At 66.9% G+C, this 57,195-nt stretch carries 51 protein-coding genes and 1 pseudogene (1 of these 52 only partly in view); 24 read left to right on the forward strand and 28 right to left on the reverse strand.

Translation table 11 applies throughout. The annotated features are described in order from the left end of the window. A partial coding sequence (locus Rhe02_RS33225; RefSeq protein WP_203912397.1) for a hypothetical protein occupies window positions 1–257 on the forward strand: 257 nt, incomplete at its 5' end. 234 nt (window positions 258–491) lie between these two features. Here Rhe02_RS33225 and Rhe02_RS33230 read toward each other — a convergent pair. Continuing rightward, complete coding sequence (locus tag Rhe02_RS33230; RefSeq protein WP_203912398.1) at window positions 492–851, reverse strand: DUF3499 domain-containing protein; 360 nt, start codon at window positions 849–851, stop codon at window positions 492–494. A 153-nt stretch (window positions 852–1,004) separates the two neighbouring features. Here Rhe02_RS33230 and Rhe02_RS33235 point away from each other — a divergent pair, with 153 nt between their 5' ends. After that, complete coding sequence (locus tag Rhe02_RS33235; RefSeq protein WP_239124221.1) at window positions 1,005–1,388, forward strand: metallopeptidase family protein; 384 nt, start codon at window positions 1,005–1,007, stop codon at window positions 1,386–1,388. A 2-nt stretch (window positions 1,389–1,390) separates the two neighbouring features. On the opposite strand, the gene Rhe02_RS33240 is transcribed toward Rhe02_RS33235, so the two are convergent. Next, a complete protein-coding gene (locus Rhe02_RS33240; protein ID WP_020520129.1) occupies window positions 1,391–1,648 on the reverse strand; it encodes a WhiB family transcriptional regulator in 258 nt (85 codons plus the stop codon). A 382-nt stretch (window positions 1,649–2,030) separates the two neighbouring features. Here Rhe02_RS33240 and cofD point away from each other — a divergent pair, with 382 nt between their 5' ends. Together cofD and Rhe02_RS33250 are read left to right on the forward strand one after the other, a co-directional pair. Continuing rightward, window positions 2,031–2,945 carry a 2-phospho-L-lactate transferase gene (cofD, locus tag Rhe02_RS33245; protein ID WP_203912400.1) on the forward strand — a complete coding sequence of 305 codons (915 nt, stop codon included), beginning with the start codon at window positions 2,031–2,033 and terminating at the stop codon, window positions 2,943–2,945. Further along, window positions 2,942–3,688, forward strand: a pseudogene (locus tag Rhe02_RS33250) (coenzyme F420-0:L-glutamate ligase); the annotation flags it as partial. The gene cofD and the pseudogene Rhe02_RS33250, both read left to right, overlap by 4 nt. On the opposite strand, the gene Rhe02_RS33255 reads toward Rhe02_RS33250, so the two are convergent. The 4 genes from Rhe02_RS33255 to Rhe02_RS33270 all read right to left on the reverse strand — a co-directional run bounded on the left by Rhe02_RS33255 (window position 3,650) and on the right by Rhe02_RS33270 (window position 8,044). Further along, a complete protein-coding gene (locus tag Rhe02_RS33255; RefSeq protein WP_203912402.1) occupies window positions 3,650–4,669 on the reverse strand; it encodes a winged helix-turn-helix domain-containing protein in 1,020 nt (339 codons plus the stop codon). The pseudogene Rhe02_RS33250 and the gene Rhe02_RS33255 overlap by 39 nt on opposite strands. Before the next feature lie 117 nt (window positions 4,670–4,786). Then, a complete protein-coding gene (locus Rhe02_RS33260) occupies window positions 4,787–5,788 on the reverse strand; it encodes a hypothetical protein (protein ID WP_203912403.1) in 1,002 nt (333 codons plus the stop codon). A 9-nt stretch (window positions 5,789–5,797) separates the two neighbouring features. After that, window positions 5,798–6,877 (reverse strand): mannose-1-phosphate guanylyltransferase, encoded by a 1,080-nt coding sequence (locus Rhe02_RS33265; RefSeq protein ID WP_203912404.1) that lies wholly within the window; start codon window positions 6,875–6,877, stop codon window positions 5,798–5,800. Window positions 6,878–6,898: 21 nt separating this feature from the next. Further along, a complete protein-coding gene (locus Rhe02_RS33270; RefSeq protein WP_203912405.1) occupies window positions 6,899–8,044 on the reverse strand; it encodes a glycosyltransferase family 4 protein in 1,146 nt (381 codons plus the stop codon). A 128-nt stretch (window positions 8,045–8,172) separates the two neighbouring features. On the opposite strand from Rhe02_RS33270, the gene Rhe02_RS33275 reads away from it, so the two are divergent. Beyond that, on the forward strand, window positions 8,173–8,829 hold the full coding sequence (locus Rhe02_RS33275) for a TIGR03089 family protein (RefSeq protein ID WP_275412663.1): 657 nt from the start codon (window positions 8,173–8,175) through the stop codon (window positions 8,827–8,829). Here the strand turns inward: Rhe02_RS33275 and Rhe02_RS33280 are convergent. Both Rhe02_RS33280 and Rhe02_RS33285 read right to left on the reverse strand, forming a co-directional pair. Continuing rightward, entirely contained in the window at window positions 8,826–10,760 is a 1,935-nt protein-coding gene (locus Rhe02_RS33280; protein ID WP_203912406.1) for an acetoacetate--CoA ligase, read from the reverse strand. The genes Rhe02_RS33275 and Rhe02_RS33280 overlap by 4 nt on opposite strands. Window positions 10,761–10,807: 47 nt before the next feature. Continuing rightward, the gene (locus tag Rhe02_RS33285) at window positions 10,808–11,305 is read right to left on the reverse strand and encodes an acyl-CoA thioesterase (RefSeq protein WP_203912407.1); all 498 of its coding nucleotides are present in this window, start codon (window positions 11,303–11,305) and stop codon (window positions 10,808–10,810) included. Window positions 11,306–11,362: 57 nt separating this feature from the next. Here Rhe02_RS33285 and Rhe02_RS33290 point away from each other — a divergent pair, with 57 nt between their 5' ends. Genes Rhe02_RS33290 through Rhe02_RS33300 form a run of 3 tightly spaced genes read left to right on the forward strand, consistent with a single transcriptional unit; the run spans window position 11,363 to window position 13,196 of the window. Further along, the gene (locus Rhe02_RS33290; protein WP_203912408.1) at window positions 11,363–11,878 is read left to right on the forward strand and encodes a hypothetical protein; all 516 of its coding nucleotides are present in this window, start codon (window positions 11,363–11,365) and stop codon (window positions 11,876–11,878) included. A 4-nt stretch (window positions 11,879–11,882) separates the two neighbouring features. Continuing rightward, on the forward strand, window positions 11,883–13,007 hold the full coding sequence (locus tag Rhe02_RS33295; protein WP_203912409.1) for a hypothetical protein: 1,125 nt from the start codon (window positions 11,883–11,885) through the stop codon (window positions 13,005–13,007). 9 nt (window positions 13,008–13,016) lie between these two features. Further along, window positions 13,017–13,196, forward strand: coding sequence for a hypothetical protein (locus Rhe02_RS33300; RefSeq protein ID WP_203912410.1), 180 nt, complete (start codon window positions 13,017–13,019; stop codon window positions 13,194–13,196). Here Rhe02_RS33300 and hrpA read toward each other — a convergent pair. From hrpA to Rhe02_RS33330, 6 genes are all read right to left on the reverse strand, one after another. Next, entirely contained in the window at window positions 13,193–16,984 is a 3,792-nt protein-coding gene (gene hrpA, locus Rhe02_RS33305) for an ATP-dependent RNA helicase HrpA (protein ID WP_239124217.1), read from the reverse strand. The genes Rhe02_RS33300 and hrpA overlap by 4 nt on opposite strands. A 190-nt stretch (window positions 16,985–17,174) precedes the next feature. After that, window positions 17,175–17,765 carry a TetR/AcrR family transcriptional regulator gene (locus Rhe02_RS33310; RefSeq protein WP_203912411.1) on the reverse strand — a complete coding sequence of 197 codons (591 nt, stop codon included), beginning with the start codon at window positions 17,763–17,765 and terminating at the stop codon, window positions 17,175–17,177. Continuing rightward, complete coding sequence (locus Rhe02_RS33315; RefSeq protein ID WP_203912412.1) at window positions 17,766–18,533, reverse strand: fatty acid desaturase; 768 nt, start codon at window positions 18,531–18,533, stop codon at window positions 17,766–17,768. Then, the gene (locus Rhe02_RS33320; RefSeq protein ID WP_203912413.1) at window positions 18,530–19,996 is read right to left on the reverse strand and encodes a phytoene desaturase family protein; all 1,467 of its coding nucleotides are present in this window, start codon (window positions 19,994–19,996) and stop codon (window positions 18,530–18,532) included. Before Rhe02_RS33320 ends, Rhe02_RS33315 begins: the two co-directional genes overlap by 4 nt. A gap of 44 nt (window positions 19,997–20,040) precedes the next feature. Continuing rightward, on the reverse strand, window positions 20,041–20,409 hold the full coding sequence (locus tag Rhe02_RS33325) for a GntR family transcriptional regulator (RefSeq protein WP_239124218.1): 369 nt from the start codon (window positions 20,407–20,409) through the stop codon (window positions 20,041–20,043). Then, window positions 20,399–21,157 (reverse strand): hypothetical protein, encoded by a 759-nt coding sequence (locus Rhe02_RS33330; protein ID WP_203912415.1) that lies wholly within the window; start codon window positions 21,155–21,157, stop codon window positions 20,399–20,401. Before Rhe02_RS33330 ends, Rhe02_RS33325 begins: the two co-directional genes overlap by 11 nt. A 36-nt stretch (window positions 21,158–21,193) precedes the next feature. Between Rhe02_RS33330 and Rhe02_RS33335 the strand changes: the two genes are divergently transcribed. Continuing rightward, a complete protein-coding gene (locus tag Rhe02_RS33335) occupies window positions 21,194–21,700 on the forward strand; it encodes a hypothetical protein (protein WP_203912416.1) in 507 nt (168 codons plus the stop codon). Here the strand turns inward: Rhe02_RS33335 and Rhe02_RS33340 are convergent. Then, window positions 21,668–22,315: a TetR/AcrR family transcriptional regulator gene (locus Rhe02_RS33340; protein WP_203912417.1), complete on the reverse strand. Its 648-nt coding sequence runs from the start codon at window positions 22,313–22,315 to the stop codon at window positions 21,668–21,670. The genes Rhe02_RS33335 and Rhe02_RS33340 overlap by 33 nt on opposite strands. 53 nt (window positions 22,316–22,368) lie before the next feature. On the opposite strand from Rhe02_RS33340, the gene Rhe02_RS33345 reads away from it, so the two are divergent. From Rhe02_RS33345 to Rhe02_RS33365, 5 genes are read left to right on the forward strand one after another with little or no spacing between them, the layout of a single operon-like run. Further along, complete coding sequence (locus tag Rhe02_RS33345; protein ID WP_203912418.1) at window positions 22,369–23,163, forward strand: TIGR03084 family metal-binding protein; 795 nt, start codon at window positions 22,369–22,371, stop codon at window positions 23,161–23,163. Further along, window positions 23,160–24,776 (forward strand): acyclic terpene utilization AtuA family protein, encoded by a 1,617-nt coding sequence (locus Rhe02_RS33350; protein WP_203912419.1) that lies wholly within the window; start codon window positions 23,160–23,162, stop codon window positions 24,774–24,776. Before Rhe02_RS33345 ends, Rhe02_RS33350 begins: the two co-directional genes overlap by 4 nt. Further along, window positions 24,773–26,362: an acyl-CoA carboxylase subunit beta gene (locus tag Rhe02_RS33355; protein ID WP_203912420.1), complete on the forward strand. Its 1,590-nt coding sequence runs from the start codon at window positions 24,773–24,775 to the stop codon at window positions 26,360–26,362. Before Rhe02_RS33350 ends, Rhe02_RS33355 begins: the two co-directional genes overlap by 4 nt. Then, complete coding sequence (locus tag Rhe02_RS33360; protein ID WP_203912421.1) at window positions 26,359–28,176, forward strand: acetyl/propionyl/methylcrotonyl-CoA carboxylase subunit alpha; 1,818 nt, start codon at window positions 26,359–26,361, stop codon at window positions 28,174–28,176. Before Rhe02_RS33355 ends, Rhe02_RS33360 begins: the two co-directional genes overlap by 4 nt. Further along, on the forward strand, window positions 28,173–29,324 hold the full coding sequence (locus Rhe02_RS33365) for an acyl-CoA dehydrogenase family protein (protein ID WP_203912422.1): 1,152 nt from the start codon (window positions 28,173–28,175) through the stop codon (window positions 29,322–29,324). Before Rhe02_RS33360 ends, Rhe02_RS33365 begins: the two co-directional genes overlap by 4 nt. Before the next feature lie 2 nt (window positions 29,325–29,326). Here the strand turns inward: Rhe02_RS33365 and Rhe02_RS33370 are convergent, their stop codons facing one another. Continuing rightward, window positions 29,327–30,610, reverse strand: coding sequence for a citrate synthase (locus Rhe02_RS33370; protein ID WP_203912423.1), 1,284 nt, complete (start codon window positions 30,608–30,610; stop codon window positions 29,327–29,329). 147 nt (window positions 30,611–30,757) lie between these two features. Between Rhe02_RS33370 and Rhe02_RS33375 the strand changes: the two genes are divergently transcribed. Continuing rightward, a complete protein-coding gene (locus Rhe02_RS33375; protein ID WP_203912424.1) occupies window positions 30,758–32,329 on the forward strand; it encodes a PP2C family protein-serine/threonine phosphatase in 1,572 nt (523 codons plus the stop codon). Here Rhe02_RS33375 and Rhe02_RS33380 read toward each other — a convergent pair whose 3' ends face one another. The 8 genes from Rhe02_RS33380 to Rhe02_RS33415 all read right to left on the reverse strand — a co-directional run bounded on the left by Rhe02_RS33380 (window position 32,330) and on the right by Rhe02_RS33415 (window position 40,206). Then, window positions 32,330–33,292, reverse strand: a complete 963-nt coding sequence (locus Rhe02_RS33380; RefSeq protein WP_203912425.1) for a hypothetical protein — start codon at window positions 33,290–33,292, stop codon at window positions 32,330–32,332. Between the two features lie 12 nt (window positions 33,293–33,304). Continuing rightward, a complete protein-coding gene (locus tag Rhe02_RS33385; protein WP_203912426.1) occupies window positions 33,305–34,189 on the reverse strand; it encodes an N-acetylglucosamine kinase in 885 nt (294 codons plus the stop codon). Next, entirely contained in the window at window positions 34,183–35,388 is a 1,206-nt protein-coding gene (locus Rhe02_RS33390) for a family 16 glycosylhydrolase (protein WP_203912427.1), read from the reverse strand. Before Rhe02_RS33390 ends, Rhe02_RS33385 begins: the two co-directional genes overlap by 7 nt. 87 nt (window positions 35,389–35,475) lie before the next feature. Next, window positions 35,476–36,282 (reverse strand): carbohydrate ABC transporter permease, encoded by an 807-nt coding sequence (locus Rhe02_RS33395; protein ID WP_203912428.1) that lies wholly within the window; start codon window positions 36,280–36,282, stop codon window positions 35,476–35,478. After that, window positions 36,279–37,154, reverse strand: a complete 876-nt coding sequence (locus Rhe02_RS33400) for a carbohydrate ABC transporter permease (RefSeq protein ID WP_203912429.1) — start codon at window positions 37,152–37,154, stop codon at window positions 36,279–36,281. The genes Rhe02_RS33395 and Rhe02_RS33400 overlap by 4 nt, the downstream gene beginning before the upstream one ends. A 4-nt stretch (window positions 37,155–37,158) precedes the next feature. After that, window positions 37,159–38,535, reverse strand: a complete 1,377-nt coding sequence (ngcE, locus tag Rhe02_RS33405) for an N-acetylglucosamine/diacetylchitobiose ABC transporter substrate-binding protein (protein WP_203912430.1) — start codon at window positions 38,533–38,535, stop codon at window positions 37,159–37,161. A gap of 34 nt (window positions 38,536–38,569) precedes the next feature. Next, a complete protein-coding gene (locus Rhe02_RS33410) occupies window positions 38,570–39,295 on the reverse strand; it encodes a sugar isomerase domain-containing protein (RefSeq protein ID WP_203912431.1) in 726 nt (241 codons plus the stop codon). Further along, window positions 39,292–40,206, reverse strand: a complete 915-nt coding sequence (locus tag Rhe02_RS33415; RefSeq protein WP_203912432.1) for a MurR/RpiR family transcriptional regulator — start codon at window positions 40,204–40,206, stop codon at window positions 39,292–39,294. The genes Rhe02_RS33410 and Rhe02_RS33415 overlap by 4 nt, the downstream gene beginning before the upstream one ends. Before the next feature lie 155 nt (window positions 40,207–40,361). On the opposite strand from Rhe02_RS33415, the gene Rhe02_RS33420 reads away from it, so the two are divergent. The 9 genes from Rhe02_RS33420 to Rhe02_RS33460 all read left to right on the forward strand — a co-directional run bounded on the left by Rhe02_RS33420 (window position 40,362) and on the right by Rhe02_RS33460 (window position 49,935). Next, a complete protein-coding gene (locus tag Rhe02_RS33420) occupies window positions 40,362–41,618 on the forward strand; it encodes a sensor histidine kinase (RefSeq protein WP_239124219.1) in 1,257 nt (418 codons plus the stop codon). After that, entirely contained in the window at window positions 41,609–42,256 is a 648-nt protein-coding gene (locus tag Rhe02_RS33425) for a LuxR C-terminal-related transcriptional regulator (protein ID WP_203912434.1), read from the forward strand. The genes Rhe02_RS33420 and Rhe02_RS33425 overlap by 10 nt, the downstream gene beginning before the upstream one ends. Window positions 42,257–42,723: 467 nt before the next feature. Then, window positions 42,724–43,929, forward strand: a complete 1,206-nt coding sequence (locus Rhe02_RS33430) for an HNH endonuclease signature motif containing protein (protein WP_203912435.1) — start codon at window positions 42,724–42,726, stop codon at window positions 43,927–43,929. 652 nt (window positions 43,930–44,581) lie between these two features. Further along, the gene (locus tag Rhe02_RS33435; protein WP_203912436.1) at window positions 44,582–45,367 is read left to right on the forward strand and encodes an alpha/beta fold hydrolase; all 786 of its coding nucleotides are present in this window, start codon (window positions 44,582–44,584) and stop codon (window positions 45,365–45,367) included. 45 nt (window positions 45,368–45,412) lie between these two features. Beyond that, window positions 45,413–45,901 (forward strand): hypothetical protein, encoded by a 489-nt coding sequence (locus Rhe02_RS33440; RefSeq protein WP_203912437.1) that lies wholly within the window; start codon window positions 45,413–45,415, stop codon window positions 45,899–45,901. 27 nt (window positions 45,902–45,928) lie between these two features. Continuing rightward, window positions 45,929–46,738 (forward strand): AAC(3) family N-acetyltransferase, encoded by an 810-nt coding sequence (locus Rhe02_RS33445; RefSeq protein WP_239124220.1) that lies wholly within the window; start codon window positions 45,929–45,931, stop codon window positions 46,736–46,738. Window positions 46,739–46,811: 73 nt separating this feature from the next. After that, a complete protein-coding gene (fxsA, locus tag Rhe02_RS33450; protein WP_203912438.1) occupies window positions 46,812–46,985 on the forward strand; it encodes an FxSxx-COOH cyclophane-containing RiPP peptide in 174 nt (57 codons plus the stop codon). Beyond that, window positions 46,985–48,127: an FxsB family cyclophane-forming radical SAM/SPASM peptide maturase gene (locus tag Rhe02_RS33455; RefSeq protein ID WP_203912439.1), complete on the forward strand. Its 1,143-nt coding sequence runs from the start codon at window positions 46,985–46,987 to the stop codon at window positions 48,125–48,127. The genes fxsA and Rhe02_RS33455 overlap by 1 nt, the downstream gene beginning before the upstream one ends. Beyond that, window positions 48,115–49,935 (forward strand): aKG-HExxH-type peptide beta-hydroxylase, encoded by a 1,821-nt coding sequence (locus tag Rhe02_RS33460; RefSeq protein ID WP_203912440.1) that lies wholly within the window; start codon window positions 48,115–48,117, stop codon window positions 49,933–49,935. The genes Rhe02_RS33455 and Rhe02_RS33460 overlap by 13 nt, the downstream gene beginning before the upstream one ends. Here Rhe02_RS33460 and fxsT read toward each other — a convergent pair. The 4 genes from fxsT to Rhe02_RS33480 all read right to left on the reverse strand — a co-directional run. Beyond that, the gene (gene fxsT, locus Rhe02_RS33465; protein ID WP_203912441.1) at window positions 49,904–53,854 is read right to left on the reverse strand and encodes an FxSxx-COOH system tetratricopeptide repeat protein; all 3,951 of its coding nucleotides are present in this window, start codon (window positions 53,852–53,854) and stop codon (window positions 49,904–49,906) included. The genes Rhe02_RS33460 and fxsT overlap by 32 nt on opposite strands. 37 nt (window positions 53,855–53,891) lie before the next feature. After that, window positions 53,892–55,211 carry a TIR-like protein FxsC gene (locus Rhe02_RS33470; protein ID WP_203912442.1) on the reverse strand — a complete coding sequence of 440 codons (1,320 nt, stop codon included), beginning with the start codon at window positions 55,209–55,211 and terminating at the stop codon, window positions 53,892–53,894. A 92-nt stretch (window positions 55,212–55,303) separates the two neighbouring features. Then, window positions 55,304–57,031 (reverse strand): NAD-binding protein, encoded by a 1,728-nt coding sequence (locus Rhe02_RS33475; protein WP_203912443.1) that lies wholly within the window; start codon window positions 57,029–57,031, stop codon window positions 55,304–55,306. Between the two features lie 60 nt (window positions 57,032–57,091). Next, window positions 57,092–57,195, reverse strand: partial view of a GMC family oxidoreductase gene (locus tag Rhe02_RS33480; protein ID WP_203912444.1) — the end only. It continues 1,528 nt past the right edge of the window; 104 of the gene's 1,632 nt are visible here — the last part of the coding sequence; the start codon falls outside the window, past its right edge; its stop codon occupies window positions 57,092–57,094.

The following is a 57,195-nucleotide window of genomic DNA, read 5'->3' on the forward strand; positions in this document are numbered from 1 at the left end:
CACGGCCGCAGACCACCTGGCTGCACCGCGGCAGACCACCCGGCGGCACGGCGGCAGACCACCTGGCTGCACCGCGGCAGACCACCCGGCGGCACCCGCCGCAGACCACCCGGCGGCACGGCCGCAGGCCACCGGGAGGCCCCGGGGCGGCACCACCGGGAGGCCCGGTCGCAACACCACTGGGCGGCACGGTCGATGTTGGATGGCGGACGGGGAGCTGGCGTTGCTCCTGTGGCATGGGGGTGGTGGGTGAGTGAGCGATCGGGGGCGGTGCGGGGATGGCGTGGTGTCGGTGAGTATGTCCATCTGTGCATCGCATGCCTGATGCAGAGATGGAGGTACTCGCGACGAGTGGTTGTGCCTGGGAGAGCTTGGAGGTGATCTAGCGCCAGGGGGTCGGCGGCGGAGCCGCCGAGGGTGAGCGTGCACGGGCGTGGCGTTGCCGCCGGGAGATACGGCGTGGGACCACGACGGAGCGGCGCAATAGGGCCTTAGCGGGGCGGGGGCGGCACGGAGCGCAGGTGGGCCCGGCGGGTCGGGCTGGGGCTGGGCGGCGAGTAGGGCTCGGCGCGCACGGGGGGACGAGCCGCTTCGCGGACCGCGTCAGCTAGAGCGACCAGGTCGTCGGTGGTCGGTGGCGGTGGCTCGAACTCGCCGTCGAAGCGGACAAGCTCCCAGCCGCGCGGAGCGGTCAGGCTGCGGGCATGGGATTCGCAAAGGTCATAGGTGTGGGGCTCGGGGTTAATTGCCAGCGGACCCACCACAGCGGTGGAATCGGCATAGACATAGGTCAGCGTGGCAACCGCCTGCCTTGGGCAGCCATTTCGGGAGCATCGCCGTGGAGACCTCACGGCGAGTGACGTTAGCGGACCCATGCGACAGTTCCCCGGCTGGCGTGGACGACACGCCGGAGCAAGATCACGCGCTAGATTGGCGAAGTGACCAGTCGACCCCGCCATCGTCCTACCACCTGGCGCCGCCGTCGTGATCGACACGGCCGGGGCATGCGCGGCCGGTTGGTTCCGGCCAGCGTGCCACTCGCCCGGACCAAGGCGGAGATCTTCGATGATCTGGTGCTGGATACGGTCGAGACGCTAGAGGCGCGCTATGCGACCGAGCTTGCCGGGGTCGAATTCGCGGTGGAGGACGTCCCGCCGGAGCTCAACGTCTACGACTCGGACGTGCTTGAGGATGGCCGCGTGCCGCTGGCCCGGCTGCTGCCGGGAAGACCGGGACGGCACGGTGTGCCGCCCCGGATTGTGGTCTATCGCCGACCACTCGAGTTTCGCGCCACCGATCGTGATGATCTAGGCACTCTTATTCGCGATGTCATCGTCGAACAGGTGGCGAACCTGCTAGGCCTATCACCAGACGACCTGGGCCCCTAAGGCTAGATGGCCCGGCGCTTCAGCTTGCGTCGCTCGCGTTCGGACAGTCCACCCCAGATACCGAACCGCTCATCGTGAGCCAGCGCGTACTCCAGGCACTCCGACTTGACCTCGCAGCGCGAGCAGATCCGCTTTGCTTCGCGCGTTGAGCCGCCTTTCTCAGGAAAGAACGCCTCAGGGTCCGTCTGCGAACACAGGGCACGCTCCTGCCATTCAGGCGCGTTGCCCAGCAGATCCGCCACGACGGGTTGACCGTCCATCTCCGCTGCCTCCTTCATGAGCGCCGGATTACCCAGCGCGACCCCCCAGCGAAACTGGCGAACCATCCAGACTTCGCCCCGGAAGGCATACGACTGTCCACATTGGCGGCGTTGTGACACCCGTAGCTTCCCGACCCCAACCGAAATTACACGCGTGTCATACGTGCATAGTCAAGCCGAGTTTGCTATTGGCACCGTCACCGTCCGCCAACACCCAACATGGGACTAGCCACATTGGTCACCCGCCTATCGATCCAATCCCCACGCTGGTAACGGGAGTGTCGGGCGTGTCGCGCTGAATTTTCCCCGGCGTGTCGCACTTGACGGGAGGCGGTCAGATGCCGATCCCGCAGGTCGGAGGCCTCCGCCTACGATGGGCTGCATGCGGATCGTGGTGCTGGCTGGGGGAATTGGCGGGGCTCGTTTCCTGCTGGGGGTGAGGGCTCACGCTAAAACCATCGGCGCAGAGGTGACAGCCATTGTGAACGTTGGCGACGATGTATGGATGCACGGTCTGCGGATCTGCCCTGACCTGGATTCAGTCATGTACACGCTTGGAGATGGCATAGACCCGGACCGGCAGTGGGGGCGCAAAAACGAGTCCTGGAACGTCAAAGAGGAGCTGGCCGCTTACGGTGCGGAGCCGACCTGGTTCGGGCTCGGTGACCGTGACATCGCCACCCACCTGGTACGCAGCACCATGCTCGCCGCGGGCGAGCCGCTCTCCGCGATCACGGCGCGTTTGTGCCAGCGGTGGCAGCCGGGCATCACCGTGCTGCCGGCGAGCGATGACCGGGTCGAGACACACGTGGTTATCCAGGACCGAGCCATCCATTTTCAGGAGTGGTGGGTCCGCCACAAAGCGGAGCTGCCCGCCAAACGGTTCGTCTTTCTCGGTGCCGACAGCGCAAAGCCAGCCGCAGGGGTGCTTGACGCGTTGAATGCTGCCGATGTCGTGCTATTTGCCCCAAGCAATCCGGTCGTCTCGATCGCGCCGATCCTGGCCATCCCGGGGATTAAGGAAGCTTTTAAGGCACCTGTGGTGGGAGTGTCACCGATCATCGGGGGCGCCGCTGTGCGCGGAATGGCGGAGAAGTGCCTTTCCGCCATCGGAGTCGAGTGCAGCGCGGCCGGGGTGGGCGGGCTTTACGCGCCCATGCTCAAGGCGTGGCTGGTTGACCCGGTGGACGCGCAGGCGGAGGTGCCGGGGGTGAACGTGGTGCCGACTCCGCTCTGGATGACAGACGAGGCCGCTACCGTGGGCATGGTTCAAGCCGCGTTGAGGAGCGCCGAATGATGGATGGTTACAGCGTCCTGCCGGTGCGGGGCATCCCGCAGGTAAGGCCGGGAGACGACCTGGCCGAGTTGATCGCCGAGGCGGCACCCTGGCTTCGCGACGGCGACATCCTCGTGGTGACCAGCAAGATTGTTTCGAAGGCCGAGGGCCGGCTGGCCGACGTTCCGGCGGCCGGGCCGGATCGCGACGCCGCCCGGGAGGAGCTGCTGCGCTCGGAAACGGCGCGGGTGGTGGCCACCCGAGGCCAGACCAGGATCGTGCAGACCCACCACGGCTTCGTGATGGCGTCGGCCGGCATCGACAACTCCAACGTGGATCCGGCTCAGCTTGTGCTGCTGCCGAAGGACCCCGATCGGTCCGCGGCGGACCTGCGGGCCGCGCTGCGCGAGCGGCACCACGTCGATGTGGCGATCATCATCAGCGACACCATGGGCCGCCCATGGCGCAACGGCCTCACCGATGTGGCCCTGGGCTGCGCCGGCATCGCCCCGCTGCGCGACTATCGCGGCGAGACCGACCCGCACGGCAACGAGCTTCATCTGACCCAGATGGCGGTCGTGGACGAGCTTGCGTCAGCCGCAGAGCTTGTCAAAGGGAAGATTGATTCGGTACCGGTGGCAGTCATCAGAGGTTTGATGAGCGCCACCGAAGACTCCCCTGGCGTCGTTGCCACCCTCATCCGCGATGCCGAGCACGACCTTTTCTCACTGGGCACCGCCGAGGCCATCGCGCTGGGCGCCGCGGCCGGAAAGGATCGCCCGGCCTAGCGGCGTGGTGAGGTGGCGCATCGCGTTGGCCTCACGCACCGAGATGATCAGACCGGCCTCCCGCATGATGGTGAGGTGCTGGCTGGCGGCAGCCGGGGAGATTTCCAAGCGGCGGGCCAGCTGACTGGTCGAGCCCCCGGCTTCGGTCAGCTCCAGCAGCGCGGCCCTGGTACGGCCCAGCAGCGCGGCCAGCGGCTCGCGGGCGGCCGAGGCGACCAGCCCCGCCGAGCGATCGACTGGATAGACCAGCACCTGGGGCAGGGAGGGATCGGCGAGGGTCATCGGCCGCGACTGGGTCTCCTTGAAGTAGGAGGGCACCAGCCGCAGCCCGCGACCGTTCAGGTGGATTTCCTTGTCCGTCAAGGAGTCCGAAATCTCCAGCACGTTGTCCCGGAACTCGGCCTGCCGGTGCAGCCCGGTGAGGACGGCGACTATCCCGCCCTTGAGGAAGGTCTGCGCCCGCATGGCCCGGTCGGCGTCGAAAGCCACCTGGATCCGGTCGGCGATCGGGACGATGGCGTGGGAGTGGAAGCCGCGCAACGCCTGCCCCAGCCGATCCAGGGCCGGGGTCCTCCCCTCGGCCAGGTCGATCGTGTCGGCGTCCAGCCCGCCGTGTACCTCGCTGAGTTTTCCGATCTCGCGGTGCAGCCGTGGCTTGGGCAAGGCGAGCACGGCCTCTACACCGGCCTGGAGCCCTTGCTCCGCCTCGGCCGGGGTGAGCAGGTCGGGAAAGTAGCCCAGCGGCGGGTTGACCGCCAGCAGCGGGGCAACCTCGGCTCGTGCCGGGGAGCCGGGTTTCAGCCCGGCGAGCACCTGCCGCTTCCACGGCAGCAGCAACGGATCGGTGCTCCGCTGCCGGAGCATGTGCCAGCTGAGCACGGTCTCCCAGAGCGGGTCGGGCCGGGAGATAATCCGTGTCTTCGCCAAATCCTCGCCGGTGAAGTGGATGCGCAGCATCAGCCGCTCCCGCCTGCGTGTTTAAGTCTGGGCCGAAGGTCATCGACGAATGGCCCCAGCTTGCCGCATTGTCTTGGTTCCACGGGGGTCACGGAGTGGCAGGGTCGGCCGCCCACGTCATGGCTGCGCATACAGAGCCACCCGATGATCCTCATCGGTGACGTAGAGCGATCGGCCCTGCCACTCCGCGATGCCTTCCACGTGGTGCAGCGGCGCGAGATCGGCGATCAGCTCGGGCTCGATGACCGCCGGGCTCTGCTCGCCCAGGGTGAACCGGAAATGCCGGCAGGTGGCATCGCGTGCCTGTGGATGTGTGTCGAGCAACACAGAACCCTTGTCGAGCGCGTCTATCGAGCCGATGACGACGTCGAAGCCGCCCTCCTGACGGGCGCAGAGCGCGCGCACGCCCAGCGGACCGGGCCCCGCGCCGGCCAGCACATGGGCGCCGACGACGATCAGGGTGCCGCCGCTGAAGAGCTCGGGCACGCCGGCCAGCTCGACGATGATGGGCTCGCCGGTCACCGTCACCGGCCAGCGCAGTCCAATCAGGAGGGTTCCCCGCGCGGTGAACGCGGCGCCCTCGACGTTGATCGGGTGGTCGCCGGGCTGGAGTTGCTCCACCCAGGACTTGCCTTTGGCCAAGCCCCGCTCACGTGCCCGCGCGATGAAGCTCTCATGCACCGGGGCGTGGGCCGGGCCGGTCAGCTCGGCGAGCGCGTCGTTGACGGCGCGGTGCAGAGCGAAGCGATGCCGCACAATCTCCAGAGCCGGGGCCCCCGACTCGCGGAACCGGGCCACGAAGGCGCGCTTGGGTTGCAGCGGACCCTTCTTCGAGCCGAAATGCGAGCCGAGCACATAGACCCAGCCGTCGTGATAGGCCAGCGCCTCTGCGTCCTCGGTGCGGTCGGCGTGCTCGCCCGCCTGAGCCGCGACATGGTGGGCCGACCAGCCGTCCCGCTGCGAATGCACGATCAGGGCAAGGCACTTCTCGACCGGGCCTTCGTCGAGCACCGTCCAGTAGGCGGACTCCGCACCCAGCTCAGCCAGCAGCCCGGGATCTTCGACGCGCAGCAGATCGCTCGCCTCGTTATCGGCGATCGTCAGCTCGACCAGGTGCATCTGCCCAGCTTAGACTCGGTGGTCACCCCGGTTCTTCAGCTCATCGACGAGATGCTTTACGTCTTGGGCCCGGTCGCGACGACACACCAGCACCGCGTCGGGCGTATCCACAACAATGATCTCGCTCACACCGAGCGCGGCCACCAGCCGGCCGGATTGGGGCACGATGATGCTTCCGGTGACATCGTGCAGAACGACGTCGGACTTGTCGTCGCCGACCAGCACGTTGCCGAACTCATCGGCCGGCAGCGCCTCAGCGACGGCGTGGAAGTCACCGACATCGGTCCAGCCGAAGTCCCCGGGAACCGTGGCGACCAGGCCCGCCGCGGCGGCGCCCTCCATGACCGCGTAATCGATCGAAATCTTGGTGAGGGTGGGCCAGATCTCGCCCATGACCGTGTCGCGATCGGTGTCCCAGGCCGCCACTATCCGCATCAGGCCATCGTGCAGGCTGGGCTGCTGGCGCTGCAGCTCGGCGAGGAACACGTCCACCCGCCAGACGAACATGCCCGCGTTCCACAGGTACCGGCCCGACTCCAGGTATTGCGTCGCGACCGCGTGACTCGGCTTCTCCTTGAACTGGTCGACCCGCCGCACGGGCCAGTCGAGGCCTTCGCCGCATTCGAGGTAGCCGTAACCGGTCTCGGGATGGGTGGGAGTGATGCCCACCGTCATGAGCAGGCCCTGCTTCGCTCCGGCCGCGGCCTGTTCGAGGACTTCGACCAGGCGGGAGGTGTCTCGTACCAGATGATCGCCTGGAAAAGACCCCATGATCGCCTGCGGATCTTGCCGGGCGATGAGTGCGGCGGCGAGGCCGATCGCCGCGCAGGAGTCCCGTGGGCTGGGCTCGACCACGATATTGCGCTCTGGAAGATCGGGCAGCTGTCGCGCCACCGCCGCCGCGTGCGCCACACCGGTGACGACCATGATGTCCGACAGCGGACAGATGTGCTCCAGCCGTGAGACCGTTGCCTGCAGCAGCGTTTGCGCCGTGCCGGTCAGTGGGTGCAGGAACTTCGGATTACCCGCCCGCGACAAAGGCCACAGGCGCGTTCCGCTTCCACCGGCCGGGATAACTGCGTGCAACATCAGCCCATCATGCCTGAGGACTCACCCCTGGTGCCGGACAGCCCTGGTCCACGAGGCCACATGCGCCTCCGCACTCGATGCCCAGTTGAACTCCTTCGCCCTGGCCAGACCGGCCGCGCCGAGCTTGGCACGCAGCGCCGGATCATCGAGCAGCTTGGCCAGATCTTCCGCGATCTGCGCGGCCTCGGGCTTGGTGTAGGCCACCGCGTCGCCGCCCACCTCGGGCAGCGACAGCCGGGGCGTGGTGAGCACCGGTGCGCCGCACGCCATGGCCTCCAGGATCGGCAGGCCGAAGCCCTCGCCGTGGCTCGGATAGGCGCAGATGATCGCACCGCCCAGGAACCCCGGCAGGTCGGCGTAGCGCAGATATCCCGGACGCAGCAGCCGCAGATTGGCCGGAACCTCGGCGGCCACCCGGTCGATCTCGTCGTCGTGCCCCTGACCGCCCGCGATCACCAGAGCCGGTGGCTCCACCCTGTCCTTGACCGCCGCGATCCACCCGCGGATCAGGTTGGGCACGTTCTTGCGGGGCTCCTTGGCCCCCAGGAACGCGAGGTAGCTGGAGGAGAGCCCGAGCCGGGCCCGCACCCTGGCCTTCTCGTCCTCGCTCGGCACGTGGAACGCCGTGTGATCGACGCCGTGATAAGCCACATCTATCCGTGTCGGATCGGCGTCAAGAAGGCGGATCAGCTCGTCACGGGTCGCCTTGCTGGGCACGATGACCCGCTCGGCGCGCCGCAGCGACGTCTTGATGGCCGAACGGAAGAAGGTGCCGCGGGACTTCTCGTAATGCTCCGGCTCGGTGAAGAACGTCGCATCATGGACAGTCACAGTCACCGGACAGCCGGCCCGCAGCGGGCAGGTGTAGAAGGGTGAATGAAGCACCGACGCGTTGACCTGTTGGGCCAGCAGCGGCAAGCCGGTCTGTTCCCACGCCAGGCGCGCCGGGCGGTGGGCGGCCGCGGCGGGTGCCGCGATCACCTGTGAGTTGGGCAGGATGCGCGAATAGCGCTCCTGATCGGTGCGCTGACATACGACCGACAGGTCGATGTCGGTATGAACCGCGAGCGCTCCAAGCAGACCGTCGAGATAGCGTCCTACGCCACCACGGTCGGCAGGAACGCTAGTCGCGTCCACAAGCACTCGGGGAGAACGAGCGATCGTCACGGTGGACACTCCTTGTGGGGGTGTAACAAGCGCCATACTGTGCGCCTTTTCACAGCGGTCAGCTTTAGACTACGCCGCTTAATACCCACCGCGCCGTCCGCCTACCGGGGTGTCGTTAGCCTGACAGCGTGTCCACCATTGCGTCACTCTTCGCCTCCGCTTTCGCAGCCGACCCGACACGGCCGATGCTCACCTGGTACGACGAGGGGACAGGCGAGCGCACAGAGCTTTCCGGCGCCACCCTCGCCAATTGGGTGAACAAGACCGCCAATCTGCTCGTCGACGAGCTGGGTCTGGCCGAGGGCGATGTCGCTGTCATACAGCTACCTGCCCACTGGCAAACTGCCGCCATCCTGCTTGCCTGCTGGACGGTTGGGTTGTCGGTGGCGGACGAGGGTGCCGGGGAGGTGTCTTTCGGCCTGCCCACCGCGACCGCCGATTACGCGGTCGGTCTGCACCCCTTCGCGCTCCCGGTAAGGAATCTTCCGGACGGCGTTCAAGATTGGGTGCTCTCGGCCCGCGCGCACGGCGACTTCTATGGCGGGCCACCGGCTTCCGCCGCGGCCAACGCCGACCTTGTCGCCGCTGCCGCCCGCCGCGCCAACGAGCTCGGCCTGAGCCGGGGCGATCGGGTTCTGGTCAATGTGGACAGTCACGACTCGGTCACTGACTGGTTACTCGCCCCGATTGCGGCCGGATGTTCGATGGTGCTGTGCCGCAACGCCGATCCGGCAACCCTGGATCGCCGGGCCGCAACCGAACGTGTCACCGCCCGCGTCGGCTAGCCGTCCAAACGGGACACCGCCAGGCCCTCGAATTCGGCTAGAGACTCGGGATTGGCCAGGGCGCCCTTGGCCGCGGCCAATTCCACCGGCGTGCCGGTCAGGATGCGCTTGACCGGGACCTCGAGCTTCTTGCCGCTCAGCGTCCTGGGCACCGCCTTGACCTGATGGATGGCGTCCGGGATGTGGCGCGGGGAAAGGTTCGTGCGCAGCTCGCGGGCGATCTTCGCCTTGAGCTCGTCACCGAGCTCGCCCAGCTCGGGTTGCAGGACAACGAAAAGCAACAGCTGGCCCGCGCCGCCCTCGGTGTCCTCCAGGTGCACCACCACCGAGTCGGCCACCTCGGGCATGCCCTCCACCACCGAATAGAACTCGGCCGTGCCCAGCCGGACCCCGCCTCGGTTGAGAGTGGCGTCGGATCGTCCGGTGATGACGCAGCTGCCGCGCTCGGTGATCGTGATCCAGTCGCCGTGTCGCCACACGCCCGGGAACACGTCGAAATACGCCTCGCGCAGGCGGCTGCCGTCGTCGTCATTCCAGAAGCCGACCGGCATGCTCGGCATGGGCGCGGTGATGACAAGCTCGCCAAGCTCGCCGAGCACGGGCTTGCCCGCAGGATCGAACGCCTCGACTTTCGCGCCAAGACATCTGGCCGCAATCTCGCCTTCATAGACCGGATTAAGTGGAGTCGCCCCCACGAAGCCGGTGCACACGTCGGTGCCGCCGCTGAGCGATTGCAGCTGAAGCCGGTGGCCCAGATTCTCGTAGACCCAGCGGAAACCCTCCGGCGGCAAGGGCGCCCCGGTTGAGCCCAGCCCTTTGAGCCGTTCATTTTTGGTGGGTACCAGGCCGTCTTTGCGACATGCGAGAAGGAAAGGCGCAGAGGTGCCGAAGTAGGTGACCCCGGCCTCCTGCGTCAGCCGCCAGAGCATGCCCAGATCCGGTGCGCCCGGATTGCCGTCGAACATGACGATCGAGCTGCCGACGGCTGGGGCGGAGACCAGATAGTTCCACATCATCCAGCCGGTGGTGGAGAACCAGAAGAAGCGGTCGCCCGGGCCCAGATCGTGGTGCAACGCGAGCATCTTGAGATGCTCCAACAGGATTCCGCCATGGCCGTGGACTATGGGTTTGGGCAGTCCGGTGGTACCCGACGAATAAAGAACGTAAAGCGGCTGGCTGAACGGCACGGGCGCGAAGGTCAGCGGCTGGTCGGCCGGCTCGCTCAGCGGGCCAAGGCCCACCTGACCCTCCACATAGGACATAAGCACGGTGTGTTCGAGCGAGGGCAGCGCGGCCTGGATGGCGGCCACCTCCTCGCGGCGGTCGATCACCTTGTCGCCATAGCGGTAGCCGTCGACGGCCACCAGCACCTTCGGCGAGATCTGCTGCCAGCGGTCGGTGACGCTGCGGGTGCCGAACTCGGGCGCGCACGAGCTGAAGATCGCGCCAAGGCTGGCCGTCGCAAGCAGGAGCACCAGGGTTTCCGGAATGTTCGGCAGATAGGCCGCCACCCGGTCGCCCTGACCCACTCCCAGCCTGCGCAGACCCGCCTGCGCTCGCCGCACCTGCTCGCGCAACTCCTGCGCGGTCAGCAGGACCGGCTCGCGGGTCTGTGAGTAGCCGAGCACGACAGTGTCCCCGGGCGCGAACCCGGGCATCCGCAGCACCTGCTCGGCATAGTTGAGCCTGGCGTCGGGGAACCACACCGCGCCCGGCATCGTGTCGCCGGCCAACACCGGGCCGGCAGCGGGCGGCAGCTCGAAGTACTCCCAGATCGACGACCAGAACCCGGGCAGGTCGGAGGTGCTCCACTCCCAGAGCGCCTCGTAGTCGGCGAAGGTGAGCCCCCGTTTCGCCTCGAGCCAGCGCAGATACGCCCCTATCCGCGAGGTGTCACGGATGTTGGCTGGTGGAGTCCAGAGCACAGTCACAAAACCATCCTGCCTCACCGGCAGCTGGTCCACTATGTGGGCAGGAACTATTCCCCGCGGTGGGCAGAGATGGCGCGGCGGCGGGCTAGACGGTGCTGGCGGCGGATCTCGGCTTCGGCGAAACGGCGTTCATCTTCGGCGTCGGCCGGCATCACCCTGGGCACCTCGCGCGGCTTGCCGAAGGCGTCTATCCCGACGAAGACCAGGTAGGCCGAGGCTACGTTGACCGGCTCGCGGCCGCCCTCGTTCCAGCGCTCCGCGAGCACGGTCACGCCGACCTCGATCGAGGTGTTTCCGGTCCAGTTAACCTGGGCCTTGGCATGCACGAGGTCGCCGACCCGAACCGGCACCATGAGCGCGATCTCGTCGAGGGAGACGGTCACCGCGTTGAATCCGCAGTGCCGGGCCGCTGCCGCGCCCGCCGCGTCGTCCACGAACTTCATGATCACGCCGCCGTGAACGGTCCCGTAAAGATTGACATCCTGCGATGTCATGATCCGGCTCAGAGTAACGCGGGAGTAGCCGGTCGGACGCGCTTCGATCATGCCGGTCAGCCTACGGCTCTATTTCTTAGCTTGAGTTGAACCGGTACCGTCCAACGAATGCGTCACATATGGAGTCTTGTCGCTGGCGTCATCATCGCGCCGCTCGCGTGGTTCCTAATCGCGTTTGGACAGGCCGCGATGACCGAAAAGGTCACCCTTTCGTCGTCAGAACCCGACTTTCTGTTTGGTGGACTACTCCTGATCGGGGTCGGTCTCATTCTCGGCCTGATCGGCAGCGTGCGCACCTCCCCGGTGGGGGCACTGGTGGCCGCGGTCCTCTATATAGGAACCACCGTCTATATTCTGCTGTCCCCCAGCTCGGCCAGCAGCCTGTTCGGAGACACCAAGCTGGTGGGCAACTACGAGGTCGTGCTTTCGACACCACTACATAGCGGTGTGCTCGCGGTCGTCGGTGGAACGCTCCTGGTGGCCGTCTTCAGCCCAGCTCGCTGGCGGGGCGACAAAGCTCCCGCCGATCCGAACGCGTGGACTCCACCCCCGCCCGCACCCGCGTGGACACCGCCTAGTGTCTCGACCCCGACATCCGGCACTGGCTCCGATAGGTCATCCTGAAGCGGTGCGCCACTTCGGATCCCTTTTGCTCGCCGCGGTCTTCGGGCCCGCGGTCTTCCTGCTCACCGGGACAGGCCTGAGCGCCTTCGCCTCGGCGAGGGCCGGCAGGTTCATCGACGACCCGCTGAGCACCATGGCCGCACTCGGGGCGCTGCTCCTGGCCGGGGTGCTTTACGGCATTCTCGTCATGGTGCGGCTTTCGCCGGTCGGTCCGGGTCTGGCCGGCGTGGCCCTGATGGGAGCGAGTGGATTCGCTCTAGTCGCCCCGCAGAGCTACGACAAGGCGCTGAGCATGCTCGACGTGCACATGGGAGGCGCTGTCGGCCAGTGGGGGCTTGGCATGTTGCTCGGAGTTCCGCTGGTGGCCACGGTGACCAGCCCCCGCCGCTGGCGGCGGGAGGCCTACCCGGCCCCGGCGGCGGCCTACCCCGGCTACCCGCCCGGCTATCCGCAGGGCTATCCCGCGCCTACCCCTACCTATCCGGCGCAACCGCAGCGACCGTCCATTCCGGACGAAACCAAGCAGATGCCTAAGCAACCCGAATACCTGACGTTGCCAGACATCGCGCCCCCATCGCTGCGCTACCCCGACGTCCCGCCCGGCGCGCCACCGCCACCCCCGGCCAAACCGACCCGGCCCGCGGCAAGCACCCCACCCGCCGCACCGCCGCCACCACCGGTCGCCCCGGCCCGCCCTGCGGCAAGCACGCCTGCGCCGCCTGCGTTTCAGGACGTGGAAGGTGCGCCGCCACCACCGCCGCTTTCCGCCGCCTCGGCCGCAGCTGCCCCACCGGTTACGCCCGGAGCGCCGCCACCGCCACCGCGTCCTGCGGTTTCGCCCGCCGTCACACCTGCGGCGCCGCTGCCACCCGGAGCGCCACCACCGCCACCGCGCGCCGCCGCCTCGGCCGCAGCCACACCGGCGGTTGCGCCAGCGCCGCTTCCGCCGGGCACGGTTGGTGCGCCGCCGCCACCTCGGCTTTCCGCTGCGTCGCCGGCGGCCACCCCGCCAGCTGCGCCGAGGCTTTCCGACACGGCCATCCCGGGCGTGCCGCAGCAGAATGCGGGCGAGGAGCCGACGGTGAAAATATCCGTCGAGGATGAGGACCGGACCAAGCCGCTGTCATAGATTGAAGTCATGCATTACTACTGGTGCACCGACCACAACCGAGTCGAGACCGACAAAGATGTGTGCCCGGCCAACCGCGTTCTCGGGCCGTACAAGTCGCGGGCCGAGGCGGAGGGAGCGCTGCAGCGTATCTCCGAGCGCGAAGCGCGCATCAAAGAGGAAGATGCCCGCTGGGCGGGCGACAACTAGGCGATGGTAGCCAGGGTGCGGTAGATCCGGACGTCAGAAACCGGATATGCCGTGCCCAGCTCCTGCGCGAAAGTGCCGATCCTCAGCTCCTCGATCATCCAGCGGACCTGTTGCAGGGTGTCCCATCCGGGGCCGCCGGGGCGGATGGTGTCGCGGTAGTCCTCGTATTCGGCGAGCACCTCATCGAGCTTGAGCAGCCTTTCCCGGTCGCGTTGCGGTGCGCTCTCCAATTTGGACAGGCGAAGCTCTATGCCGCGCAGATAACGGACGATGTCGGGGAGCCGGCGAAGGCCGGCCGCCGCGACGAACCCCGGATATACCAGCGCGTCGAGCTGGCCGCGAATGTCGGAGACCGACCTCACCAGAATCACATTGGTGATGCTCTTCAGTTTGCGATCGATCTCGTACCAGGAGCGCAGAATCGGCTCCAATTGACTGAGCAGCTCGTAAAGCGTCTCGCCCACCGCCGCCCGCGCCGACTGCGCCAGCGACTCGAAGGCGGGAGCTGTCCAGGCCGGGCCGCCCGCCTCAATGATGACCTTGTCGATCGCCGCCGTGACACAGTCGTCAAGCAGCGCCGCCACCCCGCCATAGGGGTTGCGGCTCAACGCCAGCTTGGCCTGATTCGACAGCCTTCCCTGAATCGCCTTCAGCGGCGGCGGGGCCGTGAGCCGGAGCAGTTTGCGGGTGCCGCGCCACATCGCACCCCACTGCTCGCCTTCGGTGTCAAACACCGCCACACCAACGGTTTCGCCCTCGTCGACCAGAGCCGGGTAGGCGTTGACTTCGTGCTCACCGCGCTTGCGCCGGACCAGCTTCGCCAGCTCATCGAAGTCCCATCGCGTCAACCCGTGCCGCTCCAGGTCGTCGGCGGCGGCCGCGACCTCTGCCCGCGCCTCCGCCCGCAGCTGCCGCTTGAGCGCGGCGAGATCCTTACCTTCGACCTCACCAACTTTGAAAGTCATTAGCAGATGACTTGGTACCGAGGAAAAGTCCCACGAATCCCGGGGCACCACCACACCCGTCAGCCGCCGCAGCTCCTTTTCCATGGCGGGCAACAGCGGGCCATTCTCCGGGCTGATCTGGCTCAGAACATCGCGCGCCACATCGGGTACCGGGACGAAGTTGCGCCGGATCGCCTTCGGCAGCGACCGGATCAGCGCGATGACAAGCTCTTCGCGCAACCCGGGCACCTGCCACTCGAATCCGTCCGGCGAGATCTGGTTCAGCAGCGGCAGCGGGATGTGCACGGTGACACCGTCGGCGTGCTGGCCGGGCTCGAACTGATAGCTGAGCTGGAGTCCGTCCCAAGTGGACGGATAATCCTCCATGCTCACATCCTTGGTGATGAGCAGATCTTTGGTGAAGGTCAGCAGCTCGGGAGTGCGCCGCCCGACCTTCTTCCACCACGAGTCGAAATGCCTTCCCGATACGATGTCGGCGGGCAGACGCTGGTCGTAGAAGGCATACAGCGTCTCGTCGTCGACGAGAATGTCGCGCCGGCGGGCCCGGTGCTCAAGCTCCTCAACCTCCTCCAGAAGGTCACGGTTGGCTTGGAAGAACTTGTGATGGGTCTCCCAGTCGCCTTCGATCAGCGCCTGGCGGATGAACAGCTCACGGCTCAGCACCGGATCGATGCGGCCGTAGTTCACCTTGCGTTTGACCACAATCGGCAGGCCGTAAAGGGTGACCTTCTCGTAGGCGACCACGGCCGCCTGTTTCTTCTCCCAATGCGGTTCGCTGTACTGCTTTTTCACCAGATGCTGGGCCAGCGACTCGGCCCACTCGGGCTCGATCTTCGCGGCCACCCGGCCCCAGAGCCGGGAGGTCTCCACCAGCTCCGCACACATCACCCAACGCGGGTTCTTCCGGAACAGCGCCGACCCCGGGAAGATGGCGAAACGCGCGTTGCGGGCGCCCTGATAGTCGCGCTTGTCGGGGTCGTAGAAGCCGAGGTGGCTCAGCAGGCCGGCCAGCAGCGACTGATGCACGCGCAGCGGCTCGGCCGGCTCGGTGTTGATGGCGAAACCGAGGCCCCGCACCACTTGGCGCAGCTGGGCCTGTAGATCCTGCCATTCCCGAACGCGCAGATAGTGGAGATACTCGTTCTTGCACATCTTGCGGAACTGGCTCGACGACAGCTCCTTTTGCTGCTCCCGCAGGTACTCCCACAGTTTCAGATAGGCGCCGAAATCTGACTCGGGGTCCTTGAATCGCGCATGCGACTGGGTCGCCTGCGCTTCCGCCTCGGTCGGCCGTTCCCGTGGATCCTGAATGGACAGTGCCGAGGTGATGATGAGCAATTCCCGGACACACCCGTTGCGGTCCGCCTCCAGCACCATCCGCGCCAGCCGCGGGTCCAGCGGCAGCTGGGCAAGCTTGCGCCCGACCGCGGTCAGCCTTCCCTTGCCGCCAGCCGGCGCCACCCGCGTGGACGTCTCGAGCGCGCCGAGCTCCTCCAGCAAAGCCAGACCATCGTTGATCTGCCGGCGATCGGGCGGATCGAGAAAGGGGAACGCCGCGATGTCACCCAACCCAAGCGAGATCATCTGCAGGATGACGCTCGCCAGGTTGGTCCGCAGAATCTCCGGATCGGTGAACTCGGGGCGCGCCTCGAAGTCGTTTTCGTCGTAGAGGCGGATGCATATACCGTCCGACGTCCGGCCACAGCGGCCCTTGCGCTGATTGGCCGAAGCCTGCGAGATCGGCTCGATCGGCAGCCGCTGCACCTTGAGACGGTTGCTGTAGCGCGAGATTCGTGCCGTCCCCGGATCAATCACGTACTTGATTCCGGGCACGGTCAGCGAGGTTTCGGCCACGTTCGTCGCCAGGACTATGCGCCGGCCGGTGTGTGGCTGGAACACCCTGTGCTGCTCGGCCGTTGACAGCCGGGCGAAGAGCGGGAGCACCTCGGTGTGCCTAAGGTTCTTGCGGCGCAAGGCATCCGCCGTGTCGCGGATCTCGCGCTCGCCGCTGAGGAAGACCAGGATGTCTCCGGGGCGCTCCCCGCTGAGCTCATCGACCGCGTCGCAGATCGCCTGGATCTGGTCTTCAGACTCCCACGGCCGATAGCGCACCTCCACCGGGTAGGTCCGGCCCGACACCTCCACTATCGGGGCGTCGCCGAAATGCCGCGAAAAGCGCTCCGGGTCAATGGTGGCGGAGGTGATGATGACCTTGAGATCGGGGCGTCTTGGGAGCAGCTGCTTCAGGTACCCGAGAATAAAATCGATATTCAAACTGCGCTCGTGCGCCTCGTCGATAATCAGCGTGTCATATTGCGACAAACTTCGATCGCTGGTGAGCTCGGCGAGCAGGATGCCGTCGGTCATCAGTTTGACCAGCGTCTGCTCGCTGACCTGATCGGTAAATCGGATCTTCCAGCCGACCGCGCCGCCGAGCGGCGTCTCCAGCTCCTGCGCGATCCGTTCGGCGACCGTGCGGGCCGCTATCCGCCGCGGCTGGGTGTGCCCGATCAGCCCCTTGATCCCCCGGCCCAGCTCCAGGCAAATCTTGGGGATCTGGGTGGTTTTGCCCGACCCGGTTTCCCCGGCCACAATGACCACCTGATGATCCCGGATCGCCGCCGCGATCTCGTCTTTCTTCTGCGCCACCGGCAGGTCATCGGGATATTGGATGCGCGGCACCGACTCCGCCCGCGCCCGCACCCTCTCCTGCGCCGCCTCAATGCCAGCGGGGTCAGGTCGGCGCGCCAGCCGCAGCTGATCGCGAATCATCAGCCCGGATAGGCGCTCGCTCAGCTCTGGCGTCATCTGCGGCTTCTCCATCTCGATGCCCAGCTTATTAGCCCACCCCCTCCCCCTTGCCAGCGGTTTTCCCCGCACCCACCGGCGACACCGCCGCGCATGATCCGCGACTTCGAGGGAACCGCAGCTAACCACTCGGCCACGGCCATATCTCGCCCGAAAACCGCGAGAATCTTGCGCAGTCCTCAGCTCGTTGGCTGCCGGGCGCGGGCTAGTTACCGCCGCCCAGAGAGTCGATTAGCAGGGCTAGGCGGTGGGCGGCTTGGAACATCTGCTCGGGGCCGGTGCGGTCGGCGTGTAGGTGGGAGAGCATCTCCAGGCCGAGGTAGGTGGCGACAGCCGCCGACGCCAGCTCGGGAACGGGGACGATGTCGGCGATCGGCGAGCCGGCGAGCAGCTTGTGGATGACCGACTCGGCGAACTCCTGCCAGCGCGCCGTTTCCTCCTTCACCTGCGCGGCGAGGCGGGGTGAGGCCACGGCCGCGGCGACCAGCTCCTGTATCGCGGCGATGTGGCCCTCGGCGGTGTCCTCCTCGTAGAGCGAGCGCAGCCGAATCGCCAGATCGGCTGCGCCCGTGAAGTCTTTCGTCTCCGCCTGGTACCGCTCCAGCCTTCGCGCGCTGGTGAAGCGGGCGGTCTCGACGAACAGGTCATCGAGGTCGGTGTAGTGGTAGTAGATGACGCCCGGGGCGAACCCGCCGGTCTTGGCGATCGCCCGGGCGGTCGTCTTGCCGTACCCCACAGAAGCAAGGGTGTGCACCACGGCCTGAAGCAAACGTTCTTTGGTTTCAGCGCGCGCCACCTAGGGGACCTTTCTGGGCCGGACTCCGGCCGCCGCGAACATCGGGTCGAGCCGGCGGGACAGCTCGGCGAGCCGGTGGCTGGGCACCTGCGGGTGCAGATGATGCTCAAGATGGTAGGTCAGCTCCAGGAAGATCGCCGGAATGATGCGCCCCCGCAGGGTGCGCGTCTGGGTCAGCGGCGTGTCCCCGAAGTCGTGATGTGGCAGGTAAACGGTGAGCAGCGGGTAGACCCAGCTGCCGGCTATGGCCATCACCGCATAGACCAGGAGCCCGGGGGTAATGGGCCACAGCAACGCCCCGGCGATAACGGCGGTGAACGGCATCGCCGCCTCGGCGAGGAGCCAGCCCCGGGCGGAGGGGGTGCGCCGCCAGGCCCACCACCACAGCCGTCCCAGGAACACAGGTCCATATACCACTGCGCCGAGGAAGCTCAGGTGCGCCGGATAACCCTCGGGGTCGTCGTCGCTGGGGAAGGTTCGATGGTGCTGCAGGTGGGTTATCCGATAAGCGTGACCGCTCTCCAGCAACACCAGCCCGCAGAAGAACAGTGCCCAGTCGGTCTGCCGTGCGTTCAGGCCGATCGCGCGGTGGACGACGTCGTGGGTCACCGTCACCACGGCCACGAAGATGGCGAACATGACGATCGGGGTGAGCCACCACCAGCCCAGCCAGGCCACGGTGGCGAAAACGGCCACCCCGGCGAAGGGGCGGGTGAGGGCCACCACCCGTTGGCGTGGCGAGGTTTCCAGCAGATCCGGCGTAATCATCTCAGGATCCCCTTCGCGACGATGCGGCTTCCCAGGACACAGGCGACGGTGCCCAAGCCGGGCCAGGTGGTGTCGCCGACCAGCCACAGCCCGTCGATGCCGATGTCGTGCGGAACCGCCAACTGGTTGGTGTTGCGCAAGGTCTGCCGCACCCCGCCCACCGCTCCGCGTGGGCGCCAGGTGAAGCGCTCGTAGCTGCGGGGAGTCCCCACCTGGTAGACGACGGCGCGTTCGCCCAGATGGGGGTAGACCCGCTGCGCGCAGCGCACCAGATGTTCCCCGAGCTCTTTCTTGCGCTGCTCGTAGTCGGGCCCGTCCCAGCCCTCCAGATCGGTGTGGGTGGAAATCATCACCGCCCGGTGCCTGGCCGGGGCGCTTTGCAGATCGTCAGGGGCGGAGACGGAGACGAACATGTTGTTGCCCTCGCCCAGCGGGCGGCGGTAGTCCTGCATCAGCTGGTGATGGGTGAAGTCCTGCCCGGCCACCTCCTCCTGCGGGACGCCGAGGAAGGCCACCACCGCGCCGCCCAGCTCGGGCTCGTCGCGTTTGATGAACCGCCGCAGGCGATCAGTCGTCATTGGACAGATCTGCGCGGTCGACGCGATCGGCAGCGAGCTGACGACCTGGCGGGCGCGCCACTCGCCGCGGTTGGTGCTGATGATGAATCCGGGCTCGACCCGATGCACCCGGCACCCGGCCTGCAACACGCCACCCAGCTCTCGATAGCGGCTGACGAGAAGTTTCCAGAAGCCGTGCATTCCGCCGTGATGGCGGGTCAGGCCGGCGCCCCGGATGGTCACGCCGAGCGCGGAATTGATGAGCGGGGCTCGGTCGACGGTGCTGTGCACGGTGTCTTCGACGAGCATGCCCAACAGCCCGGCCAGGGCGTCTTCCTGCCTCAAACCGAAGCGGCGCAAGGCATCGCCCAGCGTCCAGGTCAGATATCGGGCCAGCGGCAGGTTACCGGCGCCCAGCGCTCTCAGGTCGGCCCAGAGATCCTGCGGGGTACGGATCGGCAGCTTGATCCCGTTGCGGCTCGCCGCCCAGAACACGCCGGCCAGCCGATCGAGCAGCGCCCAGAAGGCCACATGACCCGGGCTCGAGCCGAGCGAGCGCAGCCTTTCTTCATGCCATCGGCGCTGGTCCCGGTAGAGGGTGACTTTTCGATCGGGCAGCCAGGCCACATAGCCGGGCAGCCGCTCCCCGTTGAGCGCGCCCAGGCCGACCGTCTCCAGGAACTCGCCGCCCACCCCGCCGGGCTCGAAGTCGACCAGGGTGGTGGCTCCCACATCGAAGGAGAAGCCCTTGTGGCGGAAGTATCCCGCGCATCCACCCGCGTGCCCGTGTGCCTCAAGGACCACTGTGGACAGCCCGGCGGCCTGCAACCGCAGCGCGGTGGCCAGGCCGGCCATCCCGCCGCCCAGTACGGCGACCTCAAAGTTCTGAACACTCGTTCTGAACATGCGTTCAAAATAGACGCCATGGCTCGTCTAGGCAAGGGGCTGAACTACTCGCCCAGCGCTGAGGTGATCGCGGCCCGCGCCTCCGCGGCGGAGACACCGAGGCGGCGCGTGGTCGCCACATAGGCCTGCGCCGCATCGGCCAGTCGCTGGCGGATTTCCTTGGGCGCCAAGGGCTTCACCGCGGCCACCGTGGTGCCGTGCCGCACCCGGCTGCGGACCAGGCCAGCCGACTCCAGCTCGCGGTAGGCGCGGGCTACCGTGTTGGCGGCCAGGCCGAGGTCGGCGGCGAGCTGACGGATCGTGGGCAGTTGCGCGTCCTCCGCCAGCGCGCCAGTGATGATCATCGTGGCGAGCTGGGCGCGGATCTGCTCGTAGGGCGGCACCGGGCTGGCCGGGTCCACCTCAAGCAGCACGAAGAACCAGCCAGCGCGAGGTTGCCACGGCCCAGCCAAGGATGGCCACCAGCACATAGCCGACGAAAGCCAGCACAGGATCCAGGCCCAGCTTGAACAGCTGGCCAAGCACGAGGAAGAGGATCAGGGCCGTGCCACCTCCGGCGAGCACGTTGAGCGAACGCGAGCGGATCGCGTCGTCGGCCGCGATCAGATCGGGTGACCCGGCCGGTTGTGGCCGGTCCAGCACCCGGCGCTGGATCACCAGCACCAGCGCCACGACCGCCAGCGCGCCGACGGTCCACGGGAGAGTGCGCATCGGGCTGATCAGTCCAATGGGGACGATGAGCACGGCGGCGACGCGAAACAGCGCGCGGCCCGGAGGCGAGACGTAGGTGGACAGCTTGCGCCGGGTGACGAAGGCCATCCGCTGCGGGCCGGAAGGCGGTGGCAGCACCCGCAACTCCGCGATGAGCGCGCCGGCGAACCATCCCGCCAGCAGCGGCAGCGAGTTGATGCTGATAGCCGGAAGACCGGTGAGAACCGAAGCCACCACACCCATTGCCAGGCCGAGAGCGCGCCAGCGCCGGGTGGTGGCCAGATAGGCGATGACGTGGTTTCCATTGTCGACAGTGATAGCAAGCCGCTGCCGGGTGGAGAAGGCAAGCACCTGGCTGGGGTACACCGGCGAACCCGAGACACGCCAAGCCATCCACAGCGGCACGGAAAGCGCCAGCACCAGAAGCTCGGGCAAGAGCATGTCCTGCATCTCGCCAATGTAGCAGACACCTGATACATTGCCATCATGACCGAGGCGGGGGTGTGGCAACAGCTCGACTACACGGCCGGTCTTCCGTTGCGCCGCACCAGGAAGAGACTCGCAATAACGTTAATCGCAATCACTGTCGCGGCGATGGGGCTGGTGGTGGTCTTCCGCTCCGGCGTGATTACGCCCCGCGTCGGCTGGCCCCGGCGCAGCGCGGGCTGGGGTGCCGAGCACGGCCCGGGCCACCTCGCGATCGGTCTTCCGGTGGAGAATCAAGGGCTTATCCCGGTCACCATTGTCGGGATTGGACAGAATCTGCCCGGGTTCGAGCTGGAGCCGCCGCAGGCCGGTCTCTTCCCGGTCACCCTCCAGCCCGGCCAGCAGATCGAGCTCCGAGTCGCTTACCGGGTCACAGATTGCGCGGCCTTCCCGCGGCTCAGTGTGATTCCCGTGCAGATACAGCGTTCTTGGGGCACGCAGACCGGCCGGGTCGAGTTCGACGGGCTGCAACACCTAAGCTGCCAAACACCTCTGGACCAGGGCTGAGATCTCGTCACGCTTGGCCAGGCTGAACCGGCCCTGGTCCGACAGCAGCCCGCCCATCACCAGGTCGACCTGTTGCGCGGCAATCTCTTCCGGACCCACCCGGCCCGTCGGGTCGTACCAGGTCCACATCCACTGCACCGAGCCGTAGAACATGAGGGCCATAAGGTTGGCGTCACCGGGCCGGAAGGTCCCGTCGGCCATGCCGTCGCGGACCACGCCGGTGACGAGGGCTGAATACTCCGCGCGCAGTTTGCGCGCGTCCTCAAGGGCCGGGCTTTCGCGCAGATGCAGGATCTCGCGCTGGAAGGCCACCGCCTCGTCGCGATGGTAGGCCTGGTAGAAGACGGCCGCGTAGATGAGCGCCGCGACCCGGTCGGCCGGCTGATCGGTGGCGGCCAGGATGCGCTGCGCCTCGTCGAGCCGCTGGCGCATATAACGCTCTTGAAGCTCGCGCAGCAGCTGGTCCTTGGTGCCGAAGTGGTGAACGATGGTGCCTTTCGACATTCCCAGCTCCGAAGCGATATCGCCGAAGTTGGTTCGCTCATAGCCGCGTTCGGCCACACTGCGGATGAAGGCGTCAAGAATCTCGTCTCGGCGGCCGGAGGGTCTAGCCATGCCGGTAAGCATAACTCTTGACCGTACGTGCGGTCAGTAACTAGATTTGGGCCATGTCCGCCCTCAACGCCGTGCTGGCCGATCTGCACGCCGAAAGCGACGACCTCGACCAGCGGGTCGCCGCCCTCTCCACCGAGCAATGGGCCACGCTTACGCCCGCCCCCGGGTGGACCATCGCCCACCAGATCGCCCACCTCGCCTGGACAGATGAGGTGAGCCTGCTCGGGGTCGTGGATCCGGAACGGTTCGCCGAAGTGCTCGGCGAGGCGGCCGCCGATCCGGGCGGGTTCGTCGACGCCAGCGCCAACGCGGGCTACACCGCGACCGCTGGGGAGCTTCTTGTCCGATGGCGGGCCGGGCGGGCCGCCCTCGCGGTGGCCCTGGCCGGGGTTCCTGATGGAACGAAGCTGCCTTGGTTTGGTACCCAGATGAGCGCCACCTCAATGGCGACCGCCCGCTTGATGGAGACCTGGGCGCACGGGCAGGACATCGCTGACGCTCTTGGCATCCAGCGCGTGCCGACCGCACGCCTCAAGCACATCGCGCGGCTGGCCGTGCGCACCCGCGACTATTCCTTCGGTGTCAACGACCTCGCCCCGCCCGGCGGGGAATTCCGCATCGAGCTTGGCGCGCCGAGCGGCGACGAGATCTGGGAGTTCGGCCCGACCGACGCCACCGATCGCGTGGCCGGCCCGGCGCTCGACCTTTGCCTTCTCGCCACTCAGCGCCGGCACCGCACCGACCTTTCGCTCGTGGCCACCGGCGCCGACGCCGACAGGTGGCTCGACATCGCCCAGGCCTTCGCCGGCCCGCCCGGACAGGGCCGCACCGCCGGGCAGTTCGCATGAGCTCGGGCACAAGCCTGCGGGTCGGCAACGCGTCGGGGTTTTACGGCGACCGCTTCAGCGCCATGCGCGAGATGCTCACCGGCGGAAAGCTCGATGTGCTCACGGGTGACTATCTGGCCGAGCTAACCATGTTGATCCTGGGCCGCGATCGCCTCAAGGACCCCAATCTTGGCTATGCGCGAACGTTTCTGCGTCAGATGAAGGAGTGCATGTCGATCGCACTCGGGGAAGGCGTGAAAATCGTCTCCAATGCGGGCGGGCTGAACCCTGCCTCGCTGGCCGGTGAGCTTCGTGCGCTCAACCCCGATGCGAAGATCGCCTATGTGACCGGCGATGATCTGCTAGAACGTTATCCGGATCAGATAACCGCCAATGCCTATCTGGGCGCTTGGGGCATCGCCGAGTGCCTGCGGGCGGGCGCCGATATCGTCGTCACCGGCCGGGTCACCGACGCGTCGCTGGTGGTCGGTCCGGCCGCCGCCCATTTCGGTTGGCAGCGCAACGATTTCGACGCCCTCGCCGGTGCGGTCGTGGCCGGGCATGTGCTCGAATGCGGCGCGCAGGCCACCGGCGGCAACTATTCGTTCTTCAACACCCTTGACCTGTCCAAGCCGCTCGGCTTCCCGATCGCGGAGCTACGCGATGACGGTTCCTGTGTGATAACCAAGCATTTGGGTACCGGTGGAGCCGTAACCGTGGGCACGGTGACCGCCCAGCTCCTCTATGAAATCGACGCACCGCGCTATCAAGGCCCGGATGTGGTGGCGCGCTTCGACACCATCGAGCTGGCCCAGGAAGGTGCCGATCGGGTGCGCATCAGCGGTGTGCGCGGCGAGGCGCCGCCCACGACGGTCAAGGTCTGCCTCAACCGGCTGGGCGGCTTCCGCAACCAGGTGGAATTCGTGCTCACCGGCCTTGACAGCGATGCCAAAGAAGCCCTTATCCGCAGCCAGCTTTCGGGTGTCACCGGCGCGATCTGGACCCGCCACGGCGACCTGTTGCGCTGCACGGTCAAGGATTCCTCGCCGGAGGCGGTCGGGCGAGCCTTCAGCAGCAAGGCCATCGAGCTCGCGCTGGCTTCCTACCCCGGCTTCCACGTGACCGCACCTCCGGGCGACGCGCAGCCCTACGGCGTCTACACGGCCGCCTATCTCCCCGCGACCGAGGTCCCGCATCTCGCTGTCCTGCACACCGGCGAAGAACGTTCCATCGCCCCGACACCCGGCTCCGCCACCACCCTTGCCGAGCCGGTTGCCGCGCCTGGCCCGGCCGCTGCGCCCGGCGCAGACACGGCGCGGCGGCCGCTCGGCGTGATTGCCGGTGCGCGGTCCGGGGACAAAGGTGGCGACGCCAATGTCGGGGTGTGGGCGCAAACAGATGAGGCCTACCGATGGCTGGCCGAAACGCTGACCGTGGCGAGACTGCGGGAGCTGCTGCCCGAGGTGCAACAGGCACAACGTTATGAGCTGCCCAACCTGCGCGCGCTGAACTTTGTGTGCCGCGGGCTGCTGGGCGAGGGGGTCTCGTCGAGCACGCGCTTTGACCCACAGGCAAAAGCGCTTGGTGAACAGTTGCGTGCAGTCGAGGTCGACATTCCGGTGGAGCTGCTATGACGATATTCAAGTCCGCTTTGGACACCCGTACCGGCGACTTCGCGGCCAACCGTGCCGCCATGCTCGAAAAGCTCGCCGAACTAGACAAGGAACATGCCAAGGCGGTGGCCGGAGGCGGGCCGAAATACACCGAGCGCCACCGCAAGCGCGGCAAGCTGCTCGCCCGGGAACGCATCGAGCTGCTGGTGGACGAGGGCACCCCGTTTCTGGAGCTGTCTCCGCTGGCCGCCTGGGGCTCGGATTACCCGGTCGGTGGCAGTGTGGTCACCGGCATCGGGATAGTCGAGGGCGTCGAATGCCTGGTCACCGCCAATGACCCGACCGTGCGGGGCGGCGCGAGCAACCCGTGGACGCTGAAGAAGATATTCCGCGCCAACGACATCGCCCTGGCCAATCGACTCCCGGTGATCAGCATGGTGGAGTCGGGTGGCGCCGACCTGCCGTCGCAAAAGGAGATCTTCATCCCGGGCGGCCGGCTCTTCCGCGATCTGACCAGGCTTTCCAAGGCGGGGATTCCCACCATCGCCCTCGTCTTCGGTAACTCCACCGCGGGCGGGGCCTACGTGCCCGGCATGTCGGACCACAGCGTGATGATCAAGGACCAGTCGAAGGTCTTCCTGGGCGGACCGCCGCTGGTAAAGATGGCCACCGGCGAGGAGTCCGACGACGAGTCGCTCGGTGGCGCGCAGATGCACGCCCGAGTTTCCGGCCTGGCCGACTACTTCGCCCTCGATGAGATGGATGCGCTGCGCATCGGCAGGCGCATCGTCAAACGGCTGAACTGGCCGCGCAAACCGCGGCCGCAAGCGCAGTCGCCACGTTATAGCGACGAGGACCTGCTCGGCATCGTGCCGACCGATCTGCGCCTGCCCTTCGACCCGCGCGAGGTGATCGCGCGGATCGTCGACGACTCCGACTTCGACGAGTTCAAGCCCAGCTACGGCGACAGCCTCGTCACCTGCTGGGCGCAGCTCAACGGCTATCCGATCGGGGTGCTCGCCAACGCCCGCGGTGTGCTGTTCAGCGCGGAGTCGCAGAAGGCGGCCCAGTTCATCCAGCTCGCCAACCAGACCGGCATCCCGCTGCTGTTCCTGCACAACACCACCGGTTACATGGTGGGCGCGCAATACGAACAGGGCGGCATCATCAAGCACGGCGCAGCGATGATTAACGCGGTTTCCAACAGCACTGTCCCCCACCTGTCCGTCCTCATTGGAGCTTCCTATGGGGCGGGGCACTATGGCATGTGCGGCCGCGCATACGATCCACGATTCCTCTTCGCCTGGCCGAGCGCGAAATCGGCGGTGATGGGCCCGGCCCAGCTGGCCGGGGTGCTGTCGATCGTCTCCAGACAGGCGGCGGCCGCGGCCGGGCGCGAATTCGACGAGGATGCCGATACCGTGGTGCGTGCCATGGTGGAACAGCAGATCGAGTCGGAGTCGCTGCCGATGTTCCTGTCCGGGCACCTTTACGACGACGGGATCATCGACCCCCGCGACACCCGGACCGTGCTCGGGCTCTGCCTCGACGTCATAAACAACACCGAATTCCAAGGCGCGCAAGGATATGGGGTGTTCCGGCTGTGATCACGTCGGTACTGGTCGCCAACCGGGGCGAGATCGCCCGGCGCATCTTCCGCACCTGCCGCGACGCGGGCATCAGGACGGTGGCGGTCTACTCGGACCCGGATGCCCAGTCGGCACACGCCTCCGAAGCCGATCTGGGGGTACCCCTTCCCGGCGCCACCCCGGCGGAGACCTACCTGCGGGGTGATCTGATCATCGCGGCCGCGAAGGCGGCCGGCGCCGACGCGATCCATCCCGGCTACGGTTTCCTGTCGGAAAACGCCGACTTCGCCCAGGCGGTCATGGATGCGGGCCTGACCTGGATCGGCCCGCCGCCGGAAGCCATGCGGGCGATGGCCTCCAAAGTGGAGGCTCGCCGCCTCGTCTCGGCGATCGGGGTGCCCATCCTGGAGGGCACCGAGCGCTATCCCCTGATCATCAAGGCATCGGCCGGTGGCGGCGGGCGCGGCATGCGGATCGTGCGCACCCCGCAGGAACTGCCCGCCGCTCTGGAGCAGGCGCAAGCCGAAGCGCAGAGCGCCTTCGGCGACGGCGCCGTCTTCACCGAGCCCTATCTGGAGTCGGCACACCACATCGAGGTGCAGATCCTCGCCGACACCCACGGCACCATCTGGGCGCTGGGCGAGCGCGAATGCTCCCTGCAACGGCGGCACCAGAAGGTTATCGAGGAGACACCCTCCCCGCTTGTCGAGCAAACCCCCGGGCTGCGCGCGCGGCTCTTCGAGGCGGCGATAGCCGCCGCGAAAGCGGTCTCCTACACCGGCGCCGGGACTGTCGAATTTCTCGTGCAGGGCGACGGCTTCTACTTCCTGGAGATGAATACCCGGCTTCAGGTCGAGCATCCGGTCACCGAGGCGGTCTTCGACCTCGATCTGGTGGCCTGGCAGCTCGACATCGCCAACGGCGAGGCGCTGCCGGTGAACCCGCCCAGCCCGACCGGCCACGCCATCGAGGCACGGCTCTACGCCGAGGATGCCGCCTTCACGCCGCAAACCGGTCTGCTGCACCGTTTCGAGGTCACCGGGCCGGTGCGGGTGGACAGCGGCTATCGATCCGGCGATGCGGTTTCCGTCCACTACGACGCCATGCTCGCGAAGGTCATCGCTTACGCGCCCAGCCGGGCCACGGCTGCGGCCAAGCTGGCGGGGGTGTTGGAGCGGGCGCGGCTGCACGGGGTACCAACAAATCGGGATCTGCTTGTGCAGACATTGCGGCATCCAACCTTCCTCGCTGGAAAGGCTGATACTGCGTTTCTCGAAGCCAACCCTGGCGTCGCGCCCAGCCTCGACCTGCTCCTGCTCGCCGCCGCCTTGTCGCGTCCGGTCGGCTGGCGCAATGTCCGGTCGCAGCCGGTGACCCATCGATTCGATGCCGGCGACGTCACGTTCCAGCTGAGCCGCACCGGGCCACAGCTCGACCACGGGGCCACCCTGGTCAGCAGCGGGCCGACGGCGGTGGTGCTGGAGGTGGGCGGGGTGCATCACCGGTTTGACGTGTCGACCTATGGCGACCTGGTGTGCGTCGACTCGGTGCGCGGATCCGCGACGCTGCAACGGCTACCACGTTTCATCGATCCGTCGGCCGAGGCCGCGCCGGGCACCCTGTGCGCGCCGATGCCGGGAATGGTCACCGAGGTGCTTGTCGCTGTGGGCGACAAAGTCGAAGCGGGCCAGCCGCTGCTTCGGCTCGAAGCGATGAAGATGCAACACACCGTGCAAGCCCCAACCGCCGGCGTCGTCAACGAGCTGTCTGTCGGCAAAGGACAGCAGGTCGATTCCGGCGCACCGCTAGTCACAGTCTCGGAGGAATCGTGAACTTCGTTGAGTCCACAGAACAGCTGGAGCTGCGCAAGGCCGTGGCGGCCATGGCGCAAGGCTTCGGCAAAGACTACTTCCGCACCGAGGCACGGGAAGGCCGCAGCGGCAGGGAAATCTGGCTTGAGGCCGGGCGACTCGGCTACCTCGGGGTCAACCTGCCGGAGAAGTTCGGCGGCGGCGGCGCTGGGATCTACGAACTGGCCCTGGTGCTGGAAGAGCTTGCGGCTTCCGGCTGCCCGCTGCTGATGATGGTGGTCTCGCCCGCCATCTGCGGCACCATCATCTCGCGCTTCGGCACCGAAGAGCAGAAAGAGCAGTGGCTGCCCGGGATAGCCGATGGGTCGAAGATCATGGCCTTCGCCATCACCGAACCGGACGCGGGCTCGAACGCGCACCAGATCACCACCACCGCCCACCCGGCACCCGACGGCGGCTGGCTGCTGAGCGGGCGCAAGGTTTTCATCTCCGGTGTGGACCATGCCGACGCGGTGATGGTGGTGGGCCGGACCTCGTCCGCCGAGGGATACCTGCGCCCCGCGCTGTTCATCGTGCCGACGGCCGACATCGAGTACCAGCCGATCGCCATGGAGCTGGTGTCCACCGAGAAGCAGTTCATGGTCTTCCTCGATGAGGTGGCGCTACCCGCTTCGGCCATCGTCGGTGGCGCGGACGCCGACCTGCAACAGCTCTTCGCGGGTCTCAACCCCGAGCGCATCATGGCGGCGGCGTTTTCGGTCGGCTTGGGCCGCTACGCGCTTGCGCGCGCCGCCGCCTACATGAAGGAGCGCTCGGTTTGGGGCACGCCCATTGGCGCGCACCAAGGCCTGGCCCATCCGCTGGCCCAAGCCGCCATCGAGATCGAGCTGGCCAAACTGATGATGCAGAAGGCGGCCTGCCTTTACGACAGCGGCGACGACCGCGCCGCCGGCGAAGCGGCCAACATGGCCAAATACGCCGCGGCGGAGGCTGCGGTACGCGCGGTGGACCAAGCCGTGCACAGCCTCGGCGGCAACGGGATGACCGTGGAGTACGGCTTGGCCCATCTCGTCAACGTCGCCCGGGTGAGCCGGGTCGCACCGGTCAGCCGGGAGATGATTCTCAACTTTGTGGCCCAGCAAAAGCTGGGCCTACCCAAGTCTTATTAACGTTATCGGGATTCGATGGGGGTGTAGGGGCGGCGGGAGGCGCCCACGTAGACCTGGCGTGGGCGGCCCAGTTTGGTGGCCGGGTCTTCGATCATTTCGCGCCATTGGGCTATCCAGCCGGGCAGCCTGCCGAGCGCGAAGAGCACCGTGAACATCTTGGTCGGGAAGCCCATCGCCTTGTAGATGACGCCCGTGTAGAAGTCCACGTTGGGATACAGCTTGCGGGACACGAAGTATTCGTCCGCGAGCGCTATCTCCTCGAGGCGCATTGCTATGTCCAGCAACGGGTCTGGCTTGTGCAGCTTGGCAAGCACGTCCTGCGCCGCCTTCTTCACGAGGGCGGCGCGCGGGTCATAGTTCTTGTAGACCCGGTGCCCGAAGCCCATCAGCCGGACGCCGTCCTCCTTGTTCTTCACCTTGCGCACGAACGCTTCCACGTCACCGCCGGTGCGGTGGATCTCGGAGAGCATCTCCTGCACGCTCTGGTTCGCGCCGCCGTGCAGGGGGCCGAAAAGCGCGTTCACGCCGGCCGACACCGAGGCGAAAAGGTTGGCCTGGCTCGACCCGACGAGGCGAACCGTTGAGGTGGAACAGTTCTGCTCGTGGTCGGCGTGCAGGATGAAAAGTAAATCCAATGCCTTCGCGTGTACCGGATCCACCTCGTACTCCTGCGCCGGCACCCCGAAGGTCATGCGCAGGAAGTCCTCTACGTAGCCGAGCCGGTTGTCCGGGTAGAGCAGCGGCTGCCCGATCGACTTCTTGTGCGCGTATGAGGCGATGGTCGGCACCTTCGCCATCAACCGGACCGTGGACATCTCCACGTGGTCGCGGTCGAACGGGTCCAGGCTGTCCTGGTAGAAGGTCGACAACGCGCTGACCGCCGACGACAGCACCGCCATCGGATGCGCGTCGCGCGGGAACCCGTCGAAGAAGCGGCGCATCTCCTCGTGCAGCAGGGTGTGCATGCGCAGTTTCCCGTTGAACTCGGCCTGCTGCGCCGCGGTCGGCAGCTCGCCGTAGATCAGCAGGTAGGAGACTTCGAGGAAGGTGGATTTCTCGGCCAGCTCCTCGATCGGATATCCGCGATAGCGCAGGATCCCCTCATCCCCATCGATGAAGGTGATCTTCGACTCACAGGCAGCTGTGTTCATGAAGCCGTGGTCCAGGGCGACGTGCCCGGTCTCCTTCAGCAGTCCACCGACGTCGATGCCCGACGGCGTCTCGGTGCCTTCACGTACCGGCAGCGGTAGCTCGCCTTTGGGGTGCTTAAGCAAGAACTCCGACATTTCACTTCACTCCGGGTTTCGGACGACAAGTGGCCAAGGTCATCGCGCTCAAGAGTACGGCTCCGCTCCGCCGCCTCGCGCGCCATCCTACGAATGACGAGAGCTTAACCGGGCGTTGGTACCCAGGCTTGGCGATACATTCGGGATGTGATCTCTTCGTCCGGCACCGGCGGCGGTGTGCGTGACGAGTATGCCCGTGTCGACTGGGCCGCCTCCGCGGTCGGAACGCCCGAAACGTGGAGCCCCACCCTGGTCGCCGCGGTCGACCTCACCCTGAGCACGCGTTTTCCGGTCACTCTGCTCTGGGGGCCGGAGTTCGTGCTGCTCTATAACGACGCGTATGTCCAGTTGATCGGGGACAAGCACCCGGCCGCCCTGGGCGCCCGCGCCGAGGAGATCTTTCCGGAGATCTGGGACCAGGTCGGGCCGATGCTCAATTCGGTCCACGACGGTGGCAGCGCCACCTGGGTACAAGACCTGCGGCTCGACCTGAAGAGGCATGGGTTCCTGGAGGAGTGCTACTTCACGTTCTCCTATTCCGCGGTCCGCGGCGCCGACGGTGAGGTCGAAGGAGTAATAGACATCACGGCGGAAAGCACCGGCCAGATCATCGCCGGTCGGCGGATGGCGCTGCTGGCGGAGCTGACCACCCAGCTGGCCGGGCTGAGCGATCTCGATCACGTGCACGACCGCGCCCTGCGCGTGCTGCGCACCGACCCCGCCGACCTGCAGGAGGTCGAGATCCTCCGCGGTGGCGAGCCGCCCGCCGGGCCGGCCGGGACCGATCTGTTCTTCGACGGCCGCAAGGTGTATCTGCGGCTGTCCGCCTCCGAATCGGCCGAGAACCACACGCTGCTCGTGACACTCAGCCCGGTGTTGCCCCTGGATCCCGCCTACCTTGGGTTCCTGCGCCTGATCGGCTCCAGCATCGGCCAGGCCATCAACCGGGTGGGTGCCCAGGCCGCCGAACGCCGGATCGCCATTCTCGAAAAGGAGATGTCGGAGGCGCTGCAGCGAAGCCTGCTGACCGACTCGGTGGCCGCCGAGGGCGTCCAGATCGCGGTGCGCTATCGCCCGGCGGCCGAACAGGCCTATGTCGGCGGCGACTGGTACGACTCGTTCGCCTTCGACGACGGCTGCCTCACCGTGGCGATGGGCGATGTCACCGGCCACGACAGGCAAGCCGCCGCGGCGATGGCCCAGGTCCGCAACCTGTTGCGCGGCATCGCTTACACGATTCGCAAGCCACCCGCCCTGATACTGTCCGAGTTGGACAGATGCCTGTCCGGCCTGGGGCTGGCCACCGTGGCCACCATACTGCTGGCCCAGCTGGAGCCCGACCCACGCTCCGGAAGGCACACCCTGCAGTGGGCCAACGCGGGACATCCGCCGCCCGCGCTGCTGCGGCCCGACGGCACGGCGTGTCTGCTGGAGGCGATTCCGGAGGTGCTGCTCGGTGCGGTCCCGACCGCTCCGAGAACAGACCACCTCATCGAGCTGGAGCCGGGATCCTCCGTGGTGCTGTTCACCGATGGCCTGATCGAACGCCGCAGACCCGCCCTCTCCCACGACCCGGAGAGCCTGATCGCGGTGCTGGCCGGATGCCAGCACCTCTCTCCGGAGCGGCTCTGCGACCGCATCCTGGCCCACTTCGGCGAGCCCGGCGAGGACGATGTCGCCCTCACCGTGGTGCGCACTTTGCCGATTCGCCGCGCCTAGTCAGCCCCAGCGCTGGGCGAGCCTGCGCGCCCGGGCGAAGCCGGCCTCCGGCTCATCGAAGAAGAAGTCGGCCCACGGGCTGGCGGTAACGGTCGGCCCCAGCAGTTTGAACTGCTCCTTGGCGCGGGCATGTTCGCCGGCGAAGTGGAACGCGAGAGCGAAGACGTTGTGTCCCACCAACCAGGTCGGGCCGTGGCGATACTGCGGGTGCAGAACGGAGCGCTCCGCGGCCGCCTCCAGCTCCGCCAGCACATGCGGCTGCCGGAAGTACCACGTCCGCCTCGCCAGCGGGAGATGACCGGCCTGCTCGAGGTGGACCCAGGCGACCAGCTCGCCCTGCTGATGGCCGGCGGGCGCGCTCAGGAAGGCATCCTTCGCGAAGTCGTGCATCAGGTCCAAGCTGCCGCCCCATTTCGGGCACAGCCGCTGAAAGAAGCTGAACTGGGCGGTGAGGTTGTGTGCGCTCTCGGCGTGGACGCGAAAGTAGCGCCGGCGGGTCTCCTCCAGGCCCAGCTCGAGGCCGACGGCGGTTTTCAGGCTCAGGCTCCACGCCGCAGCGTTGTCCGGCTCGGCGTCTGTTATCTCGCTGAGGATCAGCTCGGCGATCTGCAACTGGTCGTGGAAGCCCAGCAGGCGCTCGGCGCTGAGGTAGCGCGCGTATGGGCCCCCGCGAATCTCCCACGCCATCGAAATGCGCCGCGAGGCAAGCAGAAGCGGGGCCAGCGTGCCCTGATCCACTCTGAGCACGATGTCGGCAAGCCAATCCTCGATGCCGGCCAACCCGCCCACCCAGCCCGCATAGTGGGCCTGATCATCCCAGTTATCGATCTGCTCGAAGAAGAATTCCAGGGAAAGCCAATCGCGCGCAGCCACGATCTCGCTCAGCTCGACAAGCCTGGCATCGCCCAGACAGGGGTCGATGGCGGCCTTGGGCAGCCGCTCGCGCTCGGCGAAAAAGGGCATGCGCCATGGTAATCATGGCCCGGCAATCGACAGCCGAGCGGCGAGCCTTGCTGCGCCGACCTCGCCCGGCTCGGCGAGCACGATCTGGGTCTGCGGAAATCGAGTCGCCAGGCGGCGTGAGACCGACTCGCGAACCATGTCGAAATGGCGCAGCACACTGCCGGACAGGACGATCGGGCCGCCGCGATGGACCTGCTCGGCCGCGGCACAGAGATGGCCGGCCGCCGCCTGGGTGAGGGCGACCGCGGCGGGATCGCCGTGGCGGGCCGCGTCGAGCACGAGCGGAGCGAGGCGGGCGAGGTCGTGTGGCGGGCGGCTCTGCACGGCGATGACGAACTCGTCGGGATCGGTGTTGCCGACCGCCTGGGCAACCGATTCCACCAGCAACCCGTGAGACGGCGCGGCGTAAAGGGCGCGGGCGGTCAGCGCGGCCGCTTCTCTGCCCAGCCAGAAGCCGGAGCCGAGATCGCCCAGGAGCCAGCCGAGGCCGTCGGCGACCTCGGTCTGGGCGCCGTTGGCTATTCGGGCGGCTACTGCTCCCGTACCCGAGATAAGAACTGTGCCATCAAGGGACGTGCTGCCGGCGGCGAAGGCGACGACCACATCGCCGACGATGTGTGGCTCGACGGGCAGGCCGAGGTCGAAGGCGGCGGCGACCGCGGGGTCGGCGAGCCGGCTGGAGCCGGCCATGCCGATGACGACCGAGACGATTCGGGAGCTGTCCACTTCGGACAGAGCTGCGGCGCAGGCGGCGCGCAACTGCGCTACGGCCTTCGGAATCGGGACGGAGACAGGGTTCGCGGCACCCGCGCGGCCGAAGCCGACGCGGGTGCCATCGAGGGTGGTGACCAGCGCCCGAGACGCTGTGCCACCGACATCGATTCCGAGAACTAGCACTTACCCAGGTCTTCCCATTGCCCTGTCCAGCCGGGTTCGGAGCCCTGGGTCCACCAGCGGGCGCGCCACAGGTGCACGCCATCGCCGGAGGGCGGGCCGCCGGGAACGCCGTTCGCGCTGCGCTGGTGCTTCACGCGAGCCCCGCCGAGATAGACGGTGCTGATGTTCCAGAACGGCGCGTTGGCACAGCTGGTGCCACCGGTCGAGCTGGGCGTCGGCGAAACCGAGGGGGACGGCGACGGTGAGGACGACTGGGAAGCGGTCGGGGTCGAGGTGGGACAGGTGCCGCCGCCCGTGCCGACGGTGTCGGTGTGGGTGACGCCGGCGGCGCGATAACCGTTGACCCGCGAAGAAACCTGCGCCGGGGTGAGCGCCTCGTTGACCGTGTGGTACAGGTAGTCCACCTGTTGCCGGTAGGTCGCCGTCCCGCCGGAGTGGGCCGCCGTGTCAATGAACCAGAGATTGAAGTTAATCGACATGGGGGTTTCCGGGTAGTAGATGCCGCTGTGATCGGCCACCTGTGCGCCATCGATGAAGTATTTAACATGCCCGGCGGAAACGGTGAACATCAGGTCATGCCAGCCCGCGAAGGACTGCCGCTGCTCGCCGTGGGTGTTCACGGCCTCCCACGGATCGGGACGGTAGGTCTCCCAAGTGGTCTCGTAGAAGATGTTCGACGGCTCGCCCCACCCGCCGTTCGGCAGGTACTCAAAATCGATCTCGCCGTAGTCCGGGTCCATCGGCGCATTGAGCGGGGTGATGGTGAAGAACGTTTCCACCAGGTGATCGCCATCGGTCCCGGTGACCGGCACATCGGCGAACTTCACCCGGGCGGCGTAGGTGCCCTCGAAGAACTTGCGCTGGTGCAAGAACTCCGCCTGGCTGGTGCCGCCACCGGTCCCGTCGGTGGAAGCCTGAAGCTGCAACGACTTCGCGCCGTCCACGGTCGGGAATGAAACGTTAGACGCGGGCCAGGAGGCGCCGGGCACGCCCGGGCCGCCCGAGTTGGTCCGCACGGACCAGCCGCGCTGGCTGATCAGCGGGTCGGCGGGCCCGCTATAGGAGAAATCGTCGAACAGTGCTGCACAGGTGGGCAGGGCCGCCGTGGCTGATCCGCCAAGAACAGCGGCCACAGTGCCAGCTGCGAGAGCGGTCAGAGTCGCTACGCTCGCTGCAACCGCAGCTCGTCGTTTCGACATGTTGTGCTCCTTTCCGATGAAGGGGCCATGGTGCGGTTGTGGCGGCGCCGGTCTAGCCACCGGCGCCGCTCCCGTGTTTTCCCCCGCTTACTTCACCGCGCCGGCGGTCAGGCCGGCCCGGATCTGTCTTTGGAACAGCACGTAACCGATCAGAACCGGCAGGATCGCGATGACCAGCCCGGCGAACAGGCCACTCCAGTCACTGCGATAGCCCTGGCTCACCGCGAGCGCAGCAAGCCCTTGGGCCAGGACGTAACGGTCCGGATCGGGGTTGAGAACCAGCGGGAGCAGGTACTGGTTCCACAACCCGAGAAGGTTGAAGATGCCCACGCTGACCAGGCCGGGACGCGCCATCGGCAACATGACGCGGAAGAAGACCCCGGCGTGGGAAGCGCCGTCCAGGAAGGCGGCCTCGGCCACGGCCGTGGGCAGCGAACGGAAGAACGCGTGCAGGAAGAAGACGGTGAACGGCAGCGCATACGCGGCATAGACCAGGATCAGCCCGTGGTAGGTGCCGAGCATGCCCAGGTTGTCCACCACGAAGAACAGCGGGACCAGCGCCAGGAAGACCGGGAACAGCATCCCCGCCACCAGCGTGTAGTAGATCGTTCTATTGCCCGGGAACTCGTACCGGGCAAGGCAATAGGCCATCAGCGAGCCCAGCAGCATGGTCAGCACCAGGGCGAGCCCGACCACAATTACCGTATTGAACAGATATTTGCCGATCGACGCCTGGCTCCAGGCACGGGACCAGTTGTTCCACTGCGGCGACGCGGGCAGCGACCATGGGCTGTCGAAGATCTCCGCATCGGTCTTGAACGAGGACACCACCGCCCAGACCAAGGGCAACGTGACCACGGCCGCCCAGATCGTCAGCACGAAATGTTTCTTCATGCCAGTTCCACCTGTTCCCGCCGGGTCGCCCGCAACAGCAGCGCGGCCAGCGAAAGCGTCAGCAGGAACATGGCCACCCCCATCGCGCTCGCGTATCCGAACTTGCCGTAGGTGAAAGCGTTGCGCCACAAGCCGAGGCCCATCACCTCGGTGCTGTTGTCGGGCCCGCCCGGGCCCACCGTCATGATCTGAACCAGGGCGAAGCCGTCCAGCGCGGCGATTCCCAGGTAGATGAAGGCCACCTGGACGCTTTCGAAGATGAGCGGGAGCGTGATGCGCCGGAAGATCGCGCCGCTGGAGGCGCCGTCGATGAGCGCCGCCTCCATCAGCTCCACCGGGATCGACTCCATCGCCGCTGAAAACAACACGACATAGAAACCGACGGCCGACCAGATCATCGCCGCCATCACGCACCACAGCGCCAGATCGGGCTCGGCCAGCCAGCTCTGCTTCCACGACGACAAACCGACCGCGTTGAGGAAACCGTTGAGCAGGCCGCTGTTTGGCGTGTAGACGAACTGCCAGAGCACCGCGATGATGGCGACACTGAGCAGCTGCGGGAAGAAATAGACCACCCGGTAGACCCGCGTGCCCCGGGTCGCGGCCGAGAAGAATAACGCTAAAACGATGGTGGCCAGCGGCACGACAAGGAGCAGCAGACCGTTGTTGCGCAAGGCCGCCAGGAACAGCGGGTCGCTCCACAGCTTGGTGAAGTTGGCCAGTCCCACCGGGTTCGCCTCGTTGGAGATGCCGTTCCAGTCGGTGAACGCCAGATAGAACGCCTGCACATACGGCGAGATGACGAAGATGGCGTAGAGCGCCAGCGGCGCGGCCATCGCCCCCACCAGAAACCTGTACTTGCCGTGCCGCATCAGATCACCGCGTGTGCTTGGCGATCGAGGTGTCCTTGGCCACCGCGTCCGCTGCCTTCTGCACCCTGTCCGCCCACTGCTCCGGGTTGACCCGCTTGGTGAGCAGCTCGCCGGTCGCGTCGTCGACCGCCTTTGACAGGGGCGCGTACCAGGTGCGGAAGCGGTAGCTGAACACGTTGGGGCCGGCCGCTTTCACGGCCTGCGCCACACTGGACAGCCCGCTGGGCAGGGTCAGGCCGTCGGTCGCGCCGTTGACCACCGGCAGGGCCTTCGCGCTTTCCGCAAAGCCCCGCGCTACCTGCTTGGAGAACAGGATCCGGAGGAACTCCAAGCCGCCTTGAACGTTTTTTGCCTTGGCGGGTACCAAGAAAGACTCACTCGAGGCGGCCATAACCGCGCCGTTCGGGAGTTTGTCGGAACCCGTGAGCGCGGGAACGGTGCCCATCACCATGTCGAACCCGGCCGGCGTGACCTGTTGCTGCTCGCCTTCCAGCCACGACCCGCACGGGATGAACGCGGCCTGCCCCTTGCACCAAGCGTTCTGTGCCTCGGTGTGCGACAGCGCCTCGGACCCGGCCATGATGTGGCCGCGCGCGGCAAGCTGGTAGATCGCGTCGGCGGCGGCCAGCATCGCCGGGCTCTTCCACGCATTGGGTTCAAGGTTGTCGATCGACTTGACGAGGTCGAATCCGCCCGCCTTCGCGGCCAGGGAAACCAGCGGGTCGTTCATGTATTCCGGATACTTGCCCTGCCACGTCCATGGCGCGATGCCCGCCTTCTTGATCTCCTCGTTGAGCGTGAGCATCTCGGCCCACGTCTTCGGGAAGGTCCAGCCGTGCTTGGCGAACAGCGATTTCGAATACCAGACTCCCCACAAAACGGAGGAGTAGTTGAGGATCACCGTTTTTCCGTCGAAGGTGCCCTCGTCGACGACGCCCGGCATGAGCGTGTCGCGCACCTTCTTCGACGGGTCGTCCAGGCTGGGCGCGTCGAGCAGCTCCTTGAGGTCTTTGAGTTTGCCGGAGGAGACCAGCGTGGCCAGGTCGAGGCGGCCGGCGCCGCTGTTGTCGACCACGTCCGGCGGGGAGTCGGCGACAAATCGCGGCTGCAGCACCTCCCCCACCCGCTGGATGCCTTTCTGGTCGACCGCAGCTTTCGGATACTTCTGCTTGTATCGGTTCTGGGCGTCGATGGCATAGGCGTCGCCGTATCCGCCCTTGAAGATGACGACTTCGAGCGGCGTTTCGGCCGGCACGCCGAGGGGGTTCTCGGCACTGGTGTTGCCTTTGTTGGTGGTGTCGTCGGATGATCCGGCCGTGGCGCAACCCGAAAGGGTGGCCGCGGCGGCTCCGGCTAAGAGGACCCTTCTAGTAGGGTTCACAGGTCAAGCCTCTTTCAGTGAGGGGGGTCTTGATCTATGCGGTACGCCGGATGCGCCCGGCGTACCGCGCTTCCAATTGCAGGTTGTGCTCATATCCGCCAGCGATGTTGGCGGATAGGTAGATGGGCGGCGTGACACCGTCCGCCTCCAGCCGCGCTACCACCTCGGTGACGACCAGCTGCGCCAGCACCGCGGCGGTGACCGATGAGACGGCCCCGGTCTGGTTGGGCAGCAACACATCCCCATAGGGGGCACCGTTGTCGAGCACCACATCGGCGATTTCCGACAGCCGCTTTCCGCTGGGGTGGCGAGGCTGGGACCGGGCCGTGTGTTCCAGGGAGGTGACCGCGATCAGGTCATGCCCGCGTTCCTTGATGAGCAGGGCCAGCTCGACGACGAGCCCGTTGATGCCGGAGTTGGAGGCCAGCACGAAGACGTCCTCGGGCCGCACCGGCGCCAGCTCGTAGAGCCGGTGCGCCACCTCGGTGCGCCGCTCCAGGAGCTGGTCTTCGAGCACTTCGCGCGGCTCGCCGCCGTACAGGACGATGTCGCGCAACGCGATCCGGTTGGTCGGCACGAGCCCACCGGCCCGGCCCGCGATCTCCATCGCGAGCGCCTCGGAGTGGCCGCTGCCGAAAGCCTGGACCACGCCCCCGTTGCGCAGGCTCGCGGTGATGGCATCGGCGGCGAGACCTACGTTGTCGGCCTGATCCTGCCCCACCTTCCGAACCAGCTCGCTGATCATCTCCAGGTAGCTCATGCTTGTTTCCTCTTGGCTCTGTGGGACGTTGGCTCGTCGTGCAGGCGATGGGCCTGCACGGCGCGGGCGGTGATTTCGAAGGCCTCGGTGGTGCGCTCGTAGGTGCGCTGAGCCACCGCGACATAGATGAGGTCGAGTGCGACCAACTGGCTGTGCAGGGCGGAAAGCGCGGCGAGCCGGAAGGTGGTCTCGTGCACCGCCGTGGTCAGCACCACGTCGGCCGCCTCGGCCAGCGGCGACTTCTCGAAGGAGGTCACCGCGACGGTCAGCGCACCCTGTTCCGCCGCTTCCGCGAGCACCTCGATGACCTCGCGGGTGCGCCCGCTGTGCGACAGTCCAATCGCGACATCGCCCGGCCCGAGCAGTGCCGCGTTGGTGAGGGCTTTGTGCGAGTCCTCGCGATGCCAGCAGGGCACCCGGATGCGTTCCAGCCGGAAGGCCATCTCGCGGGCGGCCGTGCCGCTGCTGCCCAGGCCGAAGAGCTCGACCCGGTTGGCCTGCGCTATCGCGTCGGCGACCCGGGCCACCTGTTCGACGTCGAGGCGGGCCGCGGTCTCCTGGATGGCCCGCGCGTCGGCGCTGGCGATCACCCCGAGCACCCGGTCCAGCGGATCGCCCGGCTCGATCTCCCGATCGATGTCGGTCTCCCACCGCGCTTGGGCGGCCCGTCCGCTCTCGGTCGCGATCGCGACACGCAGCGCGGCATAGCCACGGAAGCCCAGTACGCGGCAGAAGCGGGTGACGGTCGCCGTGGAGGTCCCGGAGCGTTCGGCCAGGTCCACAATGGACGCCTGAGCCGCCAGCCCGGGATCTTCCAGGATCTGCTCGGCCACCCGCTGCAGGGCATCCGGCAGCGTGGGCAGCTCCATCCGCATTCGCCCGATCACACCCTGCACAACAATTCCCTTCATCGTGACCCTGTGATGAAGAAAATTACGATCGCCGAGCGAAATTGTCAACGCCGCATGTCAATAATTTTGACTCATCGGGGGTAGGGCTGGCCCTACCCCGAACCTGCCAGTTGGCCGGATCGATGCGGGGCTCGCCGACCCGTAGCGTCAAGGTCATGAGAAGTGTGCTGCACCGGGTCGGCGTCGACAGCCGCTATGCGCTGATCGGCTTCCCCACCGCCACGATCGCCTTCGTCCTCCTGGTCACCGGGTTCGCGGCCGGAATGGGCCTGATCCCCCTCTTCGGTGTCGGCCTGCTCGTGCTCGCGGTGACCCTGCTCATCGCCCGCGGCTTCGCCGATCTCGAGCGCTACCTGCTCCCCGAGGTCCTTGGCCGCCCCGTCGCCCGGCCCCGCTACCGCCCCGCTCCCCCCGACGCCGGTCAGATCCGCCGGCTGCTCAACCCCCTCACCAACGGCCAAACCTGGCTCGACCTGCTGCACGGCATCATCGTCTTCCCCTTCGCGATCCTCGCTTTCGTCATCACCGTGACCTGGTGGGCCGTGGCCGCGTTCGGTCTTCTCTACCCCCTCTACGGCTGGATCCTGCAACGCATCCCACCCGAGGACAACCAGGAACTGCCTGAGCTGCTTGGTTTCCCGGACACGCTGTTCGTCAACACCGTCTTCAACATGGCGGTGGGACTCGTTTTCGCGCTCACCCTGCCCATGATGGTGCGCCTGGTCGTTCTCATGAGAGCCGGCATCGGCCGTGCGCTGCTCACCACCCTGGCCGAAATGCACGACCGGATAGACGATCTGACCGAGGGAAGAGCTGCTGCCGTCTCGGCCGAGGCCACCGCGCTTCGCAAGATTGAAAGAGACATTCACGATGGGCCCCAGCAGCGGCTGGTACACCTGGCCATGGAGCTGTCCCGAGCCCAGCGCCAGATGTCCAAGGACCCGCAGGCCGCGGAGAACACTCTGGCCCAGGCGATCACCCAAACCCGGGAGACCCTCGACGAGTTGCGCACCCTCTCCCGCGGCATCGCCCCACCCATCCTCACCGACCGCGGCATCGCCCCCGCGCTGGCCGCCCTGGCGAGCCGTTGCACCATCCCGGTTCAGCTCGAAATCCAGACCGAGGAACGCTTCCCGGCCGCGGTCGAGAACACCATCTACTTCGTGGCCGCCGAGTCCCTGGCCAACGCCGCCAAGCACAGCCAGGCTCAGCTCTGCACGATCAGCCTGCGCCGGGTGGGCGACCGGCTGACTCTGATCATCGGCGATGATGGAGTCGGCGGCGCCCACGTCGCCAAGGGACACGGCCTAGCCGGCCTGACCGACCGCCTGCGCGCCGTCGACGGCGAGCTTGCCGTGCAGTCACCGCCCGGAGGGCCGACCGTGATCGGAGCTGAAGTGCCGTGCGCATAGTGGTCGCCGAGGACGCCGTGCTCCTGCGGGAGGGTTTGATCCGGTTGCTGGAGGAGTTCGGCAGCCAGGTGGTGGCGGCGGTCGACACCGGTGACGGTCTCATCGAGGCCGTCACCACCCACCGCCCCGATGTGTCCATTGTGGACGTCCGGATGCCGCCAACCTTTACCGACGAAGGCCTGCGGGCCGCCGTGGAGGTGCGCAGACTCCTCCCCGGATCCCCGATGCTGATCCTGTCCCAGTACGTGGAGGTCTCCTATGCCGACGATCTTCTCGCCGACGCCCGTGGCGCCGTCGGGTACCTCCTCAAAGACCGTGTCATCGACGTCGAAGACTTCCTCACCAGCCTGCGCACCGTCGCCGCCGGCGGCACCGTCTTCGACCCGCAGGTGGTGGCACAGCTGATGATTCGCCGCCGGCAAAACGACCCACTGGCCTCACTCACCCCCCGGGAACGCGAAGTGCTCGCCCTGATGGCCCAGGGCAAGTCCAATCCGGCCATCGGGCGCGAGATGGTCATCAGTGACGGCGCAGTGGAAAAACACATCCGCAGCATCTTCGCCAAACTGGGCCTGCACGCCGATGACGGCGACCAACACCGCCGGGTGCTCGCCGTCCTCACCTACCTGCGCGCTTAAACCCTTCCCTGCGCCGCTACGCCGTGGTCCCGCGCCGTATCTCCCGGCGGCAACGCCACGCCCGTGCGTGGTCACCCTCCAGCGGCTCCGCCGCCGACCCGCAGGCGCCAGGTCACCCTCAATTTCTCTCGGGCACCACCACTCTTCGCGGGTATGTCCAGTCCCGGCGGCGAGCCATCGGCAGCTCCCGTGCGGCACCGAAGGCCTATGCTCCCAACGCTTTTTCTCACATCGCACCCGTTTGCCCACCCCTTTGCCCCTCCCACCTCCGTCCCACGCCAGCACCACCCCTGCCCGCGCCCACACCTGCCACACCCATGCCAGGCGCCACCCCTGTCCGCCACACCTGCGCTACCGCGCCCTTACTGGCACCGCCCTGCCTGCCACGTCGCGCTTGCCGCGCGCCGCCCGGTATCCGCAAGATCCATGAATCGGAAATTGTCGGTGGGTCTGGATAGCCTTATGACATGTTCGATGCGGGGGTTGTCGAGCGTTTGATCGCCAGGGCGCGTGCGATCTCGCAGGCGTATGCGGCTTTCTACACCGAAGCGGTCGCGGTGGCCGACGCCACCCCGGTGGCCGAGTTCGCGGGGTTCGAGATCTCCTGCGCGCTGGTCTGCACTCCACGATCCGCCGACATTCAGCTGGAACTGGCCCAAAACATCGTGCGCCGTCTCCCGGCAGTGCACACGGCGATGACCGCCGGTGATGTGGACCTGGCCAAAGCGCGGGTGATCGTCGACGGTGTCAGCATCCTCGACCTCACCCTGGCCCGTGCCATCGTGGCCCAGATCCTTCCCCTGGCACCGGGTTTGACCACCGGCGAGCTACGCGCCCGGCTGGCCAAACTTGTCATCCAAGCCGACCCTGAGGCCGCAGCCAAACGCCGGCTCGCCCAGGTCCGGCAGCGGCGCGTCGAGTTGCAGCCCACCGAGGACGGCTGCGCCAACCTGCTGGGCCTGAACCTGCCCGCCGAGGATGCTCTAGCCGCAAGCAATCGGCTCACCGCCCTCGCCCGTGCCATCAAGAAGGCCGGAGACCCACGCAGCCTCGACCAGCTACGCGCTGACACCTTCCTCAACCTGTTGCTAGGCAACACCACCGGCGGCACAGGTTCCGGTGGAGTGGAGCTGACCGGCGACCTGGAAATGCTGGCCCGGCTAGCCGACAACCCCGGCCACCTCAGCGGCTACGGCCCGGTCATCGCCGACATCGCCCGCCAAGTCGCCCAACAACAACGCCAGTCGCCATGGACATTCACCATCCGCGACCCAGCCACCGGCGACATCTTCACCGGCACCACCCGCCACCGCCCCCACCCCGACAGCACTACCCGGCGCGACCACACGACCAGCGGCACATCCACCAACACCACCCGCCGCCACGCCACCCGACGCCACCCAACCGAAGCACTGGCGCGGCACGTGCGCGCCAGGGACCGCACCTGCCGCGCCCCAGGCTGCCGCCGCCCCGCCACCCACGCCGACATCGACCACACCATCGCCTACCACCTAGGCGGGCTCACCATCGCCAGCAACCTGGGTGTCCTCTGCCGATACCACCACCGAGCCAAGCACGAGGGCTGGTGGCTACTGGTCCAGGTCAGGCCGGGGGTATTCGTTTGGCGCAGCCCGCTAGGCCGCCGTTACACCGTCTACCCCGCCGCACCTTGAGCCAACGTTGCCGGGGAAAAATCCCCGTCGATATCGCATCATCCGCGGCCACGCCGCAGCCACGGGATGGCAGGCCTAGCGCAGGCAAAGCCGTTGGCGCGCAAGGATGCCTGGCCGCCACAGCTGCGCCAGGCCCGGCCTACGGCGGACGTCGGTGCGATGGCTGGCTGTGGAACTGCGGCAGATCCGCCGGGGGCGCGGGCAGCTCTCCCGGTGCGCCGGCATTTGCTATAGGGAATCCGGCTGGGGGTGCGGAGATTCCGGCGGAGGCGAAGGCGGAGGACACCTCGAAACCTACCCAAGTCATCGGCACCGGGACCGCTGACAGCTGCACCTCGGAGGCGGCGACCGCCGGATTCTCTACGCGGGCAAGCCTGTCTATATAGTTAACAGCGCCTTCGGTGGTTCGGCGGGCCAGGGCGGCATCTGTTCCAACGGCGGCGCACTCGGCACCATCGGTGTTCCCTGGGTCGTCCTCAACAGTGTCATGACCCACAACTCGGCCATCGGCAAGGGCGCGAACCCGGCCCGGCCCGGCTCCCCCGGGTGGAGGCAGCGGCGGGGCGGTCTTCTTCGTGAGCAACGACCGCTTCCTCGGCGCGCGCAACCCCACCATCGCCGGGTCCACGCTGCGCTAATACCCTCGGCCCCTATGACCGATCTTCGCTCCTCCGACGGGACCCGGCTCGCCCTGCACGACTTCGGCGGCGCAGGCGAACCTGTCCTGCTGCTGCCGGGGCTGTGCGGCTACGCGGGCGAATGGGCGGCCACGATCGCCTTTCTCCGATCGAACTTTCACGTCTATGCCTTGGATCCGCGCGGTCACGGCGACAGTGAAACCAGACCGGCCGACGTCTCGCGGGAGGCGCACGTCGCGGACACGACAGCGGCACTTCATACGATCGGCCCCGCGGTCGTCATCGGCCAGTCGATGGGCGGCCACACCGGCTTTCTGACCGCGGCCGGTCACCCCGAGCTGGTCACGCGGCTCATCGTGGCGGAGTCCAGCCCGCAGGGGGTGGGCGAGGACTCGGTGAAATCCGTGGACGGCTGGCTGGCCGGCTGGCCGGTACCCTTCCCGGACCTGGCGGCCGCCGCTGAGTTCCTCGGTGGCGGGCTGGTCGGCCAGGCCTGGGCCGGCGGCCTGGACCAGCGCGGCGACGGCTGGCACCCGCGCTTCGAGCGCGACGTCATGGTCGCCACGCTCGCGGCGATGGTCGAGCCCCGATGGGCCGAATTCGCGGCGGTAACCTGCCCGACCCTGGTGGTCAAGGGCGGCAATAGCGAGATGGCTACCGCCGAGTACGAGCGAATGCGAAAACACCCGATAGTGTCCGCGGTCGAGATCCCGGGGGCCGGCCACGACGTCCATCTCGACAGCCCAGACCCGTGGCGCTCAACGGTAACCAAGTTTGTCACGTCCACTTTGCACAGTTAGGTGACATTGCGGCCCGATCCGGGCCGGGCGGCTAGCATGTGAGGTGTGACCGCCATCGGAATCACCGGCCACACGCGGCTCTCCAAGGACAGCCAGCTGCTCATCATGGAGGCCCTGCGCGAAGAGATCCGAAGGGAGCCGGGCCCGGCCGTGCACGGCGTGACCTGTTTGGCGGCCGGCGCCGACCAGCTCTTCGCCGAAGCCGTTTTGGAAGCCGGGGGCACTTTCGAGGTCGTCCTCCCAGCGAGAGACTACCGCGACGCGGTCATCGCCGAAGACAACCGATCAGACTTCGATCGACTGCTGGCCAAGGCTTCGTCCGTCTCATACATGCCTTTTACCGAGTCTCAGCCGATCGCGTACCAGGCGGCAAATGAAGAGCTCGTGCGGCGTTGCCAAAGGCTGATCGCGGTGTGGGACGGCCAGCCCGCCGGGGGGCAGGGCGGCACCGCCGAGGTGGTGAGCGCGGCCCAAGCCGCGGGCATCGAGGTCAGGAGAATCTGGCCTGATGGTGCAAGCCGCGCTGACACTTGATCAATGTTCTGGTCTAGAGTGTGGCCGGTGACCGCACCGTTGCCGACCGAGTCGATGGCTTCGAGGGCCTCGCTTGCTCGCGACTTCCGTCGGCTTGGGCTCAACGCCGGCGACACGGTGCTGGTGCACGCGTCATTGCGATCCCTGGGCTGGGTTTGCGGCGGAGCGACCGGAGTGGTGCTCGCCCTCACGGATGTGCTCGGTCGTGAAGGGTGCCTCATAGTTCCGGCCCAGACACCGGATAACCGCGATCCGTCGCGGTGGGAGAATCCTCGGGTTCCGGAATCCATGTGGGACGAGATCCGTGACCACATCCTTCCGTTCGACCCGAAGCGCAGCCCCGCGCTGGCGATGGGGCTGATCGCCGAACAGGTGCGCACGTGGCCCGGAGCGATCCGCAGCCGCCACCCGCAAACCTCGTTCGCCGGCATTGGCCCTGCCGCGGAGAAGCTGCTCGCCACCCACGAGCTGAGCTGTCAGCTCGGGCACGAGTCACCCCTCGGTGCCCTCTATCGCGCCGATGCTCGATTCCTGTTGCTGGGGGTCGGGTTCGATCGGTGCACGGCATTTCACCTCGCCGAGTACAACCTTCCCGGCCAGGTGACTCGCACCAACCGGTGCGTGGTGCGCAAGCGCGGCCAGCGAAGGTGGGTCGAGTACCAAGATATCGATCTTAATGCTGGTGACTTTGCCGCGCTGGGCAACGATTTCGAGAACGACCGGTCGGTCAGTGTCGGCACCGTAGGTTCCGCCACCGCTCGACTAGCGTCCGTTCGCGACGCGGTGTCCTATGCGGAGGGCTGGTTCATGAAAAATCGCCACCGCACCCCGAGCTGAGTGTCGAAGCAAGTAATCAATCTAGTGGTTTATGGTGTGCCCAGCATACGTACTTAGAGAGTGAGTGGTTCCCGTGGAGACTACGGAGCCGGACATCGACGGTTACCTCATCAAGGTGGATAACCTGTCCCTTGGCGAGGTGCTCATTTCGCAAGACACCGCCCTGACCGAAGCCTTGCGGCGGTTGCTGGCGGACAATGCGGCCGACCCGGCCAGGGCGATATCGGCCTTCAACAACTTCATCTGATGCCCGCACGGCCCGCCATCCGGCAGGTGCTCCTTAAGGTGCACAGCCGGTGCAACTTGTCGTGCACCTACTGCTACATCTACACATTCGCCGACCAGACCTGGCTGACCCAGCCAAGGTGCATGTCTCGCGAGACGATAGACCTTGCCGCCAAACGGATCGCGGAGCACGCGCTGCTTCACGAGCTGGCCGAGGTTCAGGTCATTGTGCACGGCGGAGAGCCGTTGCTTGCCGGAGTCGCGGTGCTGGACTACCTGGCGACGACGATCCGCATGCAGGCGCCGCAGTCGACTCGGGTGGCTTTCGGGCTGCAGACCAACGGCCTCCTGCTCAATGAGGAGTTCTTGGCGCTCTTCCGAAAGCACGGATTCCGGGTCGGGGTGAGCCTGGACGGCGGGCGGGCCGACAACGACCGGCACCGCCGGTTCGCCGACGGCCGCGGCAGCTTCGACGGCGTGGCGGCCGCGCTCGAGACTCTGCGCAAGGAACCATCGGTGTACAGCGGCATTCTCGCCACCATCGATCTGCGCAACGACCCCGTGCAGACCTATCGGGAGCTCGCCGGCTTCGCCCCGCCACGGATAGATTTCCTTCTGCCCCATGGCAACTGGGAGACTCCTCCGCCTGGGCGCAGCCCCGGTGGCCAGGACACCCCCTATGGGGATTGGCTTATCGCCGCCTTCGATGAGTACTACACCACGCCGACCGCAGCCCGACCCAGCGTTCGGATTTTCGACTCGATACTGTCGCTGCTGATGGGTGGACCGAGCGGAAGCGAATCACTCGGGCTGGAGCCGGTAGATCTGCTGACCGTGGAGACGGACGGCTCGATTGAACAGGGCGATGTTCTCAAGACCGTCGGCGTCGGCCAGGCGGCAACCGGCATGCACCTGACCACCCACTCCTTCGACGATGCCCTGGAGCACCCCGGATTAAGGGCGCGTCTTGGCGGCCTTGCCAACCTTGGCCCCCAATGCCGCCAATGCCCCCTGGTCAAGGTTTGCGGTGGCGGGCATTACGCGCATCGCTTCAGCCCTGACAACGGATTCAGCAACCCCTCTGTCTACTGCCCCGACCTGACTGTCCTGATCGGACACGTTCGCGCCCGGGTGCTGCGGGATCTGCAGCCATGCCAACCCTGACCCACAGCCTGGGTGCTGCCCACTTCGCCGCCCTCGCCTCCGGCTACGGCGACGCCGAGTGTCTCGCCCTGCTCCGCGCGGGCCAGGCCAGCCGCAGGCGGCTGCTGCTACGGGCCGTCGCGGAGGCGGCGCCGACGGCCCACGATGGGCTCAAGTTGCTCGGGCGGGTCGCGGTGACCGCACCGAAGATCGCCGAGGCGGCGTTGCGCCATCCCATGCTTGGTGTTTGGGCTTCCGGCTGGCTTCGCCAGGAGCCCGGCGACACCGGTTATCTGACCGGCCTGGCCGCGGCGGCCGCGGCGCGGGCGCAGCTGCCGTTCCGGATCAGCATCAGGACGATCTCGGGCGCGGTGGCCTTCCCGGGGTTGGGGGCGGCGCACGGCCTGGCCGCTACCCAGGCCGTCATCAACGGCACCTCCGCCGCGCTGGTCGTGGCCGGGCGCGAAACGATAGTCGAAGTTCCTAGCCCTTTCACCGCAGACGTTCCCGGCTGGTACGCGCTGAGGAGCCCGGCGCAGACCGAGGCGCCCTTCGGCGTGGACGACCTGGACCCCTATCGGGACTGCTTCGGCTGGAGCGTGGAGCCGCGCCTCACGAACCCGACAATGGGCAGCTTCCAAGCGGCGATCAGCCTTGCCTGGCAACATATCCAGGCCCACTATCCGCGTCACGCCGAGGCGATGCAAGGAAGCCTGACCACCCTGGTGCCGCTGCAAGGGGTGGACGTGAGCGCGGCGTCGCGGCTCGCCTTCGGCGCGATCGGCGTCTGCGTCACCGACGATCCCGACAATCTGGCGCTGTTGCTGATTCATGAGTTCCAGCACATGAAACTCGGTGCGCTGCTTGACATGGTGCGGCTGCACGCCGACGCCGGGCCGGCCATTCACTGGGCGCCGTGGCGCGCCGATCCGAGGCCGGTGCCCGCACTCCTCCAGGGAACCTATGCCCATCTTGGTGTTTGCGACTACTGGCGGACGAGGCAGCACACGGCCCCCGCCGTCCACACCCGTCACGCGCGAATCGAATTCGCTTACTGGCACGCGCAAACCTCCCGGGCCGCCGTCACGTTGGCCGAGTCGGGAGAGCTGACCGAGGCCGGTTTGCGTTTTGTCGGTGGGGTCCAAGAGTCGCTCGCCGAATGGGAAGGCGACCTCGGCGAGGAGGAAGCCGGCGCGGTCGCGGAAGACCTCGCCGATTCCGCGGCGGTGACCTGGCGGCTGGCCAACCGCAAGACCGACCAGGAAATCGTTCGCAGGATGGCGGCGCTTTTCCGGGCCGGTGCGCCGTGCCCGCGGCTGCCGGCCGTGGCTGTGGAAGCTGGTTGTCCCGCGGGTGCGGCCAAGCCGACGCCGCTGGCCATCCTGCTGCGCGAGGCTCTGACCAACCCGTCGGTGGCCGACGCCGCACCAAGCCCGGCCATCCCGGGCCTGCCCCAGCCCACCAGCGCCGATATCGCCTATGTACGAGGCGACTACCGCGCCGCATCAGCCAGCTATCGCGATCGGATCACCCGCGACCGCCCCGGCCGCCCAGGCGAAGGTGGCGCCACCGAGCACACCTGGGCCGGCCTGGCGCTGAGCCTGCGGCGCCTGGGCCGCAGCGACTCCGGCCGGCCGGCCGGACTGCCCGCGCTGGGCCGGCACACCATCTCCTCGGCCGCCGACGCGGCGACCGCTCTGATCGAGCGGCCCGAACTGGTCCGCGAGATCACCCGAGAGACCCTGGCCGACCCCGTGGCGGTCGCCGGATGGCTCGCGCCACGGGTGACGGCGGAGCTTAGGGCGAAGGCGGGTCGAAGTCGCAGTTGAGCCTGTTGCCCGCCATGACGGCCAGGGTGTTCGGATGCTCGGCACCCAGAACGCGGGTCACCCGGCTTAGCGCGTCGTCGCCGTAGAGCTGCGCCTCCGCCTCATCGCCCACCGCCCGCGCGCTGACGGCCAGATTGTGTTGCACGGCAATGGTATCCGGGTGGTCCTCGGTCAGCACCCGGCGCATCTGGCGGAAGGTCTCCGCGTCGAGCGTTCGGGCCAGCTCGTAGTTCCCTCTTTCGAACTCGTTGTTGGCCATGTTGATCGTCGACAGCAGCGTGTAGGGGTGCAGCGGGCCGAGCAGGTTCTTGAGCCCTACCACCGCTTGCTCCGAAAGCGTTACCGCCTCCTCGATGCGGCCCAGCTTGAGCGCGAAGATGGCCAGGTTGTTGGCCGCGCCCAGGGTGAAGGGGTGGTTCTCGCCGAGCGCCTGCCGGTAGCGCCGGTAGACGTCGGTGCCGGTCTGATGGGCCTTTTCGTTGTCGCCCAGCGCGGAGTAGTCGGCGGCCAGGTTGCAGGCGCAGGCAAGGGTTTCGGGATGCCGGGCCCCCTGGAGCTCGGTGAGCGCGGCCAGGGTGCTGACGTTCAGCTCGAGGGCATCGCGGAACCGGCCCAGCTTTCGCAGCGCGATGGCCAGGTTCCTGGCCGTGCGCTGCGTCTCGGTGTAGCTCTCGCCGAAGATACGGCGGTACTCGATGAGCGTCTCCTCCAGCCGCCGCCGCGCACCTTCGTAGTCGCCGAGCTCGCGCAGGTCGCGCCCGAGGTTGTTGGCAGAGAACAGAATGTAGGAGTTTCCCTCGGGGAGCACCTGACGCCGCTTCTCCAGCGTCTCCTCGTCCAGCCGGCGGGCCGCCTCGAAGTCACCGACCAGGCGCAGCGAGACGGCAAGGTTGTTCGCCGCCATGAGCGTGCGCTCGTTCAGATCGCCAAGCTCCTGCGTGCACAGGTCGAGTGTTTCCTGCTGCAGCTCGCGTGCTTGCAGGTAGTTACCGAGCGCCCGCTGGTCGGCGGCCAGACTGCTCAGCGCGAGAATCGTGTGCGGGTGGCGCACCCCGAGCTGATCGCGCAGCCTGGTGTGCACCTGCTCATCGATCCTCAGCGCTTCTTCATAGCGCGCCTGGGCCCGCAGCGAGTTGGCAAGGTGGAAGCGCAGCTGCAGGGTCTGCACGTCGGCCACGCCGTCGGGCTCGGCCTCCCACTGCGCGACCGCTTCCTCGGCCAGCTCCGCCGATGCGGTGTAGTCACTGATCTTGTAGAGGAAGCGGGTGAGGTCGAGGATCAGCTGGCGCACATCGCGGTTGGTCGAGCCGAGCGCTCCCGATAGCGGCAGGTGCACCCGGATCTCGCGATAGGCCGGCCAGTTCCGGCTGTCGTCGGGCTCGCCCGGGTTGGCCGCCGCGAGCACCTCCTGCACGATGCGCTGGTTCTCGAATGCCTCATCCGGCGGCAGCGTGGCCCGGATCACCGCCTGGACCAGCCGGTGCAGCTGGATGGTCGGCCCGGCCGAATCTATGCGGGCCAAGGCGAACCGGCCGATTTCGCGGATCATGTGACCGCGCAGGATCGGGTCGCGCAGCAACGGGTCGAAGTGGAGCAGCGCCTCGATGAACCGCTTGGACTTCTCCCCGATCACCAGGGACATCGGGATCGGCTCGGGTGAGAAGAAAGCGCAGATCTCCAAAAGCTTTGCCGCTGCGGGCGTTTCACGCTTGAGCCGCTGCAGGGAGACCGTCCAGGTCTTCGCGGCCGACTGGTGGTAGCCCAGCGGCAGGTGCTCTTCGAGGATCCGGGGCAGCTCGGTGTCGAGGAGGGTGAGGTATTGGCTCACCGCCATGCCGGTCGCCGCGAGCCAGGCGCCGGCCTGCTCGATGGCGAGCGGAAGGTCACCCAGATTGTCCGCGACGAGGTCCAAATCGGACTCAGGCGAGTTGGGCAGCTTCTTGCGCAGCAAGGCGATGCTCTCGTCGCGCTGGAACACGTCCAGGGGGAGCATGCTCGCCGCCGGCTGCTGCGCCCAAGCCTGGTCGCGCGAGGTGACCAGAACATGGCCGGATCCGGAGGGGATGTAATTCTGGATCTCACTCGGATCGCCCGCGTTGTCGAAGACCAGCAGCCATCGGCCGTAAGGGTCACCGCTGCGCAGCGCTTCGAGCACCGCCGCGACGTTCTCCTCCACGCTTTCCCCGGCGGGCAGGGCGAGTCGCTCGGCCAGGCCAGCCAGACCCGAGCGGACAAGGCCCGGCTGCTCGGCCGAGATCCACCAGATCACTTCGTAGTAGGGGGCGAAGCGGTAGGCATATTCGAGCGCGACCTGTGTCTTGCCGACGCCGCCCATTCCGGCCAGCGCCTGCACCACCACGGTCAGGTTGCCGGAGAGCTCTTCGCGCAACAACTCCAGCGCCGCCGAGCGGCCGGTGAAGATCGCGTTGCGCTGGGGCAGGTTGGAGATGGGCACCGGAGTCTTGGGGAACCGGGGCGCGCCCTCGATGATCTGCGCATCACCCGGCATGCTCGAGGACAGGTCCAAAGCGGTCAGCAGCATGTCGCGGGCGCGGTTCTCGGTGCTCGCATCGCCCAGCTCGACGATGCCGCGCTCGGGGAACTGGGCGGGCAGCCGCACATTGTCAAGCCGGACCGGGATCAGGAACGGCCCGCTCTCGCCCGGGTCGCGGTGCACGGCCAGCTCCCACATGGCCGTTCCGCGTTCTGTTCGCATGTATTCGTGGGAAAGGAGCATGAGCGCCCGGCTGGCCGTGCCCAGCCCGCGGGCGAACTCCTCGGTGTCCGCACGTTCCACTTCGACCATGGTGACCCGGTTGGCCGCGGGCACGACCGACCTGATCCATTCCGCCCAGACCCGATCCACCGACGCATAGCCGATCAGGACATGCCCGGGCAGTGTCTGCTTTGGACGCTCGTATTCGGCCAGCAGCCGGCGGCGGGTCCGCTCATCCATCGGCTGCAGGGAGGTCACCGCGCCGTTGGTAATCACGTCAGCCAATCGCTCATAGGCCTTGAGCAGCGAATACTCCTGGTGCGGCCGGTCGCCGAAGGGTGCCAGGATCTCCTCATAGGCATAGAATTTTTTGTACGGGATCTCGATGTCGCCCCAGTAGTGGTTCAGAGCTTCGGGGCTCAGCCCACTCAGGAATCGATCGAACCGCATGCGGGCAAAATCCCGGCCCGCCTCCAGCTTCAGCAGCTCGCCGTCTTCGACTCGCATCGGTACCGGCAAAATCCTGATCTTTTCATTGGTGCGCTGCGCCTCGATCGACTGGGCCACCACCGCGGCGCCCTCGATGCTCTGGGTGCTGAACGTGAAGCAGTCCACCACGATGTCGGGCAATGTCACCGTGCAGATCCCGGCGATGTCGGAAAGCCCGGTGCGGCTGTCGATGAGCACGTAGTCGTAGCGGTTGCGCAAATCGTCGCGCAGCGCGCTGAGGAATGCGCCACCGCCGAGCCGGGTGTAAAAGTTGCCCCAGTCGAAGGTGTTCACCGCGTCGCCGTAGCCGGGACCCTGCTGTCCGGCGGGCAGGAAGTCGAGCCCGCCCGGCGCTGGAAAATCATAGGTCAGCGAGAAGGCGTGCCGCGACACGCGCGCATAGTCGGTAAACCAATTCGGGTTTCTGTCGTCGGAATGCCGTTCCAGCGTGGCGTCGGCATAGTCACGAACCAAATCGATCACACCGGTGGACGAACGCAACTGCTTGTCGACGAGGAACGGATGCAGGTAGCGCTGAAGCCCGGGCGACTCCAGGTCCCAGTCCACCGCCAGCACCCTTTTGCCGTTGCTGGCAAGGATCCAGGCGACGTTGGCCAGAGCCATCGTGCGCCCGGTGCCACCCTTGTAGGAGTAGAAGGTCACGATCCGGCCGCCGCTGCGCTGACCCGCTGACGCGCCTCTCGTCGGTTCCATCGCGTGGGTCCTTTCGATTGGAAGTCTTTCGGGGCGGTTAGCCCATGTGGTCGGGTCCTGACTCGGGCAGGTCGAGCATCGGCTGCAGACCGGTAGTGTCCGGAACGTCATTTCGAGGGGTACCCAAAACATACATTCTGTTTTGCGCCACCTTGAGTGCCACCCGCAGGTCGGCCTCAAATGCATCCAAGCTCAACACGCTCGTGCGAAACATGCGATCGTCGCCGTGGGCGTAACGGTTGACGAAGACCTTGCGCAACTCATTGGACAGTCGCTGCCAATGCCGCCGCGTCTCCTCGTCGTCGCTGCTGCTGGGCACCATCACGGCCGGGGTGGGGGCTTCGTGCTCCTCGGCGGCCATGGAGTCGCACTCCACCAGCGCCCGGCGATGATCGGTGAGCATGGTGGCCCAGGCGTCGACCAGAAACACCACAAGCTGATTGTTTTGCTTCGCCAGCTCGATGCGCTGATCAAGATCGTCGATGCTCGCGATGCCGCACTCAAAGCTCTGCTCGCTGGCAACCGTGCGCGCCGATTCCGCGATCGCCTTGTAGAGCGCGGAGTCGGCCGGAGGCGGGTCGGTCTTGGGCCTGTACGGTGCCCACTCCGGGCGGGTCTCGCCATAGAAGGTGAGGTCCTCACGAATCTTCGACTGGGAAACCTCTTGCTTGCTTGGCGCCGCCACGACGAAGTGCACGTAGCGCGAAGTCGCCGGGATCGCATCGGCGCCCGCGCGGACGGCAGTGGCGACATCGGGATCGGCGAACGCGCTGGGAATGCTGTGGAACTCCATCTGCCCGGTCGGCTTGGGCAGCTCGTGAGTCTGCGACTGATCGACGATATGTTGCGCAAGCAGTGAAATCGCCTGAATGTAGGCGTCGCGCAACTGTCGCAACCGGATCAGCTGGCGCAGACCATCCTGCTGGTAAGCCGGATCGAGCCTGCTGTTGTCGTATTGCCGACTTCTGGCCCGATCGGGCATCACCCTGGTCGGCAACCACAGCAGCGGGATCAACACCGGAACGTTGGGCGAACCACGCTCCTGCTCATAGCGTTTGAGCCGCTCCTCGAAGACCCACCACTCCTTTCCGCAGGCCTCACTGCGAAAGTAGCGGGGGGTGCAGAGCGCGATGAAAGTGTGGCATTCACTCAGCGCGGTGACCAGTTTGCGTGGCCAGCTCGAGCCCCACTCAATGCTGCGCCTGTCAAGGAAACCAACCTCAGAGCCCGGGGGCAGCCCTGCCCGATCACACACCTCTTTGGACAGATCCTTGAAGAGCTGTTCGACATCTTCCCCCGCCATATCCCGGGCATAGCTGAGGAAGAAGTAGTAAGTGTTGCTATTTGGCACCGCCACACCAGCCCCCAATGCCGGCCCGAAGCGTCATAGTATCCATTGGCCGCCACCTCGCGATAGAGGCGAATGTGTCCCAATGGGCAGGTCGTGCTTCAAAGTCGCACGATCCGGAAGCCCGCCGCCGCCAGGATTCCGGGCATGGATCGAATCGCGCGATAGTTGGGCTGGCGAAGCTGATCGGGCATTTCCGCCCAGGGCACCATTCCCGGATGAAGCCGGCGCTCCTCCTCCGGCTCCGGCCCGTGCCGCCAGCCCTGCAGAGTTCGGCTGGCCAGCCAGCGCTCGTGCTCGTCCTGTGCCAGCAGCTCGATCTCCGGCTCGGTGAGCTGATGCTCCGGAGTGGTGCCAACCCTGGGCGCGAGCACACATCCGATCAGGCGCAGTTTGCGGCCGAAGTCCTCGGCCTGGGCCCGGTTCGCGCAGCGAAGGGACTCGGGGAGCAACTCCCACGGCCGCAACGAGGCTCGGTCCTCACGGTCCGAGTTGGACAGCTCCGCGCGCAGATAGGTGTCGTGCACCACCCGTGCCAGTCTTTCCACCAGATCCTGCTGAATCAGGTCTGGGTCGGCCGCCTCCTGCACCACGCCGAAGATGCGCAGCCGGCTGGTCAGCTGATCGAACTGCGCGCCAAGACTGTCCTCGAACACGTCGTGCAGCCCGGCCAGCCTGTCCAGCCGCACCGCGATTTCGCGAGGCAGGTTGGGGGGAAGCCACTCCGCGATCAGCGCCGACTTCAGCGCCTTTTCTCCGTCGTCGTCACAGATAAATATGCGATCGGGTGGTTCCGTCGGCCAGCCTCTGGTCAGCAGCGAAGAGAGATCGTCGTTGTGAACTTCAAAATCGGCAACATCGGCCAGGAATGGGTACCGGCTGGAGAGCTGCTCAAGCACGGCGCTGGCCAACGGATCGACGAGCATCAGCGACAGCCGCGGCAGTGGGAACATGGCGCGGCCGGTCCAGTAACGGGCCAGCTCGATCACGAGCGCGCGGCCGAAGGTGGTCAGCCCGGCCACCAGCACCCGCGGCGGCGTGGGCGAGATCAGATCACCGAGCGGGCGGTCGAGGCACAGCTTGCGCGCCGCGACATGGTCGGCGTGGAAGAAATCAAGGCGTGACCCCCGCGTCTGGGCCGGGCCGAGATATCGGGCCTGCAACGTCAAGCACAGGTCGGAATCGGAGATCTGGGCGTAGACCCGCAGCGGCACCCGGGACGGGTTGCGTCGCCTTCCAGCGGCCAGCGCGATGGCCGTGTTGGTGGCGCTGTCGTGGGTGCACGCGTAGAGAGAGGAAGCGCGGCGCACCCCCGCGGCCCGCAACACCAGCGGGTCGCTGGGGTCACCGGTCACCCACAGCGTCCGGCGGCGGCCGGTCAGGAACGGCTCGGCCTGCTGGACCAGAACCACGCGCTCCCCGGCGGCCCGAAGCCGGCGGGCGATCGTCGCCGCGAAGACGGTCTGTCCACAAACGATGGCGTGCGATCGCGCCCGGCGGGTACGCAGCCTGCGCACCTCGGTGGAAAAGATGAGCCGGCTCGCCTCGACCAGGGCATAGATGGTCACCATCGGCGCGGCGAAGCGCGCGAACTCCATCGCCGGTGACAGCGAACTGCCGTCGGGGACCTGCGGCGTCTCCAAGACAAACAGCTGCAGGTCGGCGTAAAGAATGTTCCAGCGCTGTTGACCGAACGGATCGTGCGGCGCGACCAGCTGGGCTATCCCCCAATAACCACAGATCAGCGCGGCGAGGCCAAACGCGGCGAAGAGAAGGCGTAACAGATTGATCCGTCGAGGCTGGCCAGGCCCGGAGGGAGAGTAACTCAACTTCTACCTCCACCACCGACGATCGAGAGATCTATAATGCTCTACCGATCCGGAGGCTGGCTACCCCTTGGCGGGTTTGCCGAGGATGAGGTCGGCGGCCTTCTCGCCGATCATGATCGATGGGGCGTTGGTGTTGCCACCGGTGACCGAGGGCATGATCGACG

The sequence above is a fragment of the Rhizocola hellebori genome (assembly GCF_016862955.1).
GTDB lineage: Bacteria > Actinomycetota > Actinomycetes > Mycobacteriales > Micromonosporaceae > Rhizocola > Rhizocola hellebori.

Excerpts from the sequence above, each read along its gene's own strand:
- Rhe02_RS33335 (WP_203912416.1), top strand. The coding sequence starts at position 21,194 with ATGACCGAGGCGGGGGTGTGGCAACAGCTCGACTACACGGCCGGTCTT.
- Rhe02_RS33410 (WP_203912431.1), bottom strand. The coding sequence starts at position 39,295 with ATGAGCTACCTGGAGATGATCAGCGAGCTGGTTCGGAAGGTGGGGCAG.
- Rhe02_RS33265 (WP_203912404.1), bottom strand. The coding sequence starts at position 6,877 with ATGTTGCACGCAGTTATCCCGGCCGGTGGAAGCGGAACGCGCCTGTGG.
- Rhe02_RS33260 (WP_203912403.1), bottom strand. The coding sequence starts at position 5,788 with ATGCACCTGGTCGAGCTGACGATCGCCGATAACGAGGCGAGCGATCTG.
- Rhe02_RS33370 (WP_203912423.1), bottom strand. The coding sequence starts at position 30,610 with ATGTCGGAGTTCTTGCTTAAGCACCCCAAAGGCGAGCTACCGCTGCCG.
- Rhe02_RS33345 (WP_203912418.1), top strand. The coding sequence starts at position 22,369 with ATGTCCGCCCTCAACGCCGTGCTGGCCGATCTGCACGCCGAAAGCGAC.
- fxsT (WP_203912441.1), bottom strand. The coding sequence starts at position 53,854 with ATGGAACCGACGAGAGGCGCGTCAGCGGGTCAGCGCAGCGGCGGCCGG.
- Rhe02_RS33330 (WP_203912415.1), bottom strand. The coding sequence starts at position 21,157 with ATGCAGGACATGCTCTTGCCCGAGCTTCTGGTGCTGGCGCTTTCCGTG.
- Rhe02_RS33455 (WP_203912439.1), top strand. The coding sequence starts at position 46,985 with ATGCCCGCACGGCCCGCCATCCGGCAGGTGCTCCTTAAGGTGCACAGC.
- Rhe02_RS33290 (WP_203912408.1), top strand. The coding sequence starts at position 11,363 with ATGCGTCACATATGGAGTCTTGTCGCTGGCGTCATCATCGCGCCGCTC.
- Rhe02_RS33430 (WP_203912435.1), top strand. The coding sequence starts at position 42,724 with ATGTTCGATGCGGGGGTTGTCGAGCGTTTGATCGCCAGGGCGCGTGCG.
- Rhe02_RS33340 (WP_203912417.1), bottom strand. The coding sequence starts at position 22,315 with ATGGCTAGACCCTCCGGCCGCCGAGACGAGATTCTTGACGCCTTCATC.
- Rhe02_RS33400 (WP_203912429.1), bottom strand. The coding sequence starts at position 37,154 with ATGCGGCACGGCAAGTACAGGTTTCTGGTGGGGGCGATGGCCGCGCCG.
- Rhe02_RS33235 (WP_239124221.1), top strand. The coding sequence starts at position 1,005 with ATGCGCGGCCGGTTGGTTCCGGCCAGCGTGCCACTCGCCCGGACCAAG.
- Rhe02_RS33435 (WP_203912436.1), top strand. The coding sequence starts at position 44,582 with ATGACCGATCTTCGCTCCTCCGACGGGACCCGGCTCGCCCTGCACGAC.
- Rhe02_RS33350 (WP_203912419.1), top strand. The coding sequence starts at position 23,160 with ATGAGCTCGGGCACAAGCCTGCGGGTCGGCAACGCGTCGGGGTTTTAC.
- hrpA (WP_239124217.1), bottom strand. The coding sequence starts at position 16,984 with ATGGAGAAGCCGCAGATGACGCCAGAGCTGAGCGAGCGCCTATCCGGG.
- Rhe02_RS33380 (WP_203912425.1), bottom strand. The coding sequence starts at position 33,292 with ATGCCCTTTTTCGCCGAGCGCGAGCGGCTGCCCAAGGCCGCCATCGAC.
- Rhe02_RS33320 (WP_203912413.1), bottom strand. The coding sequence starts at position 19,996 with ATGTTCAGAACGAGTGTTCAGAACTTTGAGGTCGCCGTACTGGGCGGC.
- Rhe02_RS33420 (WP_239124219.1), top strand. The coding sequence starts at position 40,362 with ATGAGAAGTGTGCTGCACCGGGTCGGCGTCGACAGCCGCTATGCGCTG.
- Rhe02_RS33255 (WP_203912402.1), bottom strand. The coding sequence starts at position 4,669 with ATGCTGCGCATCCACTTCACCGGCGAGGATTTGGCGAAGACACGGATT.
- Rhe02_RS33460 (WP_203912440.1), top strand. The coding sequence starts at position 48,115 with ATGCCAACCCTGACCCACAGCCTGGGTGCTGCCCACTTCGCCGCCCTC.
- Rhe02_RS33395 (WP_203912428.1), bottom strand. The coding sequence starts at position 36,282 with ATGAAGAAACATTTCGTGCTGACGATCTGGGCGGCCGTGGTCACGTTG.
- Rhe02_RS33390 (WP_203912427.1), bottom strand. The coding sequence starts at position 35,388 with ATGTCGAAACGACGAGCTGCGGTTGCAGCGAGCGTAGCGACTCTGACC.
- Rhe02_RS33315 (WP_203912412.1), bottom strand. The coding sequence starts at position 18,533 with ATGATTACGCCGGATCTGCTGGAAACCTCGCCACGCCAACGGGTGGTG.
- Rhe02_RS33415 (WP_203912432.1), bottom strand. The coding sequence starts at position 40,206 with ATGAAGGGAATTGTTGTGCAGGGTGTGATCGGGCGAATGCGGATGGAG.
- Rhe02_RS33240 (WP_020520129.1), bottom strand. The coding sequence starts at position 1,648 with ATGGACGGTCAACCCGTCGTGGCGGATCTGCTGGGCAACGCGCCTGAA.
- Rhe02_RS33285 (WP_203912407.1), bottom strand. The coding sequence starts at position 11,305 with ATGATCGAAGCGCGTCCGACCGGCTACTCCCGCGTTACTCTGAGCCGG.
- Rhe02_RS33355 (WP_203912420.1), top strand. The coding sequence starts at position 24,773 with ATGACGATATTCAAGTCCGCTTTGGACACCCGTACCGGCGACTTCGCG.
- Rhe02_RS33300 (WP_203912410.1), top strand. The coding sequence starts at position 13,017 with ATGCATTACTACTGGTGCACCGACCACAACCGAGTCGAGACCGACAAA.
- cofD (WP_203912400.1), top strand. The coding sequence starts at position 2,031 with ATGCGGATCGTGGTGCTGGCTGGGGGAATTGGCGGGGCTCGTTTCCTG.